Annotated in this window: 50 protein-coding genes and 1 other annotated feature (1 of these 51 running past the window's edge); of the genes, 20 read left to right on the top strand and 30 right to left on the bottom strand. The window is 40.7% G+C overall.

Annotated elements, in window-relative coordinates; translation table 11 throughout:
- Nucleotides 1-175 precede the first annotated feature (175 nt).
- Nucleotides 176-436: a 30S ribosomal protein S20 gene (rpsT, locus tag M1E96_RS03185; RefSeq protein ID WP_070926889.1), complete on the top strand. Its 261-nt coding sequence runs from the start codon at nt 176-178 to the stop codon at nt 434-436.
- A gap of 52 nt (nt 437-488) precedes the next feature.
- On the opposite strand, the gene nhaR is transcribed toward rpsT, so the two are convergent.
- The 4 genes from nhaR to dnaK form a co-directional block, all read right to left on the bottom strand.
- Entirely contained in the window at nt 489-1,412 is a 924-nt protein-coding gene (nhaR, locus tag M1E96_RS03180) for a transcriptional activator NhaR (RefSeq protein ID WP_070926891.1), read from the bottom strand.
- A gap of 308 nt (nt 1,413-1,720) precedes the next feature.
- Nucleotides 1,721-2,893, bottom strand: a complete 1,173-nt coding sequence (nhaA, locus tag M1E96_RS03175) for a Na+/H+ antiporter NhaA (protein WP_140182774.1) — start codon at nt 2,891-2,893, stop codon at nt 1,721-1,723.
- Nucleotides 2,894-3,432: 539 nt separating this feature from the next.
- Nucleotides 3,433-4,572, bottom strand: a complete 1,140-nt coding sequence (gene dnaJ / locus M1E96_RS03170; RefSeq protein ID WP_070926893.1) for a molecular chaperone DnaJ — start codon at nt 4,570-4,572, stop codon at nt 3,433-3,435.
- 110 nt (nt 4,573-4,682) lie between these two features.
- Nucleotides 4,683-6,596: a molecular chaperone DnaK gene (gene dnaK, locus M1E96_RS03165; RefSeq protein ID WP_070926895.1), complete on the bottom strand. Its 1,914-nt coding sequence runs from the start codon at nt 6,594-6,596 to the stop codon at nt 4,683-4,685.
- A gap of 337 nt (nt 6,597-6,933) precedes the next feature.
- Here dnaK and satP point away from each other — a divergent pair, with 337 nt between their 5' ends.
- On the top strand, nt 6,934-7,500 hold the full coding sequence (satP, locus tag M1E96_RS03160; RefSeq protein ID WP_070926897.1) for an acetate uptake transporter: 567 nt from the start codon (nt 6,934-6,936) through the stop codon (nt 7,498-7,500).
- A gap of 74 nt (nt 7,501-7,574) precedes the next feature.
- Here satP and mog read toward each other — a convergent pair whose 3' ends face one another.
- The 3 genes from mog to tal all read right to left on the bottom strand — a co-directional run bounded on the left by mog (nt 7,575) and on the right by tal (nt 9,483).
- Nucleotides 7,575-8,153, bottom strand: a complete 579-nt coding sequence (gene mog / locus M1E96_RS03155; protein WP_070926899.1) for a molybdopterin adenylyltransferase — start codon at nt 8,151-8,153, stop codon at nt 7,575-7,577.
- 124 nt (nt 8,154-8,277) lie between these two features.
- Nucleotides 8,278-8,385 carry a hypothetical protein gene (locus tag M1E96_RS03150; protein ID WP_337979951.1) on the bottom strand — a complete coding sequence of 36 codons (108 nt, stop codon included), beginning with the start codon at nt 8,383-8,385 and terminating at the stop codon, nt 8,278-8,280.
- 144 nt (nt 8,386-8,529) lie between these two features.
- Complete coding sequence (gene tal, locus M1E96_RS03145) at nt 8,530-9,483, bottom strand: transaldolase (RefSeq protein ID WP_140182773.1); 954 nt, start codon at nt 9,481-9,483, stop codon at nt 8,530-8,532.
- 284 nt (nt 9,484-9,767) lie between these two features.
- On the opposite strand from tal, the gene yaaA reads away from it, so the two are divergent.
- The 4 genes from yaaA to M1E96_RS03125 all read left to right on the top strand — a co-directional run bounded on the left by yaaA (nt 9,768) and on the right by M1E96_RS03125 (nt 12,796).
- Nucleotides 9,768-10,544: a peroxide stress protein YaaA gene (gene yaaA, locus M1E96_RS03140; protein ID WP_272580421.1), complete on the top strand. Its 777-nt coding sequence runs from the start codon at nt 9,768-9,770 to the stop codon at nt 10,542-10,544.
- 184 nt (nt 10,545-10,728) lie between these two features.
- Nucleotides 10,729-11,718 carry an aldo/keto reductase gene (locus M1E96_RS03135; protein WP_319067017.1) on the top strand — a complete coding sequence of 330 codons (990 nt, stop codon included), beginning with the start codon at nt 10,729-10,731 and terminating at the stop codon, nt 11,716-11,718.
- A gap of 358 nt (nt 11,719-12,076) precedes the next feature.
- Nucleotides 12,077-12,289, top strand: a complete 213-nt coding sequence (locus M1E96_RS03130) for a hypothetical protein (protein WP_319067019.1) — start codon at nt 12,077-12,079, stop codon at nt 12,287-12,289.
- 63 nt (nt 12,290-12,352) lie between these two features.
- The gene (locus tag M1E96_RS03125; protein ID WP_369427369.1) at nt 12,353-12,796 is read left to right on the top strand and encodes a hypothetical protein; all 444 of its coding nucleotides are present in this window, start codon (nt 12,353-12,355) and stop codon (nt 12,794-12,796) included.
- Nucleotides 12,797-13,200: 404 nt separating this feature from the next.
- Here M1E96_RS03125 and thrC read toward each other — a convergent pair whose 3' ends face one another.
- The 4 genes from thrC to thrL all read right to left on the bottom strand — a co-directional run bounded on the left by thrC (nt 13,201) and on the right by thrL (nt 18,042).
- Entirely contained in the window at nt 13,201-14,493 is a 1,293-nt protein-coding gene (gene thrC, locus M1E96_RS03120; RefSeq protein WP_070926909.1) for a threonine synthase, read from the bottom strand.
- A gap of 3 nt (nt 14,494-14,496) precedes the next feature.
- Nucleotides 14,497-15,426: a homoserine kinase gene (gene thrB, locus M1E96_RS03115; protein WP_369427368.1), complete on the bottom strand. Its 930-nt coding sequence runs from the start codon at nt 15,424-15,426 to the stop codon at nt 14,497-14,499.
- 3 nt (nt 15,427-15,429) lie between these two features.
- Complete coding sequence (thrA, locus tag M1E96_RS03110; protein WP_318707566.1) at nt 15,430-17,889, bottom strand: bifunctional aspartate kinase/homoserine dehydrogenase I; 2,460 nt, start codon at nt 17,887-17,889, stop codon at nt 15,430-15,432.
- Between the two features lie 24 nt (nt 17,890-17,913).
- Nucleotides 17,914-18,035, bottom strand: a sequence feature (Thr leader region).
- A complete protein-coding gene (gene thrL / locus M1E96_RS03105; protein WP_071599685.1) occupies nt 17,974-18,042 on the bottom strand; it encodes a thr operon leader peptide in 69 nt (22 codons plus the stop codon). It overlaps the preceding feature by 62 nt.
- Before the next feature lie 788 nt (nt 18,043-18,830).
- On the opposite strand from thrL, the gene arcA reads away from it, so the two are divergent.
- Entirely contained in the window at nt 18,831-19,547 is a 717-nt protein-coding gene (gene arcA, locus M1E96_RS03100) for a two-component system response regulator ArcA (protein WP_070926913.1), read from the top strand.
- 174 nt (nt 19,548-19,721) lie between these two features.
- Here the strand turns inward: arcA and creA are convergent, their stop codons facing one another.
- Nucleotides 19,722-20,198 carry a protein CreA gene (gene creA / locus M1E96_RS03095; protein ID WP_070926915.1) on the bottom strand — a complete coding sequence of 159 codons (477 nt, stop codon included), beginning with the start codon at nt 20,196-20,198 and terminating at the stop codon, nt 19,722-19,724.
- A 252-nt stretch (nt 20,199-20,450) separates the two neighbouring features.
- On the opposite strand from creA, the gene robA reads away from it, so the two are divergent.
- Entirely contained in the window at nt 20,451-21,347 is an 897-nt protein-coding gene (gene robA / locus M1E96_RS03090; protein ID WP_272580424.1) for an MDR efflux pump AcrAB transcriptional activator RobA, read from the top strand.
- A gap of 38 nt (nt 21,348-21,385) precedes the next feature.
- On the opposite strand, the gene gpmB is transcribed toward robA, so the two are convergent.
- The gene (gene gpmB / locus M1E96_RS03085) at nt 21,386-22,033 is read right to left on the bottom strand and encodes a 2,3-diphosphoglycerate-dependent phosphoglycerate mutase GpmB (protein ID WP_070926919.1); all 648 of its coding nucleotides are present in this window, start codon (nt 22,031-22,033) and stop codon (nt 21,386-21,388) included.
- Between the two features lie 52 nt (nt 22,034-22,085).
- Here gpmB and yjjX point away from each other — a divergent pair, with 52 nt between their 5' ends.
- Nucleotides 22,086-22,622 (top strand): inosine/xanthosine triphosphatase, encoded by a 537-nt coding sequence (gene yjjX, locus M1E96_RS03080; protein ID WP_070926921.1) that lies wholly within the window; start codon nt 22,086-22,088, stop codon nt 22,620-22,622.
- 310 nt (nt 22,623-22,932) lie between these two features.
- Here the strand turns inward: yjjX and trpR are convergent, their stop codons facing one another.
- Nucleotides 22,933-23,256, bottom strand: coding sequence for a trp operon repressor (gene trpR / locus M1E96_RS03075; protein WP_070926923.1), 324 nt, complete (start codon nt 23,254-23,256; stop codon nt 22,933-22,935).
- 151 nt (nt 23,257-23,407) lie between these two features.
- Nucleotides 23,408-25,321, bottom strand: a complete 1,914-nt coding sequence (sltY, locus tag M1E96_RS03070) for a murein transglycosylase (protein WP_272580425.1) — start codon at nt 25,319-25,321, stop codon at nt 23,408-23,410.
- Nucleotides 25,322-26,093: 772 nt separating this feature from the next.
- Between sltY and M1E96_RS03065 the strand changes: the two genes are divergently transcribed.
- Nucleotides 26,094-26,600, top strand: a complete 507-nt coding sequence (locus M1E96_RS03065) for a polymer-forming cytoskeletal protein (RefSeq protein WP_140182768.1) — start codon at nt 26,094-26,096, stop codon at nt 26,598-26,600.
- Between the two features lie 319 nt (nt 26,601-26,919).
- Nucleotides 26,920-28,587, top strand: a complete 1,668-nt coding sequence (gene ettA, locus M1E96_RS03060) for an energy-dependent translational throttle protein EttA (protein WP_070926927.1) — start codon at nt 26,920-26,922, stop codon at nt 28,585-28,587.
- A 100-nt stretch (nt 28,588-28,687) separates the two neighbouring features.
- Here the strand turns inward: ettA and M1E96_RS03055 are convergent, their stop codons facing one another.
- From M1E96_RS03055 to serB, 8 genes are all read right to left on the bottom strand, one after another.
- On the bottom strand, nt 28,688-29,785 hold the full coding sequence (locus M1E96_RS03055; RefSeq protein ID WP_337979783.1) for a hypothetical protein: 1,098 nt from the start codon (nt 29,783-29,785) through the stop codon (nt 28,688-28,690).
- A gap of 18 nt (nt 29,786-29,803) precedes the next feature.
- The gene (locus tag M1E96_RS03050) at nt 29,804-30,937 is read right to left on the bottom strand and encodes an ABC transporter substrate-binding protein (protein WP_337979782.1); all 1,134 of its coding nucleotides are present in this window, start codon (nt 30,935-30,937) and stop codon (nt 29,804-29,806) included.
- Nucleotides 30,938-30,957: 20 nt separating this feature from the next.
- A complete protein-coding gene (locus M1E96_RS03045) occupies nt 30,958-33,108 on the bottom strand; it encodes a TonB-dependent siderophore receptor (protein WP_369427367.1) in 2,151 nt (716 codons plus the stop codon).
- Nucleotides 33,109-33,337: 229 nt separating this feature from the next.
- Nucleotides 33,338-33,919: a TetR/AcrR family transcriptional regulator gene (locus tag M1E96_RS03040; protein WP_070926933.1), complete on the bottom strand. Its 582-nt coding sequence runs from the start codon at nt 33,917-33,919 to the stop codon at nt 33,338-33,340.
- A 461-nt stretch (nt 33,920-34,380) separates the two neighbouring features.
- The gene (locus tag M1E96_RS03035) at nt 34,381-35,091 is read right to left on the bottom strand and encodes a bifunctional 2-polyprenyl-6-hydroxyphenol methylase/3-demethylubiquinol 3-O-methyltransferase UbiG (protein ID WP_319067031.1); all 711 of its coding nucleotides are present in this window, start codon (nt 35,089-35,091) and stop codon (nt 34,381-34,383) included.
- A gap of 360 nt (nt 35,092-35,451) precedes the next feature.
- Complete coding sequence (gene nadR / locus M1E96_RS03030; protein ID WP_070926938.1) at nt 35,452-36,684, bottom strand: multifunctional transcriptional regulator/nicotinamide-nucleotide adenylyltransferase/ribosylnicotinamide kinase NadR; 1,233 nt, start codon at nt 36,682-36,684, stop codon at nt 35,452-35,454.
- 10 nt (nt 36,685-36,694) lie between these two features.
- Nucleotides 36,695-38,086 (bottom strand): DNA repair protein RadA, encoded by a 1,392-nt coding sequence (gene radA, locus M1E96_RS03025; protein ID WP_272580431.1) that lies wholly within the window; start codon nt 38,084-38,086, stop codon nt 36,695-36,697.
- Between the two features lie 348 nt (nt 38,087-38,434).
- Nucleotides 38,435-39,412 (bottom strand): phosphoserine phosphatase, encoded by a 978-nt coding sequence (serB, locus tag M1E96_RS03020; RefSeq protein WP_070926942.1) that lies wholly within the window; start codon nt 39,410-39,412, stop codon nt 38,435-38,437.
- Nucleotides 39,413-39,525: 113 nt separating this feature from the next.
- Between serB and M1E96_RS03015 the strand changes: the two genes are divergently transcribed.
- Nucleotides 39,526-40,290: an AhpA/YtjB family protein gene (locus M1E96_RS03015; RefSeq protein ID WP_272580432.1), complete on the top strand. Its 765-nt coding sequence runs from the start codon at nt 39,526-39,528 to the stop codon at nt 40,288-40,290.
- A 20-nt stretch (nt 40,291-40,310) separates the two neighbouring features.
- On the opposite strand, the gene M1E96_RS03010 is transcribed toward M1E96_RS03015, so the two are convergent.
- A complete protein-coding gene (locus M1E96_RS03010) occupies nt 40,311-41,093 on the bottom strand; it encodes an energy transducer TonB (RefSeq protein WP_140182562.1) in 783 nt (260 codons plus the stop codon).
- A gap of 190 nt (nt 41,094-41,283) precedes the next feature.
- Between M1E96_RS03010 and M1E96_RS03005 the strand changes: the two genes are divergently transcribed.
- The 5 genes from M1E96_RS03005 to M1E96_RS02985 all read left to right on the top strand — a co-directional run bounded on the left by M1E96_RS03005 (nt 41,284) and on the right by M1E96_RS02985 (nt 50,211).
- A complete protein-coding gene (locus tag M1E96_RS03005; RefSeq protein ID WP_070926946.1) occupies nt 41,284-41,820 on the top strand; it encodes an RNA polymerase sigma factor in 537 nt (178 codons plus the stop codon).
- Nucleotides 41,820-42,806, top strand: a complete 987-nt coding sequence (locus tag M1E96_RS03000) for a FecR domain-containing protein (protein WP_369427366.1) — start codon at nt 41,820-41,822, stop codon at nt 42,804-42,806. Before M1E96_RS03005 ends, M1E96_RS03000 begins: the two co-directional genes overlap by 1 nt.
- Nucleotides 42,807-42,924: 118 nt before the next feature.
- The gene (locus M1E96_RS02995) at nt 42,925-45,699 is read left to right on the top strand and encodes a secretin and TonB N-terminal domain-containing protein (protein WP_349485450.1); all 2,775 of its coding nucleotides are present in this window, start codon (nt 42,925-42,927) and stop codon (nt 45,697-45,699) included.
- 46 nt (nt 45,700-45,745) lie between these two features.
- Nucleotides 45,746-47,419: an ABC transporter ATP-binding protein/permease gene (locus M1E96_RS02990; protein WP_369427365.1), complete on the top strand. Its 1,674-nt coding sequence runs from the start codon at nt 45,746-45,748 to the stop codon at nt 47,417-47,419.
- A 2-nt stretch (nt 47,420-47,421) separates the two neighbouring features.
- Entirely contained in the window at nt 47,422-50,211 is a 2,790-nt protein-coding gene (locus tag M1E96_RS02985; protein WP_337979779.1) for a pitrilysin family protein, read from the top strand.
- A 98-nt stretch (nt 50,212-50,309) separates the two neighbouring features.
- On the opposite strand, the gene M1E96_RS02980 is transcribed toward M1E96_RS02985, so the two are convergent.
- The 3 genes from M1E96_RS02980 to M1E96_RS02970 all read right to left on the bottom strand — a co-directional run bounded on the left by M1E96_RS02980 (nt 50,310) and on the right by M1E96_RS02970 (nt 53,157).
- Nucleotides 50,310-51,281: a hypothetical protein gene (locus M1E96_RS02980; RefSeq protein ID WP_369096917.1), complete on the bottom strand. Its 972-nt coding sequence runs from the start codon at nt 51,279-51,281 to the stop codon at nt 50,310-50,312.
- Nucleotides 51,282-51,556: 275 nt separating this feature from the next.
- Entirely contained in the window at nt 51,557-52,027 is a 471-nt protein-coding gene (locus M1E96_RS02975) for a flavin reductase family protein (RefSeq protein ID WP_337979777.1), read from the bottom strand.
- A complete protein-coding gene (locus tag M1E96_RS02970) occupies nt 52,021-53,157 on the bottom strand; it encodes an LLM class flavin-dependent oxidoreductase (protein WP_272580439.1) in 1,137 nt (378 codons plus the stop codon). The genes M1E96_RS02975 and M1E96_RS02970 overlap by 7 nt, the downstream gene beginning before the upstream one ends.
- Before the next feature lie 229 nt (nt 53,158-53,386).
- On the opposite strand from M1E96_RS02970, the gene M1E96_RS02965 reads away from it, so the two are divergent.
- From M1E96_RS02965 to M1E96_RS02955, 3 genes are all read left to right on the top strand, one after another.
- Nucleotides 53,387-53,848 (top strand): MarR family winged helix-turn-helix transcriptional regulator, encoded by a 462-nt coding sequence (locus M1E96_RS02965; protein WP_070926960.1) that lies wholly within the window; start codon nt 53,387-53,389, stop codon nt 53,846-53,848.
- Between the two features lie 30 nt (nt 53,849-53,878).
- The gene (locus M1E96_RS02960) at nt 53,879-54,727 is read left to right on the top strand and encodes a helix-turn-helix domain-containing protein (RefSeq protein ID WP_140182548.1); all 849 of its coding nucleotides are present in this window, start codon (nt 53,879-53,881) and stop codon (nt 54,725-54,727) included.
- Nucleotides 54,728-54,842: 115 nt separating this feature from the next.
- A complete protein-coding gene (locus tag M1E96_RS02955; protein WP_369427364.1) occupies nt 54,843-55,346 on the top strand; it encodes a GNAT family N-acetyltransferase in 504 nt (167 codons plus the stop codon).
- Nucleotides 55,347-55,415: 69 nt separating this feature from the next.
- Here M1E96_RS02955 and deoD read toward each other — a convergent pair whose 3' ends face one another.
- The 3 genes from deoD to deoA form a co-directional block, all read right to left on the bottom strand.
- Entirely contained in the window at nt 55,416-56,132 is a 717-nt protein-coding gene (gene deoD / locus M1E96_RS02950; RefSeq protein WP_070926968.1) for a purine-nucleoside phosphorylase, read from the bottom strand.
- Between the two features lie 173 nt (nt 56,133-56,305).
- Nucleotides 56,306-57,529 (bottom strand): phosphopentomutase, encoded by a 1,224-nt coding sequence (gene deoB / locus M1E96_RS02945; protein WP_070926970.1) that lies wholly within the window; start codon nt 57,527-57,529, stop codon nt 56,306-56,308.
- Nucleotides 57,530-57,594: 65 nt separating this feature from the next.
- Nucleotides 57,595-57,671, bottom strand: the end of a protein-coding gene (gene deoA / locus M1E96_RS02940; RefSeq protein ID WP_319067050.1) for a thymidine phosphorylase. Its footprint extends 1,246 nt past the window's final position; 77 of the gene's 1,323 nt are visible here — the last part of the coding sequence; the start codon falls outside the window, past its right edge; it ends in the stop codon at nt 57,595-57,597.

Here is a 57,671-nt window from a genome sequence, read left to right as displayed (position 1 = left end):
GCGAAGATCTGTATTCCTCTAGCATTTGCTGATAGAATCTTGCACCATTCACAAACGCACTTACGTCGAAGTACACGACGTTTATTTGCACAAATCCATTGACAAATGAAGGCCGAAAGGGCATATTCCTCGACCTTTGAATTGTCCTCAATAGAATACATTTGGGAGTTGGACCTTGGCTAATATCAAATCAGCTAAGAAACGCGCTATACAATCTGAGAAACGTCGTCAGCACAACGCTAGCCGTCGTTCTATGGTGCGTACTTTTATCAAGAAAGTTTACCTTGCTATCGCTGCTGGCGATAAAGAAGCGGCTCAGAAAGCATTCAATGACATGCAGCCTATTGTTGATCGTCACGCCACTAAAGGCCTGATCCACAAAAATAAAGCAGCTCGTCATAAAGCTAACTTAGTTGCTCAAATCAAAGCAATGTAATTTTGCTTCTTGATTAGCTAAAAAAACCGGCTCTTGCCGGTTTTTTTGTCTGTTAAACTTTTTTCTCAAGCTTATCAAAGGGTGTTGAGAATAGATTTGAAAAATCTTTATTACAGACACGCTGAACAGCAGGATGCTGTATCATACGTTCAGCAAAAATAACAAAATACTCTTCTTTCACGCTATCGAGCCGTCCTAATTCGATCACGTCTTCTCCAGCCAAAATATCTGCTGCATATAATGAAGGCGCCACAAATATGGCATTATGAGACACACCAAACGCTTTCATTAAAGCGGCATCATCAAATTCGCCGAGAACTTCAACTTCCAAGTTTTTATTACGGATCCACGTGAGTAAGTGGCGACCTAACATAGAACGACGACCGGGTATTAACAAGCGACGCTCTTCTAAACACTCAGGGAATGGCTTCTTAGGCACCGGTTGACGACAAAAGAAACTCATACTACATTCGCCTAGCTTCACAGAAAACAAACCTTCTTGTTGTGATGAATCCACAGGACAATCAGATAGGATCATATCAAGCTTGTGCTGACTTAATTGCTCAAGCAACATCTCATGAGTAGATTCGAAGCAGCGTAAGTGGATCTGCTCATGCTCAACCACCGCCGTTTCTAATACTCGGCTCACCAGCTGTTTTGATAACGCGTCAGCAACCCCGACATCAAACAACAAGTTCGATTCTCGGCTATAGTTGACAATATCAAGCATCTCTTGGCTAAGCATAAACATTTTATCAGCATAGCGAAAAATAAGCTGCCCAAGCTCAGACGGCACTAAACCACGCCCTTGCCGCTTAAATAGTTTACCGCCTAACCGCTCTTCTAATGCTTTTATTTGCCCTGTGATAGTCTGAGGCGTTAAATACAACGCATCAGCGGCCCCAACCACTGAACCCTCTTTACATACATGCCAAAAATAATAAAGATGGTTAAAATTAAGATGTGAAACCCGCATATCATTTCCTTCCATACCACCAATAGTCGCCTGACCATATTGGTTCTATACTCATCATGCCTTCAAGATGCGGGGATTTTCGTTAAGACATAATCGCTTTATGGGTCACAGTGTTTCTCTATGCACTCCACCTGTCTTCGATGATCGCCTACCTGCATCTCGAATTATTTAGAGTCTACATGCCCTTTTTCAGGAGCTATTATAAAAATACCCGCAGCACAAAAAGTGAATACTGCGGGTACATCATAATGGATTAACTCGGAAATTCTTACTATTTATTTCTAAAATTATTGGAATTCAGACAATCACTATTTTTGTTGACCTTTCGGTAACACTACCTTTAACAAAAAATAACCTAAAAATGCGGCAAGTGTCGAACCTATCAAAATACCCAGCCGTGAATAGGTACTGTAGCTTTCATCCAGCCCATCAAAAGCAAGACCAGTGATGAAAATAGACATAGTAAAACCGATTCCACATAAGACAGATACAGCGAATACCTGCTTCAAATTAATTGACTCCGGTAATTTGGCAAAACCAAGTTTTACCGAAACCCAACTAAATAGAAAGATCCCTAGTGGTTTACCAAATAATAATCCTGCGGCAACACCTAAAGGTAATGTGCTCATCAAACCATCTAGTGTCACACCATTTAATTGAACCCCTGAATTTGCAAAAGCAAATATTGGTAAAATCATATAGGCAACCCATGGATGCAATACATGTTCTAACTCTTCTGATGGCTTAGTATTATTGGTGCCACGAAGTGGGATCAAGAAGCCAACAATAACACCGGCTAACGTCGCATGAACCCCTGATTTGAGTATACATACCCACAAAATTAGCCCGATAACTAAATAAGCTGCGGTATTTTCAACTCGCCGCCAATTCATCATAATCAATATCGCTACACATAAAGCCGCTAAGCCCAGCGCAACCATAGACAGTGAATTAGTATAGAAAAATGCAATGATGACAATAACACCAAGATCATCAATAATGGCAAGCGCCAATAAAAATACCTTTAATTCCGTCGGTACACGCTTACCTAATAACGCCATCACCCCTAATGCAAAAGCGATATCTGTTGCGGCGGGTATTGCCCAACCTTGACGAGTAACCTCATCTGCTCCATTAAATAATAAATAAATCAGAGCTGGTGCTAACATTCCGCCTAAAGCTGCAATGGCTGGGAAAATAGCTTTATCTTTACCTGCTAATGATCCTTCAAGTAGCTCACGCTTAACTTCAAGACCAACAACAAGAAAGAAAATGGCCATCAAAAAATCATTAATCCATAAAATTAATGGCTTATCGAGTTCTAATGATGAAATTTTAACGGCGATTGGAATATCTAAAAACTGCTGATATAGCCCCTGAAATGGCGAATTTGCCATAATTAATGCGACTATGGCAGCAATGATCAGGAGTAGCCCTCCTGCTGCTTCTAACCTTAAAAATTTACGGATGATTGCTGTCATATGTTTAACCTCAAAATAAACAGAGTGTTAATACTATGCTAATCATTGATTCGTAAAAAATCGTTTATTTATCCATTATCATTCGGATTTAACGAATATTTAGAGAAATAGCTCACTAAATATGCTAAATAATCGTTAAATTTTAATATAGACAAATTAATTTGAATTTGCTCACCCTTTTTCATATTGAAGAACTCCGAAATCAAACACTCAGGTTTACGCTATTGCCTTTTCACTTATTAAAACAAGTTATATAAGCTTAAACCCTCGCTCAATTTTCGTCTGCAACGTTGTGAATATTGGTGATTTATTTACGTTCGTGCTCGAAGCTCTGTGCATCTTTTGCAATAAATAACAGACAAAATAGCAATCGCTTCACAAAATGCGCTATGGATAAGAGTGATAGGTTAATTTAGCCTAATATTCATCACGATCAGCGGTGTCTTTTAAGCAGAAAGACTCTTCATCAAGCTTAGCGGATAAAAAAACACCCGCAAAAGCGAGTGTTTTAAAATAATGAAGAAGTAATAATATAATTATTATTTGTTAGTCAGGTCATCAAAGAATTTCTTCACGCCATCTAAAAAGCGTTTTGAACGTGGACTATTTTTTTCACCACTAGTACCACCCAATGATTCACCGAACTCTTTGAGCAATTCTTTTTGTTTCTCATTAAGCTTAACGGGTGTTTCAACCACAATGTGGCACATCAAATCACCTTGCAATCCACCTCGAACAGATTTCACACCTTTTCCTTTCATACGGAAAACTTTACCTGTTTGAGTTTCTGCTGGGATCTTCAGTTTCACGCGACCATCGAGGGTTGGGACTTCAATTTCACCGCCCAATGCTGCAATTGCAAAGTTGATAGGGACTTCGCAATGTAAGTTGTTACCATCACGCTCAAAAATATTATGTGGCAACACGTGGACTTGAACAAACAGATCACCCGCTGGCGCGCCATTCTCACCTGCTTCACCTTCGCCTGATAAACGAACGCGATCACCAGTATCAACCCCAGCAGGGATTTTAACTGACAATGTTTTATAACGTTCAACACGACCATGTCCATGACATTTGTTGCATGGGTCTTTAATCACTTTACCACGGCCATGACAGGTTGGGCATGGTTGTTGAACCGAGAAGAACCCCTGACGCATATGCACCTGTCCCATACCATGACAGGTTGGGCAAGTGTCCGCACTCGTTCCAGGTTTCGCACCACTGCCATGGCAGACATCGCAGCTTTCCAAAGTTGGGATACGGATCTCTTTGGTCACTCCACGGACAGCCTCTTCAAGAGTCAACTCCATGTTGTACTGTAGATCAGAACCACGGCTTGGGCGCTGTTGTCTACGGCCGCCTCCAAAAATATCACCGAAGACGTCACCAAAGATATCGCTAAAGTCAGCACCGCCACCAAAGCCGCCGCCGCCGCCCATACCACCTTGCTCAAACGCAGCGTGGCCATATTGATCATATGCGGCACGCTTTTGCTCGTCAGATAGCACTTCGTAAGCTTCTTTTATTTCTTTAAACTTTGATTCCGATTCTTCTTTGTTTTCCTGATTACGATCAGGATGATATTTCATCGCTAAGCGCTTGTATGCTCGCTTGATGTCTTTATCAGAAGCATTTTTTTCGAGGCCTAATACCTCATAAAAATCTCTTTTCGCCATTTATTTTACCCTTAACATGCCGACACGGGCGTAGAGTTTCCTCGACGCCCGTGTTCGGTATCAGTAACCATTAATAACCATTAGCAAGGTCACTGCGCCCGCTAAGGGCATTATTTTTTGTCTTTATCGTTAACTTCTTCGAACTCAGCGTCAACAACATCGTCATCTTTCTTCGCTTCTGCCCCAGCACCTGCTGCACCAGCTTGTGCTTGCTGCTGTGCCATTTCTAGAAGTTTTTCTGAAGCTGCAACTAATGCTTGGATTTTCGCTTCAATATCCGCTTTATCTTCGCCTTTGCTTGCAGCTTCTAGCTCAGATGTTGCTTTTTCGATGTTTGCTTTATCTTCAGCTGGCAGTTTATCGCCTGCTTCTTCGATTTGTTTACGAGTACCATGTATCAGTTGGTCTGCTTGGTTACGAACCTGTACTAACTCTTCGAATTTACGGTCCGCTTCTGCGTTCGCTTCCGCGTCACGTACCATTTTTTCGATTTCTTCATCGTTCAAACCAGAAGAAGCCTTGATGGTAATTTTTTGCTCGCGACCACTGTTTTTGTCTTTCGCAGAAACGTGGAGGATACCATCCGCATCGATGTCAAAAGTAACTTCGATTTGTGGCATACCACGCGGAGCCGGTTGAATACCATCTAAGTTAAATTGACCCAGTGATTTGTTATCGCTTGAACGCTTACGCTCACCTTGCAGAACATGGATCGTTACTGCTGATTGGTTATCTTCCGCAGTAGAGAACACTTGGCTGTGTTTAGTTGGGATGGTGGTGTTCTTCGCGATTAACGAAGTCATCACGCCGCCCATTGTTTCGATACCTAAAGACAGTGGCGTTACATCAAGTAACAGTACGTCTTTAACATCACCTGCTAATACACCACCTTGAACTGCTGCACCAATCGCAACCGCTTCATCTGGGTTAACATCTTTACGTGGTTCTTTACCAAAGAAGTCAGAAACCGCTTTTTGCACCATTGGCATACGGATTTGACCACCAACTAAGATCACGTCATTGATGTCGTTAACACTCAGGCCAGCATCTTGCAGAGCAACTTTAACTGGTTCCATTGTGCGTTTAACTAAATCTTCTACCAGTGACTCTAATTTAGCACGAGTCACTTTAATATTCATATGTTTAGGACCTGTTGCATCCGCAGTGATATACGGCAGGTTTACATCTGTTTGTTGAGCAGAAGAAAGCTCGATTTTCGCTTTCTCAGCCGCTTCTTTCAAACGTTGCATCGCCAGCGGATCGTTACGTAGATCAACGCCTTGCTCTTTCTTAAACTCTTCGACTAAATAGTTGATCAAACGGTTATCGAAGTCTTCACCACCTAAGTGAGTATCACCATTGGTTGCTAGAACTTCATAGGTTTTTTCACCGTCAACTTCATCAATTTCGATGATTGATAAGTCAAATGTACCACCACCTAAGTCGTATACCGCAATAGTACGGTTACCAACTTCTTTATCTAAACCATAAGCCAATGCTGCTGCTGTTGGTTCGTTAATGATACGTTTAACATCTAGACCAGCGATACGACCCGCATCTTTAGTTGCTTGACGCTGAGCATCGTTAAAGTACGCTGGAACAGTAATAACAGCTTCTGTTACTGGTTCACCCAAGTAGTCTTCCGCTGTCTTCTTCATTTTTTTCAGAACTTCAGCTGAAACTTGCGGTGGTGCCATTTTTTGGCCTTTCACATCTAACCAAGCATCGCCGTTATCTGCCGCAATAATTTTGTATGGCATGATTGCAACGTCGCGCTGAACTTCTTCGTCTTGGAAACGACGGCCGATCAAACGTTTGATCGCAAATAGTGTATTTTCTGGGTTGGTCACAGCCTGACGTTTTGCTGGCTGACCGACCAAAATTTCACCATCTTGTGTGTACGCAATGATGGAAGGAGTTGTACGATCACCTTCGCTGTTCTCTAGAACACGCGCAGTAGTGCCATCCATAATTGCAACGCATGAGTTAGTTGTACCCAAGTCGATACCAATAATTTTACCCATCTAAAACGCCTCCAAAGGAATTCTTTTCTATACAATTTCGTTATCAATCTATATGAGGCTCAATATTTCATTTTCAAGGGAGTTTTTACTCCAGACCTCAATTTTTTTTGCGTTAGGCAATAATTGCGATTGATAACGAGGGATGCATTAAAGATGGGGTCGTAAATTCATTCATCAAGGGGATGACTTAAAAAAATTTGGTATTTTTTACAAAAAAACCTGTCTTCCGATCATTGTTTCAACAATAAAAACTGCGTATGATTCGCCGCCTGCTAAATTCAACCGGCAGAGTAATTATATATCTATTTGATTTTTAATAATTTTCACCAGAGGTTATATGCAATCCAGCTCTATTGCGAATCCAGGCCCACTTGGTTTATTGGGCTTTGGTATGACAACAATTCTGCTTAATATCCATAACGCAGGTTTTTTCCCTCTCTCATCAGTTATTTTGAGCATGGGAATTTTTTATGGTGGTATTGCTCAGGTGATTGCCGGACTTATTGAATATAAGAAAGGAAATACGTTTGGTGCAACAGCATTTAGTTCATACGGTATGTTTTGGCTGACATTAGTTGGGTTATTATTTTTACCAACAATGGGTTTGGCAGAAGCGACTGACCCTGCATTTTTAGGGATCTATTTGCTAATTTGGGGAATTTTTACATTTTTCATGTTCCTTGGAACATTTAAAGCTAACTTTGTCTTACAATTTGTATTTGGTAGCTTAACCGTTCTGTTTGCTCTTTTAGCGATCGGTAATTTAACTGGCAATACAACCCTTTTAACGATTGCGGGTTTCGAAGGTATTATTTGTGGTGCTAGTGCATTTTACTTGGGCATGGCTGAAGTCTTGAATGAGCAATATGGCAAAACCATTCTGCCAATTGGGCAGCGTGGGTAATTTAGATTGATATAGTCAGGTGAGATATCAATCAACTCACCTGACATATATTCATTATGCTGAAAAGCTAACCGTTAAGAACGGATCGCCGATTTTGGTCTAAAAGCCTTCACAACTGTAGGGTCGGTTTCTACATATGGTCCATCCAGTAATTGAATGCAGTAAGGTACACTGGCAAAAATACCTGAAACAATCACATTTCCCTCAGCATCTTTTAACCCTTCAAGCGTCTCAGCGATCGCCTTTGGTTGCCCCGGTAAGTTCAAAATTAATGCTTGGTTACGTATCGCACCAACTTGACGAGAAAGAATCGCTGTCGGTACAAATTTCAGACTGATTTGACGCATTTGCTCACCAAACCCGGGCATTTCACGATCTGCAATTGCAAGCGTTGCATCCGGTGTAACATCACGACGCGCAGGCCCCGTTCCACCCGTTGTTAACACTAAATGACATGCGAATTCATCCACCAGTTCACAAAGAGTTTGCTCAATCATGATTTGCTCATCAGGGATCAGGCGAGTTTCAATTCTAAAAGGTGTCGTTAGCGTTTTTGCCAACCAAGCTTCTAAAGACGGAATGCCTTTATCTTCATAAATTCCACCAGAAGCACGATCAGAGACCGAAACTAAGCCTATGCGCAATTCATCCATACCAACCTCAATAAGTAACCAACAGAAAGTGTTTATAATATCACGGAAGATGTGAGCTTTCAGTGCTGTATATTGCTATGGCTATAAACGAGATGAAAAAATTGTTCATTTAATTAATTTTAAATCATTTTATCCGCTTGTTCTGAGCACTATAAAAATGTTCATGGGATCCAATACGTAACAGATATAATGATAATGCCCCTGTAATCCATGAGTAACCTAGTAATACCAGTTGCCCATTAAGCTTAAATTTATCGACTCTCAGATCGCAATACGCAGCATATGACTACGTCATGTTTTTAGTTTCAGATCACCATTAAAAACAAAAAGCCCAGCGCTTTATCCACGCTGGGCTCTTGGAAAACAATACAAGAACTTACAGTAGTTCTACGATCATTTTTTCCAGTTTTTCTTGGTCAATTGCAAACTTACGGATGCCCTCAGCCAGTTTATCAACCGCCATAGGATCCTGATTATGCTGCCAGTAGAACTGAGATTCAGTTAACTTAGCTTCAGGTTCTTTTGTCTTACCTGCATCAGTGAGTTTACGAACAACTTCGCCTTGTGCTTCAGACAACTCTTTCAGTAGTGCAGGAGAGATGGTTAGGCGGTCACAACCAGCCAATTCCAGAATTTCACCTACATTACGGAAGCTTGCACCCATAACCACCGTTTTGTAACCATGTGATTTGTAGTAGTTATAGATTTCAGTCACTGAAACCACACCTGGATCTTCTTGTGGTGCATACTCTTTTTTATCTGTATTAGCTTTATACCAATCAAGAATACGACCAACAAATGGTGAAATCAGGTATACGCCTGCTTCGGCACAAGCACGTGCTTGAGCAAAAGAGAACAACAGAGTCAGGTTACAGTTAATACCTTCTTTTTCCAGTTTCTCCGCCGCACGGATCCCCTGCCACGTCGATGCCAGTTTAATCAGAATGCGATCATTGCTGATACCCGCTTCGTTGTACAGTTTGATCAAACGACGTGCTTTAGCAATACACGCTTCTTCGTCATAAGATAAACGTGCGTCAACTTCAGTTGAAATACGTCCTGGAACCAGTTTAAGAATTTCCAGACCGATGTTTACTGCCAGTTTGTCACAAGCATCAATAACCTGTTGTTCGCGGTTACTGCTTTGCTTACGAGCCCACTCAACAGCCTCATCAATCAGTTTACGATATTCAGGAATTTGCGCTGCATTTAGGATCAACGATGGGTTAGTTGTCGCATCTTGTGGTTTATAAAGCTTCATCGCTTCAATATCACCCGTATCAGCAACAACGGTGGTTAGACTACGTAAGGAAGTTAATTTATCGGTCATTTCTTTAATCTCGTTGTTATAAAGGAATTGTGGCAAACGCCGCACCGTACAATGATAATATCACGCATCTAAGTTGCTGCAAGCGACTAAAACCATTCGGCAACAACTAATTGATATGCAATCGTTTTCGCACGTTAAATAAAAACTGAATCCTTTTAGCTTCTTTTAAGCATAATCACAGTACGACAAAATAGAAAAATTGTTTTTACTTATCTCATCGATTAGCCATTTATGCATATTTTTTGGTACAGTGGTGGTCGTCACTTTATTATAGGGATCATGTCATGCTCATCACTATTTCACCTGCTAAAACATTAGATTATGAAAGCCCTCTTGCCACGCAAACTTTCACTCAACCTGAACTACTGGGTGAATCACAGCAACTTATCGATGTTTGCCGTGAGCTTTCCCCTGCTGATATTTCTAGCCTAATGAAAATTAGCGATAAGCTAGCAGGCCTTAATGCCGCGCGTTTTGGTGAATGGCATGCAGATTTTACCCCTGAAAATGCTCGCCAAGCTATTCTTGCTTTTAAAGGTGATGTATACACAGGTATGCAAGCAGAAACCTTCAGCGAACAAGACTTTGCATTTGCTCAACAACACTTACGTATCTTATCTGGCTTATATGGGCTATTACGCCCTCTCGATTTAATGCAACCTTATCGTCTTGAAATGGGAACACGTTTGAAAAACCCTCGTGGCAAAGATTTATATGAGTTTTGGGGTAACATCATTACTGACCATTTAAACCAAGCGATTGCAGCTCAAGGCGACCAAATTTTAGTTAACCTCGCTTCTGACGAATATTTCAAATCCGTTAATCTCAAAAAATTAGATGCAGTGATGATAAAGCCTGTTTTCCTTGATGAGAAAAATGGTAAATATAAAGTGATTAGCTTTTATGCTAAAAAAGCTCGTGGCTTAATGAGCCGGTTTATTATTCAAAATAAACTCACGAAAACGGATCAATTAGCAGATTTTAATCTTGAAGGATATCAGTTTGATGAGAGTCAATCTCAAGGTAATGAGCTGATTTTTACCCGTCCTGAACAACACTAATCATCTTTAGGGTGATGGGCAGGGTGATGGGCTAATCACTGTCACCCCCCTATTTTTTATCCCATATCACAAATTTGCTAAAAATAGCGTATTGTGTCATCAATTAGCATTGATTCCTCAGAGTGCACTCTCCGGTTATGACAATATAATCTAGGTCTTTCTGCCAACAATTTGGAGGTGAAGTATGCCTTATATTGCCAATGCTCATCGTTATACAGATATGGAATATCGCCTTTGTGGTCGTAGTGGATTAAGGCTCCCTCTTATCTCTTTAGGTCTTTGGCACAATTTTGGTGACAATAAACCACAAGATAACTGTCGAGCCATGCTAAGGTATGCTTTCGATCATGGAATAACCCATTTTGATCTCGCCAATAATTATGGCCCTCCACCCGGTGCTGCGGAAAGCCAATTTGGCCGTATTCTGCAACAAGATTTTTTACCCTATCGAGATGAAATGATAATTTCATCTAAAGCAGGCTTTACTATGTGGGATGGCCCTTACGGTGACTGGGGAAGCAAAAAATATCTCATCGCAAGCCTAAATCAAAGTTTAAAAAGAATGGGCTTAGATTATGTTGATATTTTTTATCATCATCGCCCCGATCCTGACACACCACTTGAAGAAACAATGGGAGCGCTTGATCTTATTGTTCGCCAAGGCAAAGCCTTATATGTCGGGATCTCAAACTATCCAGCTGAACTTGCTAAAGAAGCAATAGAAATTCTTAACCAACTTGGCACTCCCTGCCTTATTCATCAACCTCGCTATTCGATGCTCGTGCGAGATCCTGAAGAAGGATTATTTGATGTTTTAGAAGATGAAGGTGTCGGCTCAATTGCCTATTCTCCTTTAGCGGGAGGCATACTGACCGATCGTTATTTAAACGGTATTCCAGCCGATTCTAGAGCCGCTGGTAACCCTTCTCTCCCACCGGAAAGGCTCACTTCAGCAGTCATTGGTAAAGTAAAAAAACTTAATGAACTGGCTCTTAGCCGAGGACAAAAACTCAGCCAAATGTCACTCGCCTGGATCTTACGTCATGATAGAGTCACATCAGTGCTAATTGGCGCTAGTCGTATCAGTCAAATTGATGATGCTTTAGGTATTATTGAGAACCGTCAATTCACACAAGAAGAGCTAAAAGCAATTGAATTAATACTTGAAGACTAATATTTACCTAAAAATACGACTCTTTATTGAATATCTTTAATATCCTGCCTCTTACATTCTCATTATAAGAGGCGGTTTCCTTTCCATTACTTCACTGAAAAACAGTCACCCTACTTAAATTATCCTTTTTAATTATTTTTCATAATTAAATTGCCAATCAAATAAAATATGAAATTAATTTAAAGAACAAAAATCAAAACAAAATTTATTTCTATGATTTTTTTTATCAAAAAATAAATTAAAATAAAATTTGTTATAAAGGCATGTAAATTTGACGATTTAATTTCATTGATCAATAATCCAGAAAAACTAAACTAATAGTGCAGTTTATTTAATCAATTAACCAAGAGAAATTTATATGAAAATAAAATCTATCTTTATTGCTGCACTGTTTATTCCAACTATTGCTTTTGCTTCAACAGCTCCACTGTCAGTAGAACCAATATCTACAACCATTAAGTATTTAGGGAACGGAGGCGATGGTGGTCATGGCGGCAATGGAGGTAATGGTGGAAATGGAGGGAATGGTGGCAACGGAGGTAATGGCGGGAATGGTGGGAATGGTTACTAAGCTCTAAGTAACTTAACTATTTGGTTAATCCCCCTTCAATGAAGAAGGGGGTTGGAGATAATTATGCGACAAAAATTGCTGACAACAATAGGTGTTCTATTTTTATTCCCTTTCTCAATACAATGTTATTCATCAAATTATATCTATCACCCATTAACTTCATCCATTCCACACGCCATCTCAAGCGTAAATAACGTATTCCATCTTCATGATAATGATAATGGAGGCAGTGGAGGTAGTGGAGGCAATGGTACCAACGGAGGAAATGGCGGGAATGGATCTGGAGATGGCCACGGAGGAGATGGCGGAAATGGAACTGGAAATGGAAATGGAGGGAACGGTGGAAATGGTGGACATGGAGGACACGGAGGGAACGGTGGAAATGGCTCGGGAAGCGGTAATGGTGGCAATGGCGGCGATGCTGGCTCTGGAGGGGGTGAAGGTGGTCGAGGTGGCTTTGGTGGGCCTAATGGAGGAAGAAACGGTTCAGATGGTAAGGGTTCATGAAAATCAATAAATTGACCAATAAGTAAGATATTTTACTTTTTGGTGGTGATATCGTTATTTACTCTAAATAATTCAACGTGCTGGCGAACAGAGAAAATGCGGTAATGAATGTAAGTGAACGCAGCTAGCAGCACTAGGATTGCAGTATGCCGAGTATAATATGTTTAACATAATTTACTTTAATGACTATGATACATGACAGTGGGCGTCATACACTTTCGTTGAAGGTTGCTGACAAAACGGGACACAAATGTGGTTTTTCCCGCTTTGTATTAGCATTCGAAAATCAATAAATGATTTTCTAAGTTTATTTCAAATAACCTTTATATCGCTATTGTCAAACAACCCTGTTTGTCAACAATCTGAAACGGAAGCAGTTCGCTTCCGTTTTCCTAAATAAACGTTTATTTAGGTGCTCGCTCCATTAAAAACGCTCTTAATTGCATAAAGTCTGAAGGCAAGAAATGCGATAACAAAGGTAAATCTGCACGCTCTGCTAAAGCCTGCGGTAAAGGTAATTGTTTATTTAAAATTTCCTCTACACTTTCTTTAAACTTGGCTGGATGCGCCGTTCCTAAAAATAAACCATATTCTCCCTCTTGTAGCTGATCACGCAAAACGCGATAAGCAACAGCAGCATGAGGTTCAGAAATATAGCCTTTTTTATCTAGCTCACGAACGGTTTCTTTCGTTACTTCGTCTGTTACGACACCATGGCCAAGATCTTTTAGCGACCATCCCTTACGACGGAATAATTCTTCAATGCGAGGCCAGTTATTCGGTTGGCTCACATCCATCGCATTTGACAGTGTTGCTACTGTTTGATGAGGTTGCCATTCACCTTGTTCAAGATAACGAGGCACGGTGTCATTCACATTCGTTGCCGCAATAAAGCGTTTGATTGGCAGTCCCATTGATTTCGCTAACAACCCTGCGGTTAAATCACCAAAGTTACCACTTGGAACTGAAATGACTAATTGTTGGCGTTTATCGGCTGGGATCTGAGCGACTGCTTCAAAATAGTAACAAATTTGAGCCAATAAGCGGCTGATGTTAATTGAGTTAGCCGAATTTAAATGTAGTGCTTTTTTCAGCTCTTCATCATCAAAAGATTGTTTAACTAATGCTTGGCAAGCGTCAAAATCATCTTTGATAGCAACGGTGTGAATATTTTCACCCAAAGTACAAAATAGTTTTTCTTGCAGCGGGCTAATCTTGCCCTCTGGATATAAAATAACCACTTGAACATTATTCAAACGATAAAAAGCATGTGCAACCGCAGCACCTGTATCACCCGATGTCGCTGTCAAAATAGTCACCGGCTGATTGCCTGCAACCTGCCCTAAAGCTTGAGCCATAAAACGGCCACCAAAGTCTTTAAAAGCCAGTGTTGGACCGTGGTACAGCTCTAACGTCGCGACGTCTTGTTCAACTTGTGTAACAGGTGCAGGGAAAGCAAATGCCTCTTTAACCCGTGCCGCAAGCTCCGCTTCTGGGATCTCATCACCAATAAATGCCGTCAATATGCGGCTGCTACGAGTCACAAAATCGAGTTTCAGTAGCTCGTCAATCTCAGCAGCGCTGAACTCAGGTAACTCTTGCGGGAAAAATAAACCTTGTTGCTTACCAAGACCTTGTTTGACTGCCTGTGCGAAGCTAACTTGCTCGCTATTATCTTTCAAGTTATACAGTTTCATTGTTTACCCTATTGTCCTTGCACCTTTGAGATCCAAACGGCAAATATGCACAAAGCCTTCATCGTTCTGAATATAATGTTGTTGTAAATAATCAGCCATCTTCTCTGCAATTTGTCGATCATCGCAAATCGCAAACAGTGTTGGGCCAGATCCGGAGATGCCACATGCAAGCGCACCAATTTCATAAGCATTTTTACGCGCTGCTGCAAACCCTGGAAGCAGTTGTGTGCGGTAAGGTTCCGCAACCACGTCTTGGATCATGGTCGCAGCCAGTTGAGGCTGACCAGTATGGCAAGCATGGATAAAACCTGATAAATAACGCCCATGGTTAACAATATCACGGCGTGGGTAGCTATCAGGTAAAATGGCTCGGGCTTCTGCGGTAGAAACTTTAATTCCAGGGTAAGCCATGACCCAATACCAATTATCAAATGCAGGAACTGACTGAGAAATAATACCATTTTGCTCAATGATCAGCTGTAAACCACCCAAATAACAAGGGGCAACATTATCATAATGCACGCTACCTGAAATACGGCCTTCAAGCTCTCCCATCATACTTAGTAGGGTGGTTTCATCAAAAGGTTGGCCTGCAAATTCATTCAATGCCATTAATGCAGCGACGACAGAACAAGCACTTGACCCTAAACCGGAACCAATTGGCATATTTTTTTCGAGCGTCATCGCAACATTTAAAGGTTTGCCTAACCGCTCACAAAATAGCTCCCAACATTGATAAACAATATTGTGTTCATTTTTCTTGGGCAACTTAGAAACAAAGCGCCCTTTATTGTGTAAAAAAAAACGTTCAGCCGCCTCAACAGTGACGCAATCACCGAGTAAACTTCCATCTGCTGGCGATACCGCCGCACCTAATACATCAAACCCGACACTGACATTACCAATTGAAGCGGGCGCATAAACTTTAATCACTTATCAGACTCCCAATTTCCATGATAGGGTACGTAACATGTCTGCAAATACGCCGGCAGCAGTAACATCATTACCGGCACCATACCCTCTGAGAACTAAAGGAATTGGTTGGTAATAGCGTGTATAGAAAGCCAATGCGTTTTCGCCATTTTTTACTTTGAAGAGTGGATCATTACCATCAACGGCAACAATTTTCACTTGGCAGCGCCCTTCTTCAATTAATCCAACATAGCGTAACACTTTTTCTTCTGCTTCTGCGGCTTTTATACGATCAGCAAATTGTTGGTCAAGTTGCGGTAAACGTGACATGAAGGTTGCAACATCACCAGAGCTATCAAATTCAACAGGGAGTACCGCTTCGATTTCAATATCACTTAGCTCTAGTTGGTAGCCCGCTTCGCGTGCAAGGATCAAGAGTTTACGAGCAACGTCCATACCCGATAAATCATCACGTGGGTCAGGTTCAGTGAATCCTTTTTCTTTTGCTAATGTTGTCGCTTCAGACAATGACATTCCCTCATCCAGCTTCCCAAAAATGAAAGAGAGTGAGCCCGAAAGAATACCGCTAAAGTGAACCAGTTCATCACCTGCATTAAGTAAATTCTGAAGGTTTTCGATAACAGGCAAACCTGCGCCAACGTTAGTATCGTAAAGGAATTTACGCTTTGAAGCTTCCCCTGCTAACCGCAGTTGATGGTAGTAATCCATTGATAATGTGTTGGCTTTTTTGTTTGGGGTAACGACGTTAAAGCCATCCTTTAAGAAATTCACATATTGCTCAGCAATCTCTTGATTCGATGTGCAATCAATAATCACTGGATTGAGGAAATGGTACTCACGCTCTAAACGGATCAAGCGACTTAGGCTAAATGGTTCGGTTGCTTGATCGAGTTCTTGTTTCCAATTATCCAGTGAAATGCCTTGCATATTGGTCAGCATAGCCCTTGAGTTCGCAATACCACAAACACGCAGGTCGATATGTTTTTGCTTCAACCATTGTTGCTGACGGCGAATTTGTTCGATCAGCGCATTACCGACACCACCAACACCAATGATAAAGGCTTCGATGACTTGCTCTGCATTAAACAACATTTGATGACATAGACGCACTGCCGTGGTTGCTGAACCATTAGCGATAACGGCTGAAATTGAGCGCTCAGAAGAGCCCTGAGCAATCGCAACGATATTGATATTGCCACGGGTTAATGCAGAGAAGAAACGTGCTGAAATCCCTTTAAGTGTACGCATACCATCACCAACGACTGAAATGATCGCTAGTTGTTCCATCACATCCAGAGGGTCTAATACACCATCCTTCAACTCTAAATAGAATTCTTCTTCTAATGCGTGACGTGCACGGCCTAACTCATTTTGAGGCACACAGAAGCTGATACTGTATTCAGAAGATGATTGAGTGATCAGTACGACAGAAATCCCTTTGCGTGACATCACCGAGAAAATACGTGCCGCCATGCCAACCATTCCTTTCATACCGGGGCCAGAGACGTTGATCATCGCCATATTATTAAGATTGGTGATCCCTTTAACTGGTGTACTGTCATCAGTTTGACCATCACCAATCAGAGTTCCCGGTGCACTTGGGTTGGTGGTATTTTTAATTAAGCAAGGAATTTGGAATTGAGCAATTGGGGCGATAGTGCGTGGATGCAAGACTTTTGCGCCAAAATAGGAGAGTTCCATCGCTTCTTGATAAGACATTCCCTTCAATAAGCGTGCATCAGGTACCAAACGGGGATCGCAAGTATAAACCCCATCAACGTCAGTCCAGATCTCACAACAATCAGCGCGTAAGCAAGCGGCAAGCACGGCTGCTGAGTAATCGGAACCATTACGGCCTAATACCACTAGTTCACCTTTATCATTTCCTGCGGTGAAACCCGCCATTAATACAAAGTGATCTTTCGGGATATTTAAGTCAGCGATACGCTTGGTTGATTCGTTAATATCGACCGTTGATTCGAGGTAGTGACCAACAGCGAGTAAATTTTCAACTGGATTAATCACGGTAACGTTGTGCCCGCGTGCTTTTAGCACTGATTCCATGATTGCAATAGAGAGTTTTTCACCTCGGCAAATGATTGAAGCATTGATGCTATCAGGGCATTGGCCTAGAAGAGTAATACCATGCAGTACTTGTTTTATTTGTGCAAATTCTTGTTCAGTCAGTTTTTTCAACTTGTCGTATTCAAAACCCGGCTGTTTTTCTTTCAATCCTTTTAGGAGGTTAGCAAAAATCATTTCTGCATCATTCACATGCGTGATGACATCCTGACCTGCTACCGTTTTATCAATCATTGCGACTAAATGGTTCGTGATTTTTGCTGGTGCTGATAACACCAAAGCCACTTGTCCATCAGCCAATTTACTTTCAGCGATGTCAACAACATTGAGTACTCGTTCGTCATTTGCAACCGAAGTACCGCCAAATTTAAGCACACGCATGGTATTCCTCTCCTGATTTAACACCAAAAAAAAGCCCACATCTTATTGGATGCGGGCTTTTTCATTTTTTATTTTTTGGATGCGTCAGCCCGCCCCGTTTCCTGTGGTTACGGTGGTGGTAATAATAATCGTTGTCAGGCTGATGTTACGCATAAATTCTGTCTGTCTCTTAATTTGTTACTTTCTCCCTATACGGTTAAAGCAATTACCTAAAAATGTCAAATTTATTTGCAAAAAAAGCGTTCTCTGCTAGCGGTAACTTATCAAAAATTATTCTATATATTAAATAAAAATTGAGCAGAAAATGGAACAACCCACCAAGCGGTAACTTTTAAAACCAAAAAATTAACAAATGTCGATATAAAATTTTTATGATTTTTTTAAGAGATTTTGTCAGCACTATGTTTATTTTTAATACAGCTTTCAAAAATATACAAGAATGCAACTTAGCAAATCGTAAGGCATGATCTGATAGTTAAACATGTATAGAATTTGTCACGTTTTCTTACTAACAAATTTTGTTAACGTGCTACAATTGATTTTGATATGTATCAACAAAAGTTATTTTTTTAGGTGGTAAATGCAGTATTAGCTGTTATATTGCTGTTAACAGCCCAACGTTGGGAAAATGCCTAAATTTTGATTCATTTTTGAATCTGATAATAACAGAGGCAATAGTATGCTCTAAGTAATTCAAGTTACTGCGAGGCGATAGGTGAATGAGTCACTAGGAGCATAGAAAACTATGTAACTGGTGAGAGTTAGCATAGCCAACAACACTGCAAATTGAAGTATGGCGAGTATTATATAGTAACGTTGACTCGACAACTAATTTATAACTCATAGACGCGTTTTTCCAAAAAACATAAAAACAAAACCACCTAATCTTGGAAGCGGCTTATGTGTTCACTAATTTTATTTTAAAACTTTAGGTAGCAAATATGCAGACCCCACACATTTTAATTGTTGAAGATGAGATTGTCACACGCAATACGCTAAAAAGTATCTTTGAAGCGGAAGGCTATGTTGTCCACGAAGCTACTGACGGCGAAGAGATGCATAATGTTCTTTCTGAGCATGACATCAATTTGGTCATCATGGATATTAACTTACCAGGTAAAAATGGCCTGTTGCTGGCTCGTGAATTGCGTGAACAAGAAAGTATCGCTTTAATGTTCTTAACAGGCCGTGATAATGAGGTTGATAAGATCCTCGGGCTCGAAATTGGTGCTGATGACTATATCACTAAACCGTTTAACCCTCGTGAGTTGACGATCCGTGCACGTAATTTGCTTTCTCGCACCATGAACTTATCAGGTGGCACAGAAGAGCGCCGCTTAGTTGAAAGTTATAAATTTAATGGCTGGGAGCTTGATATCAATAGCCGTTCATTAGTTAGCCCAGCCGGTGAACACTACAAATTACCACGTAGTGAGTTCCGTGCCATGCTACATTTCTGTGAGAACCCAGGTAAAATTCAAACCCGTGCGGACTTACTGAAGAAAATGACAGGCCGCGAATTGAAACCACATGACAGAACAGTGGATGTGACTATTCGCCGTATTCGTAAACATTTCGAATCAACACCTGATACTCCGGAAATCATTGCTACCATCCATGGTGAAGGCTACCGTTTCTGTGGTGATTTGGACGAATAATTCGTCTCGCTATCGATAAAAAAACCGGCCATCCCGCCGGTTTTTGTTTTACTGCACTCTATATTATTTAATCTATACGCTAAATAATGAGAGGTGCAGCTAAGTAATACATGAACGACACACTTATACCCTAACGAATAGCGCTACACCTTGAAGTATGACAAGTATGTATGATTACCATGGCATGATAGGCACGGCACTGATTGCATTCTTCGGTGAGCCATCAATCATTTTATCTGAGTAAGTGAGATAAACTAGCGTATTACGTTTAGGATCATAAAAGCGCACCACTTGTAGCTTTTTAAATACCAATGAAGTACGTTTTTGGAATACCACATGTGGTTTTTTAGGTGAACGTTTTATACGATCATTGAGCTCGATAGGACCAACTTGTTGGCATGAAATAGCGGCATCAGACGTGTCTTCTGCAAGACCTAAGCCACCTTTGATCCCCCCGGTTTTTGAACGGCTTAAGTAGCAAGTCACATTATTTACATCAGGATCATCAAATGCCTCAACAACGATTTTATGATCTGGCCCAAAAACTTTAAATACTGTATCAACTGAGCCAATCTCCTCCGCAAATGTCGCAAAAGGTAATGCCGATACTAGTGATGCCAAAAATACTTTTTTTAACTTGCCAAAACGCATACAGGTTTCCTTTTCAACCAGAAGATGCGGCTTCGCTTACGTTGGCAGCATCTTGATACTCATCATACTTCAAGTTGCAAGGGGCTGGCGGCACTGAAATAGCGGCCTACCCACAACTCAAATTCTTTTGAATATATAACTAAATGGTAAATATAACTCTTTTACTATAAACGAAAAAGGTAACTTGATATAGAATAGGCGTTCCTTGATAACCTATATCTGTTTTTAAAGTCTTCTCGACTGGGGATATACATGGATCAAACAAATATTATTCGTGACCTCCTACGCTGGATCGATGATAACTTAGATAAACCCCTATCACTCGATAATGTTGCGGCAAAAGCCGGTTACTCCAAGTGGCATTTACAACGGATGTTTAAAGACGTGACTGACCAAGCGATAGGCGCTTATATTCGCGCTCGTCGACTTTCTCGTGCAGCTGTTGCTCTACGCCTTACCAGTCGCCCAATTCTTGATATTGCACTACAGTATCGCTTTGATTCACAACAAACGTTTACTCGTGCATTTAAGAAGCAATTTAGCTTAACACCTGCTTATTATCGCCGTACTGACGAATGGTGTGCTACGGGTATTTGCCCGCCAATTATTTTGGATGACCATCGCCATCTAGATCATGAGTTTGTTCAAATGCAGGAGCAGCCATTAATCGGCTTAGAGCAAAGCTGTTCTTATGCTCTAGAAGAGTGGTCAAGTGCTTGTTCACAGATGCGCCGAACGTTCTGGCATTATTATCTAGACCATACAACAAGTATCGCTTCTGAAGTATTTGGCTTGCATCATGCTATCCATAACACTGAAAAAGAAGATGAACAAACGGTATTTTATACAACTGCGGTTAAGCCTGAAGATGCTAGCTTTAACAACGCCGAATATAGCCATTTAACCATCCCTGCTGGGGAGTATGTGAAGTTTAGCTTTAGCGGTGAACCGACAAGTGGTGCAATGCAAGAGTTTCTTTATCAAATATATGGGGTGTATCTGCCTAAGCTTAACCTGACTCGCAGGCCAGGCTACGATATTGAGCATTATAAACTTAAAGATATCAAAGTAAGCGATATTAATTATAAGAATGATGACCCAAAATCACATATTGCCGCTTTTGATTACTATATTCCAATTAGACGGTGATGATTTGGAGTTTCAATAATCTGAAACTCCAAATTAAGCTACGCTTGCTGTTCATCCAAAGCAGGTTGAGTTAAGTGGGTCACTTCACCGGTGCTTTCAACTATCCAGCCATTAGCTAGCCAAGGACTATTTTGATAATCAACACGTGAAATCGAGCAGTTACGTAAACGTAAGCGGCGCTCTGAGTAGGCAGGCACGCCTAAAATACGACTTAGTAATGTACTTAATGCGATCCCGTGACTGACCAACAATGGTCGGCTTCCTTCTGGAAGCTCTAAGCAGCTATTTAATGCAGCAAACATACGTAGGTATAACTCCTCCATCGATTCGCCATTCGGGATCCGCCCACCTTGGGTGCCATCGATAAGGCTTTTACGCCATTGTTCTTCTTGTTCTGTTAAGGTTTCGATTTCACGTTGTTCAAGAACGCCCATATTTAGTTCACGAAGACGCGGTTCTGTGATAATTTCACACCCGCAAACATCAGCGATGATTTGTGCAGTTTCACGTGTGCGTCCCATATCACTAGTGATAATATGGGTAATGCCTTCTAACTTTATTCTTTCGGCCACCTGCCTAGCTTGCAAACGACCGGTAGCAGTAAGTGGGCTGTCAGATTGCCCTTGTATACGACGAGCCACGTTCCATTCGGTTTCGCCGTGGCGAACAAGATAAACCTGTAACATAGATGTGTTCCGTTATTACTTTGTAAAGTATGTGTTCAAAGGAAAATAATTAATGTACCAAGTTATAGCTGCAACGACTAATCCTGCCAAAATTAAAGCAATTCATCTTGCTTTCGATGCTGTTTTTGGGCCAGGCAGTTATCAAATCGAAGATATTAACGTTGATAGCAGCGTTCCACAGCAACCAATCGGTAATAATGAAACCCGTACAGGTGCAAGACAACGCGTCATGGCATCAAGACAAGTACGTCCAGAAGCCGATTTCTGGGTCGGTATCGAAGCCGGCATCGATGAAGACATGACTTTTGCATGGATTGTGATTGAACATAAACAAATCCGTGGAGAGTCACGTTCAGCGAGTATTATGATCCCTGAAAAAGTTCTCGCAGGTATCCGTGAAGGACGTGAGCTTGGCGATGAGATGGCGGATTTAACCGGTATTGATAATATCAAACAACAAGGCGGCGCTATTGGTTTTTTCACTAACGGGGTACTTACACGCACAAGTGTTTACCAACAAGCACTGATACTGGCACTGGTTCCCATTAAGCATGAAATTTATAAAGAGCTAAACCAGATAGAAGATTAATTCAGCATCGTGAGGCGTATTATCAATTAAATACTGCAACACGATACACACGCCGAGTATAACGAAAAAATAACAAAAGGGGCAGTCTTTGCCCCTTATTGTTTGCATCAATGACACAATTTACACTATTTATACTCTAAATAACTCGAGGTGCAGCTAGGCGACCAAATGAACGAATCGCTAGGCGCATAGAAAACGATGTGACTGACGTGAGTGAACGTAGTCAACAACGCTGCAACTTGAAGTATGACGAGTAGAGACTTATTTATCGCCCAGATACCTTTAGTATTATTTATGGCTGTATCACACTTCACTTTTTAAGTAATTGTTCTTCCAACCAAGCTTTAACATCTTGTGGCGCTGATTTTAAACTATTGGAACCGCGAGTTATGGTTGCAATACCTACCCCTAACTCATTTTTCAGCTCCCTTTGGCTCATCTCACCGCGCATCAATTCTTGAACGATACGTACTCGAGTCGCCAGAGCTGTGCGCTCATCGGGTGTCAGTAATAATTGTAATATCGGATGCTGTAAATCTTGCTCAAATGCAAGCTGAAGTAACTTAACGAAGCGTTGCCAGTCATCGTTCTCATTGGTGGTGAGTGCCGGGTCATTAAGGTGATTTGCTGTCATGTTATCCAACCATACTATTTAACTAGTACAAAATCATAACATACTCTTTAGCAAATCACCTACATAACATGAAATAATTCGAGTTGCAGCTAAGTGTTGTCAACAACGCTGCGACTTAAAACATGACAAGTATCGATAATCAATTCAGGGATCAATATTTCATCAACCACTCATTATCCGTTAAAACAGGTCCATTTTGCCCCATAAAGTAGCGATAAAAAATGTCGTAGGACAGCACGTTTTTCACATAACCACGGGTCTCTGAAAAAGGAATGCTTTCAACAAACGCCACCGCATCTATACGACCACCGCTATTACCTAACCAACGCGTTACCCTTGAAGGACCCGCATTATAGGCTGCGCTGGCTAAAATACGGTTATGCGAGAATTGTTGGTAAACATCATCCAAATAGGCAGTACCAATCTCAATGTTTTTTACAGGATTGGTCAATTGGCTTGTGTTGACATAATCACTGATGCCTTGTTTTTGTACGGTATGTTTGGCGGTGGCTGGCATTAATTGCATAAGGCCTGTCGCGCCTACTGGAGACTGAGCCTGTGGGTTAAACGCACTTTCTTGTCTTGCGATCGCCATTGCATAACTTTTTGAGATTGATTTATCGGTTGTGAAACGCTCAAACTCTTTTTCCCACGCCAGAGGAAAACGTTCTTCTAAATGATTCCATAATTTTGCGGTGATCGTTGCTTGCACACTCAAATCAGCCCAATTATGGTTAAACGCATAACGCGCTAATTGCTCTTGCTGATTAGCAGGCAAGGAGGCGACTAAGCTAACCCATTCAGTTCGAGCTAGGTTATCCATTTGCCAATACATCAATTCACGAACACGCTGAATTTCAGGTAACTTATCAAGGTTGTCTTCTGGTTTTTCAGCCGTTTTAATATACAGCGGATACTCAATATTTAATTTCTGAGCTGCAACCATTGGGTAAAAACCACGACCATTAATGAGCTTACGTAATATCGCCTCACCTTCGGCTTTTTTCCCTTCGTCGATTAAAGTGATCCCTTGCCAGTATTGCCACTCTTCTTTATTTTTAGCATCGGCTGGTAATTGTTTTAACCAATGCGCCACCCCAGCTTTATCCCCTAAGCCAAGTGCTAAACGAACACGACGCTCTTTGAGAGTCGTAGAATTTGTTTCAGCAATTGTTTCATCTCGCCAATTAGCCTGCTCAGGCGTGACATCGCCCATATATTGCCAAGCAATACTGTCTTTCATTTTTTGCGTTTCAGCCATATTCATTTTTTGCGCGCTACTAATACCTCGTAATGCAATACGTGCGGCATCAGGTGACTGACGTGCATAACGGCTGAATGCCGCAATGGTTGCTTGACGTGAAAAATCGGTTGGTGTCATTGTTTTTGCAAAATGAGTCACAGATGCAGGATCATTTTGTAACTTAACTAATGCGTCACCAATTGTTCGATAGCTTGGTGGCAAACGTTTCGCGAGATAAGCCGCCATTGAAGTATTACCTGCATCAATAGCAAGATGGATCCGCTCAAGGATCATTTCAGGTGTCAAATAGCCCGCTTTTTCCCATTCGTTAAATAACTTATCGCAAGCTTCTGGCATAGAACGGCCATTTAACCATGATTTCTCAGCCCCCTGCCACGCTAAGTTTTTATTACCTGTGGCCCAATTTGCGTAGTAATAATTACACTTTGCTTGCGCAGGTTTTGGCTCTTCAGGAGTGAAAGCCAGTAACGATTTCCACTCTTGGCGACGGGCAAGCTCATTGATAAAACGTGTTTTCAATGTTTGAGCTACGGGCAATGTAGGATGTGCATCAATGAATTTTTGTACTTGGCTTGGTGAAACAATATCAAGATCTTGAGTTAGTTCTCGATATTCTAAATAAGGGTATAATGGATAGTCTTGCAGCGTTGGTAATAAACGTTCAACTTCATCCATTTGCTTAGCATCCCAAGCTTGTTTGATGGCTTGATAACGATCTCTTTGTGCTTGTAAAGAGTCTGCCCATGCTGCTGTAGATACCAACATCATGGCAATTGGAGCTGCTAGCAATAATTTTTTCATTTAATACGTCCCTAGTTCCTACTGTATGCAGAGTTATCACTATTAGAGTACATACTCAGAGTATACACTTGATGAATGCCATTAAGCTGAATTTTTGCTTTAAAAAGAACCAGAGAGTTCTTGAATTTAAATTCAATAGAGATAAATAGCGTTACGATATCAAAACCCACTAAAATATAGCTTAATCAATGGATATTGTTCAAAATGAGGTATTACATACTCAATAAGTCGAATAAAAAGCCAAATTAAGTCATAAGATAGCATTAAAATAACATAATAAAAATTCATTTTAAAACAATCGATTAAATAAAAAAACAACCTAAAGCCTGGCTTTGATTAAGCACAATTATCTATATAACCCAAAATAAGAGTATCAGTGCCGTTTAAAAATGGACAAACATGCATCTTTACGGTTAAATATTATGATTAGTGAATTTAAACTGGCTCATTTGGAATAAACCTATACTCGTCATACTTCAAGCTGCAACACTGTTGACTAGGCTCACACGAACCAGTCATCTATTGATGTATGCTCCTAGCGACTCGTTTACTTGTCGCCAAGTTGTACCTCGAATTATTTAGAGTATAAAACCTTTAAAATAAAATGAGATAGGATATGGATTTCAAAAATTTATTTTTTTCTATTTTAGGCTGTGGGTGGGCTTATCTTTTAATATACGTATTAACCGATATTCATACTTCGATTGTATCTCTGCCTTTCTTGATCATATTCTTCATTATTTTTTATTTACTCTCTACAAGGAATAAACAGATGTTTGCGAAAAAAAATAAAGATAATTCAATTGAACCAACCAAAACAAACTTATCTGCTGGTAGTAAAGACGTTATTGAAACAAAAGAAGAAAAATTGACACAAACTGCCGCTCCTAGAAAAAGCACCTCTATTTCAAGCAGTTGTCATATTTCGGGTGATTTAACTTTAGATGATGACATCCAAATATTTGGCCATGTAAAAGGAAGTATTCGTAGCAATAATGGCGTTGTGACTATCCAAAAAGAAGGGGTTGTTGAAGGTGAAATTTATGCCCAAACCATCTCTATTAATGGAAAAATGAAAGGACTATGTGTTTCTGAAGATTTAGATATCTTAGAAAATGGTCAGCTAGATGGCATCTGTCAAACCAAAAACCTTACCATTAAAAAAGGCGGGGTTTTTACAGGAACATCAGAAAGAACAGATAAAAAAATACAACTCAGTGATGTTAAAAATAAACCAGATGTCGTAAAACTAGAAACCCCCACCGTATCCGTTCAATAACCCTTTTATTTCTCCATTAAATTAATTTTATAGCAGTAATCACTGCTATAAAATTAATAATGCCAAGACTCATCTTCAACTGGCCATCAATCATTCTGAACATCGCGTTAAAGTATACGCTGATAGATATCTGTATAACCCCGTTCCTGAACACTATTATCTAAAAAACATACAACTGTTGACTTAAGATGAGGAACAATTAGAGTGAATCGCATAAATGTTTGCGGCAACCAGCCTACGCTAAGGTATAATGCAGCAATATATACTCGTCATACTTCAAGTATTGAACTTTCATTTATAAAACAATAGGTAAAGTAAATTGGCTCAATTCGTCTATTCTATGTATCGAGTGGGGAAAATTGTTCCACCGAAACGTCATATTTTGAAAAATATCTCTCTGAGCTTCTTTCCTGGCGCTAAGATAGGTGTTTTAGGTCTCAACGGTGCTGGTAAGTCAACGCTACTGCGCATTATGGCTGGTATCGATACTGAAATTGAAGGGGAAGCACGTCCTCAACCGGGTATAAAAATTGGCTACCTACCACAGGAGCCTAAACTTAACCTTGAACATACGGTGCGCGAAGCCGTGGAAGAAGCGGTTTCTGAAGTAAAAAATGCGTTAACACGTTTAGATGAAGTTTATGCCGCTTATGCAGATCCAGATGCTGATTTCGATAAGTTAGCCAAAGAACAAGGCGAACTAGAAGCAATTATCTCTGCACAAGATGGCCATAACTTGGATAATCAGTTAGAGCGCGCAGCAGATGCTTTGCGTCTTCCTGCATGGGATGCAAAAATTGAAAACCTATCCGGTGGTGAACGCCGCCGCGTGGCAATTTGTCGTTTGCTACTAGAAAAACCGGATATGCTACTGCTCGATGAACCAACTAACCACTTAGATGCTGAGTCGGTTGCATGGTTAGAGCGTTTCCTACATGACTATGAAGGTACTGTTGTGGCCATTACCCACGACCGCTACTTCCTCGATAATGTCGCAGGTTGGATCCTTGAACTTGACCGTGGTGAAGGTATTCCATGGGAAGGCAACTATTCATCTTGGCTTGAACAAAAAGATCAGCGTCTGGCGCAAGAAGCGTCAACGGAAGCTGCTCGCCGTAAGTCTATTGAGAAAGAGCTTGAGTGGATCCGTCAAAATCCTAAAGGTCGTCAATCCAAAGGTAAGGCACGTTTGGCTCGCTTTGAAGAGCTTAACAGCGTCGAGTACCAAAAACGCAATGAAACCAGTGAGTTGTTTATTCCACCTGGACCACGTTTAGGGGATAAAGTGATCGAAGTTGAGAACCTAAGCAAATCCTATGGTGACCGCGTTCTTATCGATGACCTTAGCTTCTCCATTCCTAAAGGGGCAATTGTTGGGATCATCGGTCCAAACGGTGCAGGTAAATCAACGTTGTTCCGTATGATTTCAGGCCAAGAACAACCTGATTCAGGCTCCATCACTCTTGGTGATACTGTAAAAATCGCTTCCGTTGATCAGTTCCGTGATTCAATGGATGACAGCAAAACCGTTTGGGAAGAGATCTCTAACGGTCAAGATATCATGCGTATTGGTAACTTTGAGATCCCAAGCCGTGCTTATGTTGGCCGCTTTAACTTCAAGGGTGTCGACCAAGGCAAACGCGTTGGCGAATTATCAGGTGGTGAACGTGGTCGTTTGCACTTAGCAAAACTATTGCAAGTTGGCGGTAACGTCTTACTGCTCGATGAACCAACCAACGACCTCGATGTTGAAACCTTACGTGCATTGGAAAACGCCCTGCTGGAGTTCCCAGGCTGTGCAATGGTTATCTCGCATGACCGTTGGTTCCTTGACCGTATTGCGACTCATATCATCGATTACCAAGACGAAGGTAATATCACTTTCTTCGAAGGTAACTTTAGTGAATATGAGGACTACAAAAAACGTACCTTTGGTGCCGATGCACTGCAACCGCATCGTATCAAATATAAGCGTATAACTAAGTAGCTTTCAGCTAATAGCCCCCTTTTTATTAAAGGGGGCATAACAAAATATGTCGAGATATAAACTCAGCGAGACATCATCAATAATGCTACAATTTGAAAGATCACGAGTATAACCAAGCCGTTCTTGCCCCGACTGTCATACTCCTATGTTTTGCCGTATGACTGAGACATAGCGCATCGATCCCTGCACTTGCTTGTGAATACCAAGCCCCACCACGCATCAAAGCACGCTCTCCATAGTTACGTAAATAGATTTGGTCATCAACTTGCTTGTTTTGATAAGGTGCCAGTCCTAATACCTTCAGTAAGCTAGGAATGTTTTCCTGATTAGCGGTAGCAACAAGTCGGAAAGGGCTATCGAGCAACCCTGCGGGATAGCTAGAATCTGTAGGATCACCATTAAAATTTAAAATATTTTGTGAAATAACAGGAGATCCCGCGTTGCCATCTAATTTGGCTATCGGGGAGTCATATTTAGCGCTGTTTGGGCTATTTATCGTAATATATTTTCCTGTATTCATATCAATAGCACACCAATCTAATATTGAGTCACCTGAAAGAATCGCCGCATCATTATTTGGGATAACTTGAATTTCACCTGCATGTAAACGAACACCCGTTTGCCATTCCCAAAGGTTGCCAACAAGATCACTGATCCCTGTCAGCTGATGATTATGATGCCAACTTTTCCATTGTGTTTCTGTACGTGTGGTCGGTGTGCCCTCACTGCGACCAATCGCTAAACCATCAATACGGGAGCGACTTTCATCAATATTAAGGTAATTTCTGCCATAATCTGTATTTCCTTGCACAATATAATTATTTTGATTAATAAGTGCAGTTAATGCACACCATTGTGCGTTAGTACTAATATGGCAACCTTGTCCGCTTTTCTTGGCTAAAGATTGAAATTGCAATAAATCGAGATTGCAGGCGGGTATCTGATTAGGTTGGCTCACTAACTCGCCATCCCGTAAACTGGCAGAATAGCAAGAGTAAAAAAAAGCATCGATAGCTTTATTATTTACGATAAATGCAGGATGAATACCGCTACCTAGGTTTTTATCTATCGTTTCTAAATTAAAACGAGGGACAATAAATACATAATTAGGTTGGCCTTTAGGGCTGTAAATTATTGTTCGTTGGCCATTGCTTTGTTTTTCAACTTGCTGACGTAGCGGATCAGGGGAATAAATCATTGTTGTATAATCCTTTTATTAAAGTGAAACCCAGTAACCTTCTTCCCACTCAACGGGCAGAAATTGCTCAGTAAAAGACTGAAAAACGTTATTGGCATCAAGATCCGCAAACAACGTTGGATATAACCAATTAGCAAATTTTAAAATAGCGATAAAACCGAAGGGGCTGTCATAGAAAGTGTGCCAAATAGCATGAACTTGCCGTTGTTTCACTGCTGTGAGTGTTTTAAAAGCGTTACGCTCCATTAACAGCCGAAGTTTTTGCCGAGCAATTGATAAATTAGCGCCCGGCCCTAATCCAACCCAATTACCCTTTGGGTTATAACCACTCCAGTCAGTTCCCGTAACAATCACCATTTGTGCCTTAGTGTGAATAATGGTTTCCTGATTAAGCACGCCATAAGTGGTACCAATATATTGGCTTGCCACATTAACCCCTCCAGCAAAGGTTAAGAACTGTGCAAAATTACCATTACCATACGCGAAGCAACACTCCTCGGAAAAGCCAGCAGCTCTTTCGAGTAGCACGTTTATCGCTTCAGGTTTAGCGCTCATTAAGCGAGTTTTTACAATATCTAAATGTGTCTTAATAAACTGATTTATTTGCTTAGCTCGGTTTTGTAGCCCTAACACCTCCGCCATAATTGAAATACTTTTGGGTGTATTGGCAATAGGATCAATGCTCATATCAAGTACGATGACTGAGACACCAGCCCGCTGTAATAAGGTCAGTAAACCATTAGCTTGGAGCCCTGCGTACGTACCTGTCGTTGTGAAAATAATGTTAGGTTTCAATGCCAAGACCGTTTCTAAATTAACCTGAGCTCCACCAATCGCTGGCAAGTGAGGAAGCATTTTTATATCAGGAAAAGCATGACTGTATTGCTGATAACTACGTAAGTCAGCGGTACGGAAATTATTTGGGATCGCCACTAGCTTTTGTAAGAAATGGCGACCACGTAATGTTGCATAGAGAAAAACTAATGAAGAATCGGCTAAATAGATACGCTCAATCTTTTCGGGATACTCAACAGAACGATTGAGAATATCCCTAACGACGGGCCTTTTTTTTGCAAGGACAGAAGATGGCACTGCACTCAGTACCATTGTTGCCAATCCGGCTTTGATGAAATCCCTTTTGGAAGCTGTCATATATTTTTTACCTAAGGGAATTAAAAATAATAATTGAGCGTAGTCAGTAACGTTCTATCGGTGCCAATACTGCAATAAGTCGCGCTAGTGCAACTCGCAATATAAGATTTATTGGTGATATTACTCACAGTGACACCCAGTTCCATTCCGACTAATTCAGGCACTAAGGCATCCATTTGGTATCTAACGCTGATATCTCCTAACCATACCGCAGGAACCTTAAATGTATTGGTATTATCACCCCATGTTTCCCCTAAATAGCGAACACCTACCCCCACTAGAGCGCCATCTAAATAAGGTGAATGAAAACGATAATCTACCCATGCAGAACCACTATTCTTAGGCACTTGAACAGGGTGCTTGTTCAGAACTGAGAGGTCTTGGCTTTCTGTGATTTTGTTATCGGTATAAGCATAATTAAGCATCATATTGAGTGAAGGGGTGATTGTGATCCGACTTTCGAAATCAATGCCACGGGAACGCACTTTACCCGTTTGGTTATAGTAATCAGGGTTTAATGGGTTATGCGTGGTGACATTTTTTTGCTCAAGTTCATATGCGGCAAGACTTAGCATTAAATCGCCTGATTGGTTTTGGTATTTCAGCCCTAATTCTGTTTGTTTTGATTCAGTGGGAATAAAGGAGTGACCTTCAGCATCGGTTCCTAAAACAGGATCAAAACTGTCAGAAATGCTGATCCACGGTGAAAAACCACTTTCGAAAGCATAGGTGAGCCCAATACGTTGACTCCATGCTGATGTATCATTTTTTTGTGTTGTTTTTGTGAGGTTATTATCGGTATCTAAATACGACCAATCGTAACGACCGCTGAGGATCAAATCCCATTGCTGCCAACTGAGTTGATCTTGTAAATAAATACCATAACGATCAAAACGTTGAGTTGTTGATGTGCGAGAGACTGGATAAGGTTGAAACTCAGGATGATGTGGTTTTATCCATGGATCAAAACTTACCGTTTGTGACCCCCACCAATCTTTATCAAGTTTTCCTGTTTGATAATCAAAACCAGAAAGTAATTCATGATTTACTGAGCCTAACGTTAATTTATAAACCAATTGGTTATCAGCCACTAACGTTTTAGATTTACTTGGTGAATCTTGATACACCGCTGTTAGTAAGCGGTCTCCCGCTAGAAATCCACGAGTAAAATCGCGTTTAATATGCGTATCAACATCCGAATAGCGCATATTCTGTTTGAACGTAAAGGAAGGTGTTATCTGGTAGTCAACGAGTGAAGTGATAGACCATTGGGTTCGCTCTGATTTCTCATGCTGAGGATCACTGTAGTTTTGAGTCAAATCTAACTTGCCGTTCGAGTTAGGCAGTAAACCTATCCCTTGAGCAGGCAATGTATTGTAGTGTCCCATATGAGGGTCACGTTGATATTGACTTAAAACGGTCCAACTGAACTCGTCACTAGGCTGCCAAGTGATGGAAGGTGCCAGTAAGTAACGGGATTGCTTAGATGAATTAACTTGTGAATCGCTAGAGAGTGCCAATCCATTTATTCTATACAATAATGTTTCGTCATCATTCAATGCATCGGTTGAATCAAACCTAACCGCATTATTATCAAAATTGCCTTTTTGAAATTGAATTTGATGGGAGCCTTGAGCGATTGGTCGACGAGACTGCATGTTGATCACACCACCTGCACCTCCTTGACCATAAAGAGCAGATGATGGGCCATGAACCGCTTCAATACTATTTAACGTCCACGAGTCAATTTGCGGCCCCCAAATTCCACTATTACCAATGACCCGTAAACCATCTAAATAATAATCGGCGTCAAACCCACGCATTTTTGAAAAATCGATACCGCTACCAAATGCCCCATATTTTTCACTGGTCACCCCTGCGCTATAACGTAAAGCCTGACTCAGAGATTCTGATGGTAATGTATCCATTTGCTCACGTTTGATCACCGAAACAAATTGAGGTGTCTCTAATAATGAAGCTGAGCTTTTGGTTGCCGTGGATTGTGTCTTAGTGGCATACCCTCTTGGTTCGGTATCGCTATTTTCTGTCGCAGTGACTACTAATACATCAGCTGTTGAACTGGCATTAACCGTACTTGAACAAATTAACGCAGAAGAAATCATTAAACCAATGGTTGTCTGTATGTAGCGTTGGGAAGTGAAATTATCCATACAATATAAGCCAATGAAGTAAAGATGAAATTTTAATGGCGCTAGCATAGATGTCGACCGACCACCGGTCAACTTAATTAATAATCATTTGCATTTAAAAAGACAAATTTATCATCAATATAGCAATGAAGGATATAGTTAACTATTTGATATTTAGCAAAATATGTCTTCATAAAAAGAAGACATAAAAATTAGCTAAATAATATTCTCGAAGAGATATCTGACAAATTTAACTAAGAAGTAGACGGAAACGCTGATAAAGGATCTCACCTAAATTATGCTGATTGTATTCCGTAGTATTTGATAAGTTATCAACAGCAGCATGCATAGCATGATAGAGCATTGTGGCCATTAGCTCTGGAGGCAAAGCCGGCCATTGTTGTGTTTTTTCACCGAAAGCCAGAATAGCTTTAATTTGCTCAACAGCTCTGGTTTCATGATCATTGCCACGCCCGTGATATTCATCGTGAAAAAGCATGTCATGAATATTTTGCTTTTCAACATAGTATGTAACGCTGTTTTCACACCACGATTTCAATTTCGCGTAGGCACTGTCTTGTTTGTCCAGTTCAGCTTGAATATGCCCTAAATACCAATCCATATAACGGGTACGTAACGCTTCCATAATGTCGTTTTTAGATTGAAAATAGTGATAAAAAGTCCCTTTTGCAACATCAGCAGACAAGACAATCTCACTGACTGTGGTACTCACAAATCCTTTAGAAAGAAACAGTTTCTCCGCTGCATTCATCAGGTCATCTAACCGTTCTTCTGCGGGTTTTGTTCTTGGCTTTTTAGGTTGTATTGTCATGATATTTCTCTTAATGCTATGTAGCGAACAGCGGAGGTAAAAAGCCATCATAGCATTTAATGTAAACATACTTAAATCTATACTCTGAATAGATGAAATCGCAAACTATTTTTCCCTCTAAAAGTTAGATTTTAAAAGGTATTTTACCCCTTGCTACATGCACCCTAAATTTATTAAATAGCGATACAATTCTGCTTGATCAAATTTTGGTTGCTCAATACCACTTCCCTGCAAAAATTGCTCTGTATTATCGCTCATAAAATGGTATGTATATTGATATAATTCAATCAAGCTCTTATCGTTATATATAGGTTTTTCAAACACTGCCAACATGCTGTAAAGTAATGAGTTAGAGTCATTTATGCACATTTCGCACCACTGACTTAATGGTAATCGTTCGAATTGATAATTAAAGTAATTTTCTAAAAGGATAAAAAAATCATAATTAAAATAGATATAAATTAAATGTAACTAGCGCTAACCATTACTGTGTGAGGATTATTGATATACCGACTAAATTGTGTTGATAATGATGAGTCTTTAACATTAGGCTTTGACCATTGAATATTAGTCAATCCTGATTTTTTAAACGCATTATTAAGAACTTCATAAGACCAATACCAACCATTAATAATATGTGGCGTATTATACAGAAGATGCAATTGAAACGTTGAGCCATCTTGATAAGGGGAATCGCTTACTATTTTAAACCCATATGGCACATAATAATCAGAGATGATCGAATATTTCGGATTTAATGGTAATGTTAATAACCGTCCACCTGGGCGAATTAGCTTAACCATATTATTAACCATACTTTGCAATTTTTCACGGCTGCCCGCATAAGGAAGAACATAGACACCTAACACTAAATCAAATTGCTGTTCTAAGTTATCTAATGTTGATACATATTCAATACCGAGAGGATTGATTAATTCTTTGTTTCTCGCATATTCCAACATCCCATTCGCTATATCATAACCTACAACACGTTTGGCTCCCCGTTTTTTCAATAAACATGCGTAATATCCAGAGCCACAACCGAAATCTAAAACACTCATTCCAGATATATCACCAAGCATTTTTAATACAGAAGGAATCTCTATTTCTTTCCTGAATGGTAAAATATCCATATTGTCATAAATAGGAGCTAAAAGATCAAATTGTGACATATCGTTGTTTATCACTCATATCATGTTTATTATATTAATGATAATTTAATCTTTAAAAAAACAAATAGAAATAATAAAAAAAATCAATTATAAATATAATTTAAACATAAGCTATATCTCAATAAATATATTAATGATACTCATAAAATTTTAAATATATACTCTAAATAATTCGAGATGCAGTTAGCCGACAAGTGAAGATAGGCGGGGAGCATAGATAAACTCTGTGACTCAACTCACTGAGTGTAGTCAACAATCCTGCAACTTGAAGTATAACGAGTATATAGCATCTAAACTTTATTGAAATAACATAAGAGAGGAAATATAAAGGTGCCAACTATCTTCAGGCACCTTTATAATTTATTCATCCAACATTAATAGTTGTTGAACTAATGAAATGCAGGTTAAAAAACGGCTATCGTAATCAGGCGACTCAACACGAACAAATTCAACATTGTTCTTATGTAACATTTCAATTAACAATGATTGAAACTCTTGGCGATCCTTATTGCTACCTAAGCTGCGTAGGCCATCTGCAACCCATGGCGTGTTATTTTCCAAAACGATCACTAAATCGAAACGGTATTCGTCGATCAGTGCCTGTACAAATGGATGCTCTTTCCCTTCATAACGCTTACAAAAGGCTTGAGTGGTAATAAAATCCGTATCAATAAAAGCCACTTTATTGGCGTATTTAACCGCAAAATCAATATATTGGGCATGGCCTAATGCAATTTTGTCATAGTCCGAATATTGCAATGCCATCTCATTTCCGCCTAAATGGGAAAAAACGTAATCGCGCCCAAACTCCCATGCACTGGTAGTATTAAAAATGTTGGCTAGCTTATTGACTAAGGTTGATTTGCCGCTTGACTCTCCCCCCAGTATTGCAACTTTACGAACAAAGAACGGCTTCACTTCAGTAGGAATATAGTCCCAATAACGGAATGGTGCTTGGCGAATTTGATTACCACTAATATTCATAAAGGTACGTTCAGGATCAATTAGAATAGTTTCTATTCCCAAATGCTCTTTATAACGAGGGGCATCATTGGTTTCGCTAGAATAGATATAGCTTGGATGAATATTGTTCTTGTTTAAGAACGCTTTCATACCATCACTCCATACTTGCCAACCATGTGGATATGGCTCTATACCTTGCTCATCAAAGGAATGAATATGAATATTTTTTTGGTATTTAAATGTCTGTAATAACCAACGCAGACGATCACTCACCGTAGGCTGTTGTGACATTGAACTGTTCATAAACAGATCTTTATCGCGTGGCTCGTCATGACAGAGAATAACGTGTAGTTCATCCACTTGGCTACAGGCGCGCTGGATCAAATAGATATGCCCTGTATGCAAGGGATAAAATTTACCAAATACGACACCGATAGTTTTCTGTTTATTTGGGTACTCTAATCCAAGAAAACGGTGCAAAGCGGCAATTTTTTGCGCACTAGGACTTTTAATTTTATCGTTAATTAGCTGGCTCAGATAACCTTTGGTCATGTCAGAGGCATCAGCAACTTGTTGGAGCGTATAGCCAGCCTGCTTAATTGCATTCTTCAGATAATCAAATTCAGCCATCTATTTTCCTTTACTCATAGAGTTCATCCATTACACTTAGCGCATCTGCAAGTTTTTTTACTCCGTATACTTTCATATCAGGTGGAGATTTTTTAGGCATATTAGCATGCGGTACAATTGCACGTTTAAAACCATGCTTTGCCGCTTCAGAAATACGTTCTTGCCCACTAGGTACGGGACGGATTTCACCAGCTAAGCCAACTTCACCAAAAACCACCAAATCTCTTGGTAATGGACGATCACGAAAACTGGAAACTAACGAGAGGAGTAACGCAAGATCCGCGCTGGTTTCAGTCACTTTAACCCCTCCGACGACGTTAACAAACACATCTTGATCCGACATTTGCAAGCCACCGTGACGATGTAAAACAGCCAATAAAATTGCTAGTCTGTTTTGCTCTAAGCCAACGGCAACACGACGTGGATTAGACATCATCGAGTGATCAACCAAGGCTTGGATCTCCACCAGCAATGGTCGAGTCCCTTCCCATACCACCATGACTGAACTACCAGATGTAATTTCATCACCACGGCTTAAAAAAATTGCCGATGGGTTATTCACCTCTTTCAGGCCTTGTTCCGTCATGGCAAATACCCCTAATTCATTAACTGCGCCAAAACGGTTTTTGTGGCTGCGCAATGTCCGAAAACGGTTATCGGCATCACCATCTAACATGATTGAGCAGTCAATACAGTGTTCGAGTACTTTAGGGCCTGCCAAAGAGCCATCTTTGGTCACATGACCCACCATAATAATAGCTACCCCACGGGTTTTTGCGAAACGAGTCAAATAAGCGGCAGTTTCTCGAACCTGAGCAACACTACCCGGTGAAGATTGAATATCTGCCATGTGCATGACTTGTATTGAGTCGATCACCATCAATTTTGGCTGCTCTTGCTCCGCAGTAAGGCATATTTGCTCAATACTGGTCTCTGACAGCATATTCAATGAATCAGTCGGTAGACCAAGACGATGCGCACGCATTGCAACTTGCTGTAGGGATTCTTCCCCTGTCACATAGAGGGTTTTCATTTCACGAGACAACAAACACATCGTTTGCAGCAATAGTGTACTTTTCCCCGCGCCGGGGTTACCACCGATAAGAATGGCACTTCCTGGTACCACCCCGCCCCCTAGTACGCGGTCAAATTCTTTAAAACCCGTTGAAAAACGTGGTAGCTCTTCAAGACTGATGTCTGATAATTTTTGGACGCGACTCACGCCAGCCGCATTGCCTGCATATCCAGTTAATCGGTCATTACGTGAAGAGGAGTTACTTGAGGCAAGGCGCACTTCTGTAATGGTGTTCCATGCATGGCAGGCACTACATTGCCCTTGCCAACGCGGGTAATCTGCCCCACATTCATTACATACAAATGCCCTTTTTGCACCTTTTGCCACAATATCGCTCCTTATTGCTCTGTTACCAACATATTCACTAAATTAACTCAGACTAACCAACAAACATCAATGTTTTAATTATCATTGCGCAAAAAAACTCCACCATGTGTAATATTCTAAATAGTTCGTGTTATGGCTAGGCGGCTAGTGAGTGCAGCCAACAACGCCACGGCGCGAAATATGACGAATATTAGCGTTCTTCGTGTTTTAGGCTGCCATGTGTAATATTCTAAATAGTTCGTGTTGTGGCTAGGCGGCAAACGCGCTAGTCCCTAGGAGCATACACAAGTATGTGACTAGGGCTAGTGAGTGCAGCCAACAACGCCACGGCACGAAATATGACGAATATTAGCGTTCTTCGTGTTTTAGGCCACCACTAAGCACACACATCACTCCCATGAGATCGGCGTGACGGATAGCCACCTTCGCTCTAGCATACACCTTCGGTTTTGCATGATAGGCAATACCCAGCCCAGCCTTACGCAGCATTTTTAAATCGTTAGCCCCATCGCCAATCGCTACGGTTTGTTCTAGTGGGATTTCCAGCTTTTCTGCCAATTTCACTAAAGTTTGTGCTTTATATTTGGCATCCACTATCGGTCCTTTAACTTTACCGGTAAGTTTGCCATCTTTGATTTCAAGTTGGTTGGCAACAGCAGCCGCTAATTTCAATTGTTGACGTAAATTATCAGCAAAGAAGGTAAAGCCGCCCGATGCTATAGCGACATGCCAATCCATCGCTTGCAGTTTTCTGACTAGGCTAGTTAAACCAGGCATCAATGGTAGTGTGTCCATGACTTGTTGGAGGATCATCACATCAGCGCCTTTTAGCAGCGCCACTCGTGCTTTCAGGCTTTCAGTAAAATCGAGTTCACCTTGCATCGCACGCTCGGTAACCTCAGAAACCTGCTCGCCAACGCCATACAAACGTGCTATTTCATCAATACATTCGATCTGGATTGCGGTGGAGTCCATATCCATTAACAAGATCCCCGGTGAACGCAAGCGCGGGATCTGACCTAATGGCACAACATCCAATAAACTTTCATCTGCCAATTTTTTAATTCGAGGTGTGATGCTACCTGCGATGCGAACCACTTGATAATCATCAATTCGCCATGATGAAACGATGACTATTGCTATGCCTAAGCGTTGTTGAAAATCACTGATACGTGCTTTATCTAAACCGCGACCATACAATAACCAACCGCTATCTCCTGCGCGGTAATCTAAAGGCATCACTTCTTCCCCGCTCAGCGATAATGGCAACCCCGGCCATTTGTGAATTTCATCGGGTAAATAGCAATAGGTCAAACTCGTTGACATGAAAATTTGCTCCTGTAATCGACTCAATGTTTTATAATAAAATTATGCCTAAAACTATCCTATCTTCATAAGCTCTGGCACCATGATGCCAGAGAATAGTCAAAGAGCACTTAATGATTTCTATGAAACTAACCTTCAAGCTTCACAAAACAGTCATAATTGTTATCTGTGTGGCATTAATTGCCTTATTAATGCATGGTATTTCCTATTTAGGAAACAGCCAAAACCAAAACCGCGTTGAGCAATACAAACAGCTAACCCGTGTTTTAGCCGAGCAAGTGGCTTTCAGCTTATCCGATTATATCGTTTCAGGCAGCAAAGATTTTAATCGCGAACGCATTATCGCTAATTTGAATAACATTACGAAAGACCAATATATTTTGGATGCAAGTATTTACTCCGCTAGTGGCACATTGATTGCTAGTGCAGGGGAAGCAGTCCCTGTGCGTGAGAGACTGGCCATTGATAACAATCAATCAATTCACCCCTTCCAATACCAGTTAGTGGTGCCTGTTCCGGGAAAAGAAGAACCTAAAGGTTACCTACGTCTAACCATTGATACAGAGCTATTAACCACTGAAATTCAGCAGGCTGATAATAGCACCAACGTTTTACGTTTCTTTATTTTGTTGGCGACCTGCATTGGTATCGTATTAGCAAACACCTTATTCCGCGCCAAGAAAAAGAAAGGAAAAAACATGCCTCCGCAATTGGTGGTCAATGAAGACAATACCAACGAAGAAGAAAGTACGGCGAGTAGCCAACTAAGAAAACCGAACTCAGAGAAGAAAAAAGCGGAGCAGCGTCCTCATCGCCCTAAAAAACGTAGAGCGAAAAATCAGACTAATAAACCAAAAGTACCAGAACAAAAGGGCTGAGCAATGTCTCAGCCACCTTATTAAATCGATGTGGTATCAAATACAATTGGCGCGATCAACTCGACTCGCCCATCAATTAACATCGTTTCAGGGGGAGCGGGAAATGGCGCTGCACGGTTGATCGTCGCAATCGCTTCCTTATCTAAGATTTTAGTGCCAGATGAATTAATTAAACTGGCACTTACCACTTCACCTTGACTATCGACAGTAATTTTAACCTGAGAAACCCCAGTTGAGCGGAAACGTAAGGCTGCTCTTGGATAGCGCTTCGCTTTAGCTAAACGCTGATGAACCTCACTTTGCCAGCCATGGTGACCACTGATTGCCGCAGAAGCATGGCTCGAAAAATTAGCACTATTATGAGACTCACGACCTGCCGCTGGCACTGAAGTCACCGCCGATTCTTGTGTATTTACGGGAGCTTCTTCTACGACTTTTTTAATCTGTGCCGGTTTCTTTTTGGGTGGGCGTTTTTTTTCACTTACCTTAGTTAAGCTACCGTTATCAACTAATGGTGTTTCCGGTAGTTTTTCCGTTTTTTCAATCACATCTGGCAAAATCTCTTCACGAGTTGCCATTTGCTGTTTAGGGGCATGGTTAACTTCAGGCTCTGAGTGCTGCTCAAGTTGATAAACCCCCAGTTGTAGAGATATTGCAGGCGGTAAAACCCCTGTTTTTGGCAGGTTTGTCGTAAACCAACCAATAAGCATGACTGCAATTGTTCCATGGAAAAGAAGACTTAAAAACAAACCGCCCAACGGACGTAAAACCGGGCGCTCAATCTTGCCCGCAATACTGCTCATATTTTGCCTCACGACTTTATTTTTTGCAGATTATAGGCATAATACGAACGAAAATGATATTCATTATTATTAACCCTTTGTCAAATTTTCAATCAAACGATTGATTTTTAAAAGTATTATTACAATAAGCAATTTAAATTCATCATTGAATGTGTGATGCACATTCGTAACTTTTTTGGCACCAGCGAAAATGACGATCGATAAATCCCTTGCCCGCAAAATCAGTGGGGCATATCAGTCAACTTATAGCCAGCTTGTCCGCTTTTTCCGCAATCGGCTAGGTAATAGCAATGATGCTGATGATTTATCACAGGATGTGTTTACACTATGGCTTAACAGAAAAGAACAATCTCCGATCAAAGAGAGTCGTGCTTATTTGTTCAAAATCGCCAATCATGTCTTAATTGACCATTGGCGTCGTAACCAACGTCAGGCAAAATCAACCGTCGAGGTTGATGAAACCTTGATGGACCAAAATCTAACCGATACACAAGCAGATCCTAGTGAGATACTAGAGCAGCAACAACGTATTCAATGGTTAAGTGATGCGATAGAAAGCTTACCCCCTAGGCGACGAGAGGCTTTTTTGTTATATCGGTTCGATGGCTTATCACAAAGCGAGATCGCAGAGCGCATGGAAATTTCTATTAGTATGGTAGAAAAACACATTGCAGCTGCTTTAGTCCACTGTAAAAAGCATCTTGATAATCAGAGCAATAAAAATTAATGACTCACACATCGATACACGAGCCAGATGATCTAGACACAATTGATGAACAAGCTGCACTGTGGTTTACGCGCAATCACAGTCAACAGCTGACCTCAGAGCAAGTGGAGCAGTTTCAACTGTGGCTAGCCACATCACCAGAGCACGCTAAATCCTATGAGGCAATTGCGGGTGTTTGGCGTGAATTCGATGCGATGCCTAGGCCGGCAACTAATATAAACAAACCGAAAAAAGGCCTGTTTTTTCGGCTTTGGCGACCATTGGGAAATACCCTTGCCGCCTTGTTTATTGCCGCGGTGCTATTTCTACCCTATAGCCATCTTCCATCCATGCTATTGAATAATATGACTCTTGTCGCTAATGAAGCACCAAAAGAAGTCATATTATCCGATGGTTCCTCGCTATTTCTCAATCGCCAAACACGCATCCGTGTCGCTTATGAAACCGAAGTTCGTCAAATCTATTTAGACAGCGGCAGCGCCTATTTCAAAGTTAAATCTAATCCCTATCGCCCATTTGTGATCCTAGCGGATGAAAGACGTATTCAGGTGATTGGTACGGAGTTTGAAGTTGATAAAGCGCACCAACAAATTGCCGTTAGTGTTAACAAAGGCATTGTTAGCCTACAAACAGGAAAACAGCAGCCAACCATTTATTTATTTGCTGGTGATAATGCCGTCAGCTTAGCCGCCAATAGCACAGCTAAGGTGAGTAAAGTAACACCGTTCGATATTGCCAGATGGCGCTTTGGTGAGCTGAGTTTCACTGATAAGCCCTTATTTGAAGTACTTGCACAACTGAAAACCTATTCCCCTATCAACGTTGAGCTTTCCCCTCCAACACTCGCACAAAGTAAGATTTCAGGGCGCATCAATTTACACCAACCCGATCAATTCTTCCAAGCGCTCCCGATGCTATTACCTGTCCAAGTCGTTTATCAAGACAAAAATAACGTATTGATTATTCAAAACAAAAAAAATAAATGAAAATTATTTCGATTTGTAGGTGAGGATAATTCTCATTTAACCCTCTTCCTAAGCAGTTGTTATTGATTTAGCAATTTTTCAGCACACGATTTGTGCCGCTTAGGAATAAGGGATACTCATGTCAATTCGATTCACACACCAACGGCTTAAGCCTCTTGCATTATTGGTTGCAGCCAGTACTGCAATAGTTTGCCAATCAGCAATAGCGCAAGAGGTTACATTTACACTACCAGAACAACCACTTGCGACTTCTGTCGCGCAAATCAGTCAGCAAGGACAAATTCAATTACTCTATAATAAAAACCAACTTAATGGATTACGTGCACCAGCACTATCAGGTAACTACACCGCACAAACCGCATTACAAAGAGTACTTATCGGTAGTGGATTAGAACTGATCAATGAAAATGGTGTATTAGTCATTCGTCCACAAAACCTCAATCAAGGCACATTAGTGCTACCCGAGACCCAAGTTTCAGGTGTGGTACAAAACCATCCTGCTACTGATGTGATGTCTGCACCTCAATATGTAACTTCTGAAGAGATCAGCCAACGCAATACGGGTGATGGCAATATCACTGATTTAATGAAAACCAACCCAGCCGTTCAGTTTGCTAATAACGACAGCAACTCCATGAACCAAGGAGAAATAAAACCTTCTCGTATCTCAATTCATGGTTCTAGCAGTTACCAAAATGCTTACCGTCTTGATGGCGTGAGTTTTAATAATGACTTTGATCCCGCAGACAATGGCCTTGGTGAAACTGCCACACGGTTAAGCAGTAGCGATCAGGGGATTTATATCGACAGTCGTCTAATCGACAGCATGGCAGTGTATGACAATAACATACCTGTTGAATTTGGTGGGTTTACTGGAGGGACAGTTGAGGTCAATAGCCGTCGCTGGCAAGGTGAAAATAGCGCCCATGCCTATTATCGATTAACGCGTTCGGGTTGGAATAATTTGTTCCACGATCCCTCTCTCGGTATCAACACCTCTAAAAATGACACAGCGAATCCTGCTCGTTTCCAAAATCGCTATGATAAAGATGATTTCGGCGGCTGGTTTGAATTAGGTGTCAGTGAAAACTCAGGTATTGTCTTCTCCGCATCTCGCCGTAGCTCTACGATCCCAATGACAGTGACTGGAGGTGACTCTGTCATCTTTGATGAAAACAACCAAGTACAAATGGTTGATTTTGCATCAGGTGAAAAAAAACAGCACCGTACATCTGATAATTACTTCCTGAAATACTCGCTCGATCTTACCGACAAAAGCACGTTAGACCTTTCTGCTAATTATGCATCTTATGATAGCCGTCTATTTTCTGCTTCTGTGATGAATTCAGGTTATGACTCAACCCATGATGGGCTAGGGTTTACCGCGATCTTTAAACATCAATTTGATATTGGTCAATTAGAGTTAACCGCCAATACTCAAGAGCTAAAAGATGAGCGTACAGATGACCAAAAATATTCACTCACTGTGCGTGCGATTGATTATCAAACTTGGCAAACCGCAGAGAGTAGTAGTGGTGGTTTAGGGGATTTAACCTCAAAACAAAAAAGCCATGGTTTAAAGAGTGTGATGCGTTTCAATACCATTGAAGATGGTTTAGGGCTCACTCATAAACCGACATTAGGCGCTGAGCTTAATTTCACCAAAGGAACTTACAAGCGCGATAAAGATTACTTCCGTTATACCTATACAGGTAGCGTAGATAATAACGCCACCTACAGTGGTTACCTCAGTAATGTCACCCGCTTCCAAGCGGGAGAACACTCCGCTGACTATACCAATTACGCGTTCTTCCTTGATGACAACATTCAATTTGGCAAACTAACGTTGCGTCCGGGGGTTCGGGTTGATCGAGATGACTTTGTAAACCGTACTAACATAGCACCTCGTTTATCGGGTAACTATGACGTCTTTGGTGATGGAAAAACCCAAATTATTGCGGGGGCTAACCGTTACTACGGCCGCTCTATGCTGACCTATGCGTTATATGGCGCACAAAATGATGGCATGCAAATATGTAATAGCTATGGTGAGTTTGATCCCTGCTCTCTTGATCCTAACAAAAACGATTGGGATAACAAAAAAGATTACGAAGGTATTGATTCACTAAAAACCCCATATAACGATGAGCTGACTGTTGCACTGCAACAAGAGGTGCTGTCGACAACATGGCGCTTGCAATATGTACATCGTGAAGGCTATGACGAGGTCAGAACCCGCACCAAATATGACACTCGTGATGCTGATAAACGCAGCATTCGCTCATTTGATAACGGTGGACGCAGCTCACATGATACCGTGACGCTTTCTGTCAACAATAGCCAACCGTGGGAATGGGCAGAAGCTTCTCATGTGATGACCGCATCACTCACATGGCAACAAAGCGAAAGTAATACCCCCAAAGATTCAGGCTATAACGCATTCGATCCAGCGAATAAGGTTAATCTCAATAAAGTGTGGTATGACGGTAAAGTTATCGACGCATCCAAATTACCTTCAACCAGTTTTAATTCCCCCTTTAAATTCAATTTAGAGTTGACCAGTGTTTGGGATGATTACGATCTGACTTGGTACAACCGCCTGCAATGGTGGGGAGCGCGTAACCAAGCCGTCCGCTATGACAATGCTTATGCCTTTGATCCTGAATATGGGCAAGTTCGCAAATACACCAAGCAACATTTCGCCAGTAAATACACATGGGATACGCGCCTCGGCTGGAAACCAGACTTTGCCTATGGTTTTGGTTTCTCCGTTGAAGTGAACAACATCCTAAATAATAAAAATATTGCTGACCGTTTTGTGTTTGAAGACAGAGTGTTGAAATCTTATGACCCCGGTCGCCAGTTCTGGCTACAGGTTAACTATGACCTTTAAACACCCTCTATAAATTTTAGTTAGCAATGTGAGCTATTAAAACGTCATGAAGACATTAAAACAATTTTTCTACTTAGTTAAACCATTTTGGGGGCAGCGTTCTGCCCTTCTCTGCTGGCTATTACTTGCCGCTTCACTGGGGCTGACACTCTCTTCAGTGTGGTTCAACGTGAAAATGAACATGTGGAATGGCGACTTCTATAACGCCCTGCAAAAACTGGATGGACAGGCACTCTATGGCCTACTGCAATATTTTGTCGTGTTAGTGAGTGGTTTGATCTTAGTGGTCGTTATGGGGAACTACCTCAAACAAATGTTAATCATCCGTTGGCGTAAAGGTATGACTGAACAGGTACTTAGCCGCTGGTTATCGCCCAATAGCAAACACTATATGTTACGCCTAACCTCACAAGAGCCTGATAACCCAGACCAACGTATTGCAGAAGATATTCGCTTACTGATTGAATCAACACTGAATTTGTTAGTCACCTTCTTACATTCCATGCTGACACTGGTGTCATTTGCCACCATTCTATGGACCCTTTCAGGTAGCTTGTCCTTTCAATTTGCGGATAGCGACTGGACAATTCCCGGTTATATGTTTTGGGCTTGTCTCATTTACACCATTATTGGTATTGCGCTCACTCAATGGATTGGTTTCCCACTACGCCGTTTAAATATGGATAAGCAGCGTCGCGAGGCCGATTACCGTAGCACGCTGATCAATTGCCGCCAGCACGGTGATGCCATCGCAGGTCAGCGAGGCGAAAGCCAAGACAAAAAAGAGTTGATGCATCGATTTGGTGAAATTGTTGGCAACTGGAATCGATTGATCCGTTGTGAACGAAACTTGTCCTTCTATACCGTTGGCTACCAACAAGTGACCGCGCTGGCCCCTGTCTTACTTGCGCTGCCTAAATTCCTTGCTGGTGAAATTATGTTAGGTGGATTAATGCAACTTCGCCAAGCCTTTAGCAGCGTTGCCACCTCACTAGGTTGGTTTATCTTTGCTTACAAGGAGATAGCGGCTTGGCAAGCTACAATTTCGCGACTGTATAATTTTGTGATCTTATTGGAAAACGATAAAGCTGCACAAGTTAGCATTACTGAGCAGCAGCCAGCTCTTAATGCAACGCTTTCCGTTTCAACGGCAGATAATCGCACCTTATTTGAACCGCTAACACTAACCGCTGCACAAGGGCAGTTGACTATTATTTCAGGCCGCTCAGGCATTGGTAAATCAACATTGCTGCGTACCTTAAGCGGCCACTGGCCATTCTTTACTGGCAACATTGAGCGGACAAACCATCTTATGTGGATCCCGCAACGGCTTTATTTACCCGTTAGCCGCCTAGAAAGTTTGCTCGCTTACCCAAAAGATAGCTCCCAATTTACAGAAGCCGACTTTAAACATGTGTTAAGCCAAGTTGGACTAGAAAAGCTACATCACCAGCTTAGCTTAGAAACGGATTGGCACAATCGACTCTCTGGCGGTGAACAGCAACGCATCATGTTTGCGCGTTTATTACTAAATCGCCCACCGCTGATGTTATTGGACGAAACCACTTCAGCGCTCGATGAAAATAGTGCCCTTGAAATGTTGCAACTGCTCAAAGCTCAACTCCCTGACAGCGCAATTGTATTGGTTAGCCATCAACGTTTTTTATGGCCATTAGCCGATCAGCAATTCCCATTAATTGAACCTCATAGGAACATCTGATTATGTTTCGTCAAATCACATTGACCGCCTTGATTGGCTTACTACTTAGTGGTTGTGCCAACCATGCCACTCACCGAGAAAATAAGCAGGCTCAGTTACCTGTTCGTAGCGATCTACAACATTATCAACTGGATAATGGGTTACAGGTTTATTTACTACAACGTAATCAACCGGGTGTAGAACTGCGTTTATTAGTCAAAAGTGGCTCACTACAAGAAAATGAACAACAGCTTGGATTAGCGCATTTTACTGAACATATGGCATTTAAAGGCACTAAGCACTTCCCCGGCACCACGGGTTTTAAACAACTGGAACAGCAAGGGCTAAAATTAGGCAGCCATGTCAATGCCATCACGAGTCTCAATTCAACACTGTATAAACTTTCACTGCCGAAAGCGACACCCGCACAAGTTTCAACAGGTTTACAAGTGATTGCTGATTGGGCAGCGAATATGACATTCGATCAGGAAGCATTTGAAACCGAACGCCCAGTGATTATTGAAGAGTGGCGCTTACGCCAAGGAATGGGCTATCGTATTAACGATAGCCTTGAACAGTTACGTTATCATGGCAGCCGCTATGCACAACGTAACCCGATTGGCTCATTAGATATTGTTCGTCAAGCACCGATCGAACAAGCTAAAAACTATTATCAAACATGGTATCAACCACAGCGCATGGCTTTATTAGTCATTGGTGATTTCAATAACAGTAAAGTACGTAACGACATCAATACATTGTTTGCGTTACCTCAACCTACTGTACCTTCTCAAGATAGCCCTGAGTGGAAGCAATTTGCCCATTCTACTCAGATGTTAATTCAACCTGTATTTGATAAAGAGCAGGGGGCGCGTTTTATTCAATTCGCACTACAAAAAGATGTGACTGCACCACTAAACACGCACCAAGGGCAATATGAAGACCTAATGGATAGCTTATGGCTAGCTATTTTGAATCAACGTTTTTCAGTGTTAGTTGATAATGGTGTTTTGCCTGCGATTAGCATCAATGAACAAGGATCAATGCTAGATAACCAGCGCCTCCAGCAGTTAATGATTATTCATCCTAAAGGTAGTGACTATACAGCTGCCACTGAAGTGCTATTTACTGAGTTACAACGTTTAGCAACAGAGCCCGTCACCCAAGAAGAACTGAATAGCGCACGTCAAGCAATGTTGAAAAAATTGAGTCAACAAGCCGCTTCAGAGCAGCGCTATACGAATGAATATTTAGCGGGACAACTCACTACGGCGCTTGAATACGATATGCCAATGTGGAATAAACGCCAACAGCTTGATAAAAGCTATCAAATGATAAACTCGGCCAAGCCACAAGATCTACAACAGCATGTTGCCAATTTACTTACTATCGCATCCCCTCGCTTGGCATTGATTGGCCCTGATACTGACGCAGCCACCTTTAATCGTTCAGCCTTCGAGCAGCAATGGCAAAGTATTCGTCACAGTTCTCCGGGACCATTCACATTGCGCTCGCAAGCAATCACCTTGCAATTACCCAATGTCATCAAAGGATCAATTAGCCAACAAACACCACTCCCTATTGCAAAAACAGAACGCTGGCAGTTAAGCAATGGCATCCAAGTGATTGTCAAAGCAGATAAAAATCTTAAAGATGATATTCAATTCAATTTACAACTTGCAGGTGGCCGTTCACTTGAAACAGTTCAAACAGCAGGATTAACCGATTGGGCGCTGAAACTGCCTGAAAGCAGTGGTTATGGTAAATACAGTGCTCGCGATCTCGCTTTGCTGGCGAAACAAAATCAAATCTCGATCCGCCCCTATAGTGAATTGCTGACACATGGTTTTCGCGGTAAAGCCCCCGTTGATAATTTAGAAATTGCATTGCAATTATTGCATCTGAAACTCACTTCACCACAATTTAGCGGTGAAAAACTTGAGCAGCAAAAACAATCATTTGCATTGAACTTAGCCAAAACGCCAGTTGAACGAACATTCCTAGATAATATTAATAAGGAAAGCTATCAGCATGGTGAATTATTAACTATTGACCCACAGGGTGGCTGGAAACACTTTACGGCAGGGCAACTCCAACAAGCAAACCGTCAGCTACTCACCTCAACGGCAGATATGACCTTAGTGATCACCGGTGCTGTCAATAGCAAACAGCTTAAGGCACAGCTAGAGCAGTGGGTTGCCTCGATCCCAGCCGATAATCGCCAGCTCGCATGGCATGATCAAGGGATCATGCCGAAGATGTCGAGTTTCAATAAACGTTATCCAATAAGTAGCAGTGATAAAAGCATGGTAAGCATTCAGTTTGCCGCTCCTGCACAGTGGACACAACAAGATCAATTGGCGATGCAATTGCTAGATACCGTAGTGAGTCAGCGCTTACGCAGTGAATTACGCGAAAAAGCCAGCGGCATCTATGCGCTTGGTTTTTCTCAAATGTTAGCCAAAAAACCACAGCCTTACTATTTTGCGCGACTCAATTTTACCACGTCTCCGGAACGTGCTGATGAGATGGCGCTAATTGCGCAAAAAACCCTTCAACAGCTACAAGCGTCGGGTATTAGTCATAAAGAACTTACTGAGGCCAAAAATATTTGGTTGACTGAAAATAAACAAGTGACGGATAGCTCAGGTTATTGGACAGAGGCTCTGGCACAGATTGCGTCTGATGATCAGCAGTATCAACGTTTAAACCAAGAAACTACGATAATTCATCAGTTGCAGATAGAAGATATTAACCGTATTGCTCATCAATATTTAGGGCAAAACACAAAAGTGTTTATGATGACACCTTAGTTAACTCAAGAAATCAACCAACGGAAGATTAATATTCAATCTGTTGGTTGATTTTAAACACGCTTTTCTAGGCTCTTGAGTAAAAAAACTATTATTGACTAATTTATCGTTAATTTTTTATTTATCCAAATTATAAATCTCTTGTATAAATGAGAAAATATTTCTTTAATACTAGTTTGTTCTATGGGTTTTACTTCCTGAAATTTCGGAAATAAATTTTTCGGCTCTGAAGTATCATACTGATAGCTCTCTTTCAATTCTCTACGTCTATCGTTAGCACATTGTTCAATAACTTCAATAAATTTTTCCTCAATATTTCCATCAATATATTTTGAAACTTTTCTTTTTAATTCACATTGATGAGATTCTATGAATTCAATTGATTGAAATTTGAAACTATCTATAATTGCTGCTTTAAACTCATATAGCTTACGTGGGGTAATTTCTTGTAAGCCAGAAACTGACCTTACCGCACTCCAAATCCTGCTTATTGGAGAATAGTTTTCCTTTATAACCACATAATATCTATCTAAATATTTATTAATAATTTCATCTATCTTTTTACAAACCACCTCATTATCATATTTTTTCAGTATTGATTTAGCCTCAACCATTTCCTTTTCAAACATTTCAGGAGTTTTACTTGACATCACCTCATTAAATCTCGCCTGAATTTTAGCCTCAATTTTACTTAATGATTTCGATGAGATAGTATTAAAAGCTATTTTACATAAAATCGCTTCCTCTATCGAGTGATAAAAGCGAATGCGTTTGAATGTAGGTTCAGGTTCTATTTCATGTAAAGTTGATTGATTTAATTGGCTTTCTGTAAGTAAACACTCACTGATAACTTTATTTATTTTCTCACGCACGGTTTGACTTTTCATTTCAGAAACCTGAAATTTAAGATCATCCATGCTTTTTTTGAAAACTTCATAATCGACACTGTTTTTTACCCGTCTAATTTTCTCTTCAATTTTACCCAATGATTTTTCTGAAATATTATCATTATTATTTTTTCTTTTAATTGATTCAAACAATGTATCATTGGTCTTTATATGATTAAACATAATTACCTTCCCTTTAAATAATCGTAATAGAAGTAATTTCAAAAGAGATAACTTATCTATCATTAACAATATATAAAAGGAAAGATAATACTAGCAAATATCGCTACAACATTATTTACACATAAACCTAATATTAGTTAAAACTATGATTTATTAATAGGAAAGAAAAAAATAAGAATAACTACAGTAGAAACAAAACGAAGTTTATGTTAAGATAATTAGTTAGGCTCATAGTAGACGATAAATAACGTCTGACATGAGCCTAAAATAAGTTTTTAAATCATTGGCTTACCATCTCGATACAGTAAGCACATATTATCGGTATGCTTCTGTGCCACCACCGTTGCAGTAATAATGCTGTGAGTGACATCATCAATAATATTATCGACAATACAATCAAAACTAATGGTTGTATCATCTAATATTGGTGCACCAGTGTGTAATGTATTCCATTCACCTAAGCTAAAACGTTGCTCGCCTTTATGCGTTTTGCTGGCAAATTGCATTGCTTGTTCATGCTGTGTTTCTGACAACACATTAACTGCAATCCCTTCACCAATGCTAATTTGCGGATGTGCACTCGCCGTTTTTCCTACACAAATCAAGAAACGAGGGGGATCAACACTCACTGAACAAAATGACGATGCGGTTAGCCCATTACGCTGCTCATCAGATTTCACTGAAATCACCGCAACAGGTAGCGCTAGCTTACGCATACCGAGTTTGAAATCATCAGCAGTTAACATACATCTTTCTCCCCGTTAAATGGCAATCTCAAACCTTTTGCCTCTAATCGTGGTAATACTTCTTGGCAGAAATATGGCAGCTCTTTTGCATAGTTCACAAATGCTAATGTTGAACCTGCAAATCCTGCTTTAGACAAACGTTCAATACCATCAGCGACATCATCAGGCGTTCCGACCAAAGGATATCCCCCATGTCCCGCAGAAAAACGATTACGAATAAAATTGAGTTTATCTTTCGGGAAGGACTCGGCATTTTCAAACATTAAACGAATAACATTATCAACGGCTCCCCAATCAGCATGTTCTTGTGAATACCATTCATGAAACTCCTCTGCTTCCTTACGGTTTTCACGGCATACCACATAAGAAAAAGTTAAAATATTCAACGCAGTCTCTCTTTTGATTTGCTCCGCTTGCTGTTTCAGCTCTGCAATTTCTTTTTCCGAACTTTCTAGGGTAATTGTGGAAGTGAAAAGGAAATCAGCATTACGGATCGCAAATTTACGCCCTTGAGCGGAGCCTGCCGCATTTAAAATCGGCACGTTTTTATTTAGAGGATGTGGGTAGCCGTAGGTATTTTTCAAATTAAAGAATTCACGATGCCAATCAAACGGTTTTTCTTCTTTCCATAGCGCTTTGATCACATCAACCCATTCTTGGCCATAGGCATAGCGGCTTTCATGATCATAAGGCAGTTCCCCGCCTAATGCTTCATACTCAGGACGGTTCCAACCACAAACCACATTGAGGCCCGCTCGGCCATGACCAATGTTATCCATAGTTGCGATCTGTTTTGCCACAACGACAGGGTGATTAAACGAAGTATGAACTGTACTAAAAACACTAATATGTTGTGTTCTAGCAAGTAGTGCTGAAGCCCAAGTAATAGTTTCTAAAACATTACCATGAAAGTTGGTTTCACCGCCGTAACCTATCCATCTTGCTATTGGCAGAAGAAATTCGATGCCAGCAGCATCGGCGATCTCCGCCATTTGTAAATTATTTTCCCATGAATTATCCCATCGTTCGGGGATTTTTGTGACCGCCATCCCCCCTGAACAGTTTGCTGCAAATAGACCAAGCTTAAATTTATTATCGTTAAACATCTGATTTGATATTGTTTTTTTCATTATTTCATCTCACAGTTATAGTTTGCTTACCACATTACAACAGCAAAATACTTCAAACTTAAATAGTTTAATGTTAAAGTGTTTAATATTAAAGTATTTGACTATTGGTTATAAATCAATCAAAAAATAAGATTCAGGACACAAAAGTCGCTTTAAAATTTAATTCAATTAAAATTCAATTAGTTAAATATTGAAAAAAGATTTATGACCAATAAGGAGTTTTAAAGGAATGAGCAATCAAGAAAACGAATCGAGAAATGATACTTCTGATGTGAAACTTTGGTTACGCATGTTGTCTTGCGTCAAGTTAATCGAAACGGATCTACGTAAAAAGTTAAGAGAAAATTTTGAATTTACCCTGCCACGATTCGATTTATTGTCGCAATTACAGCGCCATCCGGAAGGGATCAAAATGAAAGAGCTTTCTCGTTTGATGTTAGTTACCGATGGCAATATCACCAGCCTCGTTGATGGCTTAGAGAAAATGGGATTAGCAGAAAGGATCCTTAATGATCAGGATCGTCGTTCAAACTATATAAAAATAACACCACAAGGCAATGAATTATTTGAATTAATTTCAATTGAACATAAAAAATGGCTAGATGGATTGTTAAAAAATATCAATCCACAGGATAAGGCATTGCTTTATGATTTGTTAAGCACATTGAAAAATAGCCTAACAAAAGAGTGAAATATATTCTTGAAAAATAAAGAGGATATTATGAGTATGACAACATTTGGTGAATTAAAACTATATTATTTACGCTATGGAGATACTGTTCAAATTCAACATAAAGAGCAAGCCAATTGTTTTATACTGCATATACCTCTTCGCAGTGATGCGGCATTGTTTGATGGAACTGCCTATTTTGACCAAAACAATGAACATATTGTATTGATTAATCAAAATAATTCTAGCCAACTCATATGGAATCATCGAGAAGAAATACTGCTAATTTTTATTCCTTATTCACTTTTAGAACGAACACTTGTGAGCCAACTTGGCCATCTGATTGATACCCCCATTGTATTTGAAACGGCGCTTTCTAGCTATAATGCCAGTACTTGGCGCCATCTCGCGAAATATTTACTCAGCTGTATTTCTGATCACGAAGTATTACGACAGCAAAAGTACGTTGTGAGCCAATTGGAAAAGCTTATTGTCAGTTCTATCCTGTCAACATTTCCTCATAATCACAGCGCAGGCAACAACCAAAGGATCAGCAATGTTTGTCCTAGACATGTAAAAAAAGCACAAGATTTTCTGCATATTCATGCTCATGAAAATATTACGATGGAGCAGCTTGCTCTGGTCGCAGGTGTCAGCTCACGCAGCTTATACAGTGGCTTTCGCCATTTTTTAAATGTCAGCCCAATGCAATACCTTAAAACATTAAGATTAGATAAAGTTCGTTCAGAGCTTTTATCTGGAGATGTTAATAATATCACTGGAATTGCTTTACGTTGGGGATTTGCTCATATGGGGCGCTTTAGTGCTGAATATAAAGCTCGATTTGGTGAAACTCCAAGCCAAAGCTTGAAAGGCACCCTGTTTAATCATCCACGATAAGTGGTTAAAACTATTCAATTTAATGTTTCATATTTTAAGATTATCAATTGACAATCAACATACTTAGTGTGATTAATGATATTGATATCTAAAAGAGTTGAAGAGACATTACATTATGAGTGATATAATTATCCGCAGAGCAACCATTGACGATGTTCCTGCCCTGACACAAATGCACACCGACTATGCTGCTTATGCGAATACGCTACAGCTTCCTTACCCATCAACAAAAATTTGGGAAACTCGACTAAGCTCTAATGATCCTCTGGTCACTCATTTTATTGCAACTCTTGATGATGAAGTGGTTGGCATTCTAAGCGTTTATCAACCAAGTCAGATCCGCCGTCGCCATACAGCTACCTTTGGCGTGACGGTGAGTCATCACCATCAGGGTAAAGGTATTGGCTCTAAATTAATGGCAGTGATGGTCGATTACTGTGACAACTGGCTCAATGTGCGCCGTATCGAGCTCGAAATCTATGCCCTCAATGACAATGGCCTTGGACTATATAAGAAATTTGGATTTGAACAAGAAGGCATTATGCGTGATTATGCTTTCCGTGATGGCGAATACGTTGACGCTATTGTGATGAGCCGAATCAATAAAAAACGCGGCTAGTACTGTAAAAATGCCGTACATAATTTGTACGGCACCTAAGAATCAACAAAATTATTGCTCTAACAATAATTATTTATCGCCTAACAAAACTGAGTCCAGAGCGATTTCGATCATTTCGTTAAAAGTGGTTTGGCGTTCATCTGAAGTGGTTTGCTCACCAGTCTTGATATGATCAGACACCGTACAGATAGTCAGTGCGCGTGCACCAAACTCCGCAGCGACACCATAAATACCCGCAGCTTCCATCTCAACACCAAGGATGCCGTATTTTTCCATCACTTTGAACATATCAGGATCCGGTGAATAGAACAGATCGGCAGAGAACAAGTTACCTACACGTACATTCACATTTTTCGCTTTTGCAGCCTCAACCGCATTGTGAACCAATTCATAATCAGCAATTGCTGCAAAATCATGATCTTTAAAACGTTGACGGTTAACTTTCGAGTCAGTACATGCCCCCATCCCAATCACGACATCACGTAACTTAACATCATCCATTACCGCGCCACATGAACCAACACGGATAATCACTTTCACGCCAAAGTCAGTGATCAGCTCTTTTGCATAAATAGAGCAAGATGGGATCCCCATACCATGTCCCATAACAGAGATTTTACGGCCTTTATAAGTCCCAGTGAAACCTAGCATGCCACGTACATTGTTCACCTGACGAACGTCATCAAGAAAAGTTTCTGCAATATATTTTGCACGTAATGGATCACCTGGCATCAAAACGACGTCAGCAAAATCACCCATTTCTGCATTAATATGAGGAGTAGCCATTATCATTATTCCTTATAAATCATTTAATTAAATGGTTTAGCGTAACTGTCCGATATAGTAGCCAGTCACTCTACTGGCTGTCTACGGCAAATGCCCAATTTTTATTAAGGGGTTAAATAAATAAGGCAGTTTCCTGCCTTATTTCAGTCATATTTGATGATGAGTATCATCACTTACAGCATTGATTTACCGTACTCCATTGGCGATAGATCGAAGTATTTCGCTACCGTTTGTCCAATATCAGCAAAGGTTTCACGATGGCCTAAAGAGCCAGGTTTGACTTTTGGTCCATAAATTAAAACAGGAATGTGCTCACGAGTATGGTCAGTACCTTCCCATGTTGGGTCACAACCATGGTCTGCCGTTAAGATCAAAATGTCATCATCTTCAACTAATTCCATTAGTTCAGGTAGACGGCGATCAAATAGCTCTAACGCACCTGCATAGCCAGCAACATCACGGCGGTGGCCATAAGCAGAGTCAAAGTCAACAAAGTTAGTGAAGACAATGGTTTTGTCGCCCGCTAATTTCATTTCTTTTACTGTTGCATCAAATAGCGCATCAATGCCAGTCGCTTTCACTTTTTTAGTAATGCCAACATGCGCGTAGATATCCGCAATTTTACCAATAGAAACTACTTCACCTTGTTTTTCTTCCACTAATTTTTGCAGCATGGTTGGTGCTGGTGGTTCAACAGCAAGGTCATGTCGGTTACCGGTACGTTCAAAATTACCCGCTTTATCGCCAATAAATGGACGAGCAATAACACGACCAATGTTATAGCCCCCATTGGTGAGTTCTTCACGAGCGATCTCGCATAACTCATACAATTTATCTAAGCCATAGGTTTCTTCATGGCAAGCAATCTGGAATACCGAGTCAGCCGAGGTATAGAAAATTGGCTTACCCGTTTTCATGTGTTCTTCACCCAGTTGATCGAGGATTACTGTACCTGAAGAATGGCAGTTACCTAAATAGCCAGGGAGATTTGCACGTTTCACAATAATATCGAGCAGCTCTTGTGGGAAGCTGTTTTCATGATCAGCGAAATAACCCCAATCAAATAAAACAGGAACACCCGCGATTTCCCAGTGACCAGACGGCGTATCTTTACCAGAGGAAAGCTCACTTGCATAAGCATAAGCGCCGATGATCTCTGAATTAGGGTCAAGGCCCGCAGGAAATTTACCACAAGACTCTTCAGCCGCTTTACCCAGCCCTAGCTTGGTTAAGTTAGGTAAATGCAAAGGACCTTTACGGCCTTTATCTGCTTCACCGCGCGCACAAGCATCTGCAATGTGGCCTAATGTGTTTGAGCCTTCATCATTAAATTTGTGCGCATCACCCGCAGCACCAATCCCGAAAGAGTCCAACACCATAATAAATGTACGTTTCATAACTTCTCTCCTGCGTCATCATTCCCAATCGTTGGGAAGAGCCACTGATAAAACTAATTTGTTAATTATTCGCTAATTTGGCGATAAACCATTGGCGTCGTTTCTGGTGCTTTATCACTAATCACCATAGCAGCTCGTACTT

This window comes from Providencia sp. PROV236, from assembly GCF_033676985.1.
In the GTDB taxonomy this organism is placed as follows: Bacteria; Pseudomonadota; Gammaproteobacteria; order Enterobacterales; family Enterobacteriaceae; genus Providencia; species Providencia manganoxydans.
The sequence above is the reverse complement of the archived record's forward strand: the minus strand, read 5'-3'. Positions and strand labels throughout refer to the sequence as shown.

Coding starts and splice junctions, on each gene's coding strand:
- nhaR (WP_070926891.1), bottom strand. CDS start 1,412: ATGCGGGTTTCACATCTTAATTTTAACCATCTTTATTATTTTTGGCAT.
- nhaA (WP_140182774.1), bottom strand. CDS start 2,893: ATGACAGCAATCATCCGTAAATTTTTAAGGTTAGAAGCAGCAGGAGGG.
- dnaJ (WP_070926893.1), bottom strand. CDS start 4,572: ATGGCGAAAAGAGATTTTTATGAGGTATTAGGCCTCGAAAAAAATGCT.
- dnaK (WP_070926895.1), bottom strand. CDS start 6,596: ATGGGTAAAATTATTGGTATCGACTTGGGTACAACTAACTCATGCGTT.
- satP (WP_070926897.1), top strand. CDS start 6,934: ATGCAATCCAGCTCTATTGCGAATCCAGGCCCACTTGGTTTATTGGGC.
- mog (WP_070926899.1), bottom strand. CDS start 8,153: ATGGATGAATTGCGCATAGGCTTAGTTTCGGTCTCTGATCGTGCTTCT.
- tal (WP_140182773.1), bottom strand. CDS start 9,483: ATGACCGATAAATTAACTTCCTTACGTAGTCTAACCACCGTTGTTGCT.
- yaaA (WP_272580421.1), top strand. CDS start 9,768: ATGCTCATCACTATTTCACCTGCTAAAACATTAGATTATGAAAGCCCT.
- M1E96_RS03135 (WP_319067017.1), top strand. CDS start 10,729: ATGCCTTATATTGCCAATGCTCATCGTTATACAGATATGGAATATCGC.
- M1E96_RS03130 (WP_319067019.1), top strand. CDS start 12,077: ATGAAAATAAAATCTATCTTTATTGCTGCACTGTTTATTCCAACTATT.
- M1E96_RS03125 (WP_369427369.1), top strand. CDS start 12,353: ATGCGACAAAAATTGCTGACAACAATAGGTGTTCTATTTTTATTCCCT.
- thrC (WP_070926909.1), bottom strand. CDS start 14,493: ATGAAACTGTATAACTTGAAAGATAATAGCGAGCAAGTTAGCTTCGCA.
- thrA (WP_318707566.1), bottom strand. CDS start 17,889: ATGCGTGTGCTTAAATTTGGCGGTACTTCGGTTGCAAATGACGAACGA.
- arcA (WP_070926913.1), top strand. CDS start 18,831: ATGCAGACCCCACACATTTTAATTGTTGAAGATGAGATTGTCACACGC.
- creA (WP_070926915.1), bottom strand. CDS start 20,198: ATGCGTTTTGGCAAGTTAAAAAAAGTATTTTTGGCATCACTAGTATCG.
- robA (WP_272580424.1), top strand. CDS start 20,451: ATGGATCAAACAAATATTATTCGTGACCTCCTACGCTGGATCGATGAT.
- gpmB (WP_070926919.1), bottom strand. CDS start 22,033: ATGTTACAGGTTTATCTTGTTCGCCACGGCGAAACCGAATGGAACGTG.
- yjjX (WP_070926921.1), top strand. CDS start 22,086: ATGTACCAAGTTATAGCTGCAACGACTAATCCTGCCAAAATTAAAGCA.
- trpR (WP_070926923.1), bottom strand. CDS start 23,256: ATGACAGCAAATCACCTTAATGACCCGGCACTCACCACCAATGAGAAC.
- sltY (WP_272580425.1), bottom strand. CDS start 25,321: ATGAAAAAATTATTGCTAGCAGCTCCAATTGCCATGATGTTGGTATCT.
- M1E96_RS03065 (WP_140182768.1), top strand. CDS start 26,094: ATGTTTGCGAAAAAAAATAAAGATAATTCAATTGAACCAACCAAAACA.
- M1E96_RS03055 (WP_337979783.1), bottom strand. CDS start 29,785: ATGATTTATTCCCCTGATCCGCTACGTCAGCAAGTTGAAAAACAAAGC.
- M1E96_RS03050 (WP_337979782.1), bottom strand. CDS start 30,937: ATGACAGCTTCCAAAAGGGATTTCATCAAAGCCGGATTGGCAACAATG.
- M1E96_RS03045 (WP_369427367.1), bottom strand. CDS start 33,108: ATGGATAATTTCACTTCCCAACGCTACATACAGACAACCATTGGTTTA.
- M1E96_RS03040 (WP_070926933.1), bottom strand. CDS start 33,919: ATGACAATACAACCTAAAAAGCCAAGAACAAAACCCGCAGAAGAACGG.
- M1E96_RS03035 (WP_319067031.1), bottom strand. CDS start 35,091: ATGTCACAATTTGATCTTTTAGCTCCTATTTATGACAATATGGATATT.
- nadR (WP_070926938.1), bottom strand. CDS start 36,684: ATGGCTGAATTTGATTATCTGAAGAATGCAATTAAGCAGGCTGGCTAT.
- serB (WP_070926942.1), bottom strand. CDS start 39,412: ATGTCAACGAGTTTGACCTATTGCTATTTACCCGATGAAATTCACAAA.
- M1E96_RS03015 (WP_272580432.1), top strand. CDS start 39,526: ATGATTTCTATGAAACTAACCTTCAAGCTTCACAAAACAGTCATAATT.
- M1E96_RS03010 (WP_140182562.1), bottom strand. CDS start 41,093: ATGAGCAGTATTGCGGGCAAGATTGAGCGCCCGGTTTTACGTCCGTTG.
- M1E96_RS03005 (WP_070926946.1), top strand. CDS start 41,284: ATGACGATCGATAAATCCCTTGCCCGCAAAATCAGTGGGGCATATCAG.
- M1E96_RS03000 (WP_369427366.1), top strand. CDS start 41,820: ATGACTCACACATCGATACACGAGCCAGATGATCTAGACACAATTGAT.
- M1E96_RS02995 (WP_349485450.1), top strand. CDS start 42,925: ATGTCAATTCGATTCACACACCAACGGCTTAAGCCTCTTGCATTATTG.
- M1E96_RS02990 (WP_369427365.1), top strand. CDS start 45,746: ATGAAGACATTAAAACAATTTTTCTACTTAGTTAAACCATTTTGGGGG.
- M1E96_RS02985 (WP_337979779.1), top strand. CDS start 47,422: ATGTTTCGTCAAATCACATTGACCGCCTTGATTGGCTTACTACTTAGT.
- M1E96_RS02980 (WP_369096917.1), bottom strand. CDS start 51,281: ATGTTTAATCATATAAAGACCAATGATACATTGTTTGAATCAATTAAA.
- M1E96_RS02975 (WP_337979777.1), bottom strand. CDS start 52,027: ATGTTAACTGCTGATGATTTCAAACTCGGTATGCGTAAGCTAGCGCTA.
- M1E96_RS02970 (WP_272580439.1), bottom strand. CDS start 53,157: ATGAAAAAAACAATATCAAATCAGATGTTTAACGATAATAAATTTAAG.
- M1E96_RS02965 (WP_070926960.1), top strand. CDS start 53,387: ATGAGCAATCAAGAAAACGAATCGAGAAATGATACTTCTGATGTGAAA.
- M1E96_RS02960 (WP_140182548.1), top strand. CDS start 53,879: ATGAGTATGACAACATTTGGTGAATTAAAACTATATTATTTACGCTAT.
- M1E96_RS02955 (WP_369427364.1), top strand. CDS start 54,843: ATGAGTGATATAATTATCCGCAGAGCAACCATTGACGATGTTCCTGCC.
- deoD (WP_070926968.1), bottom strand. CDS start 56,132: ATGGCTACTCCTCATATTAATGCAGAAATGGGTGATTTTGCTGACGTC.
- deoB (WP_070926970.1), bottom strand. CDS start 57,529: ATGAAACGTACATTTATTATGGTGTTGGACTCTTTCGGGATTGGTGCT.